40 protein-coding genes, 5 tRNA genes and 1 pseudogene (1 of these 46 only partly in view) are annotated in these 48,629 nt (G+C 71.9%); 17 read left to right on the top strand and 29 right to left on the bottom strand.

Features of this window, described 5'->3' with window-relative positions:
• Positions 1-1,107: the 5' portion of an EAL domain-containing protein gene (locus EIM47_RS10090; RefSeq protein ID WP_019399360.1), read on the bottom strand. It extends 960 nt beyond the left edge of the window; 1,107 of the gene's 2,067 nt are visible here — the first part of the coding sequence; it begins with the start codon at positions 1,105-1,107; the stop codon falls past the left edge of the window.
• Between the two features lie 150 nt (positions 1,108-1,257).
• Here EIM47_RS10090 and EIM47_RS10095 point away from each other — a divergent pair, with 150 nt between their 5' ends.
• From EIM47_RS10095 to EIM47_RS10115, 5 genes are all read left to right on the top strand, one after another.
• Positions 1,258-1,776: a CYTH domain-containing protein gene (locus EIM47_RS10095; RefSeq protein WP_019399361.1), complete on the top strand. Its 519-nt coding sequence runs from the start codon at positions 1,258-1,260 to the stop codon at positions 1,774-1,776.
• Positions 1,777-1,861: 85 nt separating this feature from the next.
• Positions 1,862-2,860: a beta-N-acetylhexosaminidase gene (gene nagZ / locus EIM47_RS10100; RefSeq protein ID WP_125076814.1), complete on the top strand. Its 999-nt coding sequence runs from the start codon at positions 1,862-1,864 to the stop codon at positions 2,858-2,860.
• Positions 2,861-2,898: 38 nt separating this feature from the next.
• Positions 2,899-3,486: a hypoxanthine-guanine phosphoribosyltransferase gene (locus tag EIM47_RS10105; protein ID WP_125076815.1), complete on the top strand. Its 588-nt coding sequence runs from the start codon at positions 2,899-2,901 to the stop codon at positions 3,484-3,486.
• A 15-nt stretch (positions 3,487-3,501) separates the two neighbouring features.
• Positions 3,502-4,233: an S-methyl-5'-thioinosine phosphorylase gene (locus EIM47_RS10110; protein ID WP_037034694.1), complete on the top strand. Its 732-nt coding sequence runs from the start codon at positions 3,502-3,504 to the stop codon at positions 4,231-4,233.
• A gap of 127 nt (positions 4,234-4,360) precedes the next feature.
• Positions 4,361-4,567: a cold-shock protein gene (locus EIM47_RS10115; protein ID WP_013535008.1), complete on the top strand. Its 207-nt coding sequence runs from the start codon at positions 4,361-4,363 to the stop codon at positions 4,565-4,567.
• A 64-nt stretch (positions 4,568-4,631) separates the two neighbouring features.
• Here the strand turns inward: EIM47_RS10115 and EIM47_RS10120 are convergent, their stop codons facing one another.
• The 7 genes from EIM47_RS10120 to EIM47_RS10150 form a co-directional block, all read right to left on the bottom strand.
• A complete protein-coding gene (locus EIM47_RS10120) occupies positions 4,632-9,575 on the bottom strand; it encodes an alpha-2-macroglobulin (protein ID WP_125076816.1) in 4,944 nt (1,647 codons plus the stop codon).
• A gap of 68 nt (positions 9,576-9,643) precedes the next feature.
• Entirely contained in the window at positions 9,644-11,155 is a 1,512-nt protein-coding gene (locus EIM47_RS10125) for an ATP-binding protein (RefSeq protein WP_019399366.1), read from the bottom strand.
• 4 nt (positions 11,156-11,159) lie between these two features.
• Positions 11,160-11,603: a response regulator gene (locus EIM47_RS10130; protein ID WP_125076817.1), complete on the bottom strand. Its 444-nt coding sequence runs from the start codon at positions 11,601-11,603 to the stop codon at positions 11,160-11,162.
• Positions 11,600-13,426, bottom strand: a complete 1,827-nt coding sequence (locus EIM47_RS10135) for an ATP-binding protein (RefSeq protein WP_164514584.1) — start codon at positions 13,424-13,426, stop codon at positions 11,600-11,602. Before EIM47_RS10135 ends, EIM47_RS10130 begins: the two co-directional genes overlap by 4 nt.
• Positions 13,427-13,557: 131 nt before the next feature.
• Positions 13,558-13,632 (bottom strand) — tRNA-Val (locus EIM47_RS10140).
• A gap of 304 nt (positions 13,633-13,936) precedes the next feature.
• Positions 13,937-14,857, bottom strand: a complete 921-nt coding sequence (locus tag EIM47_RS10145) for a LysR family transcriptional regulator (protein ID WP_028914916.1) — start codon at positions 14,855-14,857, stop codon at positions 13,937-13,939.
• Between the two features lie 52 nt (positions 14,858-14,909).
• Positions 14,910-15,719, bottom strand: coding sequence for an aldo/keto reductase (locus EIM47_RS10150; RefSeq protein ID WP_125076819.1), 810 nt, complete (start codon positions 15,717-15,719; stop codon positions 14,910-14,912).
• A gap of 268 nt (positions 15,720-15,987) precedes the next feature.
• Between EIM47_RS10150 and EIM47_RS10155 the strand changes: the two genes are divergently transcribed.
• Genes EIM47_RS10155 through EIM47_RS10160 form a run of 3 tightly spaced genes read left to right on the top strand, consistent with a single transcriptional unit; the run spans position 15,988 to position 20,342 of the window.
• Positions 15,988-16,857, top strand: coding sequence for an efflux RND transporter periplasmic adaptor subunit (locus tag EIM47_RS10155; RefSeq protein ID WP_205948711.1), 870 nt, complete (start codon positions 15,988-15,990; stop codon positions 16,855-16,857).
• A 39-nt stretch (positions 16,858-16,896) separates the two neighbouring features.
• Positions 16,897-17,142, top strand: coding sequence for a hypothetical protein (locus EIM47_RS15755; RefSeq protein WP_205948712.1), 246 nt, complete (start codon positions 16,897-16,899; stop codon positions 17,140-17,142).
• Positions 17,139-20,342, top strand: coding sequence for a multidrug efflux RND transporter permease subunit (locus EIM47_RS10160; RefSeq protein WP_125076820.1), 3,204 nt, complete (start codon positions 17,139-17,141; stop codon positions 20,340-20,342). Before EIM47_RS15755 ends, EIM47_RS10160 begins: the two co-directional genes overlap by 4 nt.
• Before the next feature lie 41 nt (positions 20,343-20,383).
• Here EIM47_RS10160 and EIM47_RS10165 read toward each other — a convergent pair whose 3' ends face one another.
• The 3 genes from EIM47_RS10165 to EIM47_RS10175 form a co-directional block, all read right to left on the bottom strand.
• Positions 20,384-22,006 carry an FMN-binding glutamate synthase family protein gene (locus tag EIM47_RS10165; protein ID WP_125076821.1) on the bottom strand — a complete coding sequence of 541 codons (1,623 nt, stop codon included), beginning with the start codon at positions 22,004-22,006 and terminating at the stop codon, positions 20,384-20,386.
• Positions 22,007-22,063: 57 nt separating this feature from the next.
• Positions 22,064-23,362: a nucleotide sugar dehydrogenase gene (locus EIM47_RS10170; RefSeq protein WP_019399374.1), complete on the bottom strand. Its 1,299-nt coding sequence runs from the start codon at positions 23,360-23,362 to the stop codon at positions 22,064-22,066.
• Positions 23,363-23,385: 23 nt separating this feature from the next.
• Positions 23,386-23,472: transfer RNA gene (locus EIM47_RS10175), tRNA-Leu, on the bottom strand.
• Between the two features lie 117 nt (positions 23,473-23,589).
• Here EIM47_RS10175 and EIM47_RS10180 point away from each other — a divergent pair.
• The gene (locus EIM47_RS10180; RefSeq protein WP_026010684.1) at positions 23,590-24,600 is read left to right on the top strand and encodes a LacI family DNA-binding transcriptional regulator; all 1,011 of its coding nucleotides are present in this window, start codon (positions 23,590-23,592) and stop codon (positions 24,598-24,600) included.
• Between the two features lie 81 nt (positions 24,601-24,681).
• Here the strand turns inward: EIM47_RS10180 and EIM47_RS10185 are convergent.
• The 13 genes and pseudogenes from EIM47_RS10185 to EIM47_RS10245 all read right to left on the bottom strand — a co-directional run.
• Positions 24,682-24,757 (bottom strand) — tRNA-Gly (locus tag EIM47_RS10185).
• Positions 24,758-24,779: 22 nt separating this feature from the next.
• Positions 24,780-24,853: transfer RNA gene (locus tag EIM47_RS10190), tRNA-Cys, on the bottom strand.
• A 116-nt stretch (positions 24,854-24,969) separates the two neighbouring features.
• Positions 24,970-25,045: transfer RNA gene (locus tag EIM47_RS10195), tRNA-Gly, on the bottom strand.
• 37 nt (positions 25,046-25,082) lie between these two features.
• Positions 25,083-25,715 carry a CDP-diacylglycerol--glycerol-3-phosphate 3-phosphatidyltransferase gene (gene pgsA, locus EIM47_RS10200; RefSeq protein WP_019399376.1) on the bottom strand — a complete coding sequence of 211 codons (633 nt, stop codon included), beginning with the start codon at positions 25,713-25,715 and terminating at the stop codon, positions 25,083-25,085.
• On the bottom strand, positions 25,712-27,595 hold the full coding sequence (gene uvrC / locus EIM47_RS10205) for an excinuclease ABC subunit UvrC (RefSeq protein WP_125076822.1): 1,884 nt from the start codon (positions 27,593-27,595) through the stop codon (positions 25,712-25,714). Before uvrC ends, pgsA begins: the two co-directional genes overlap by 4 nt.
• On the bottom strand, positions 27,592-29,004 hold the full coding sequence (locus tag EIM47_RS10210; protein WP_125076823.1) for a redoxin domain-containing protein: 1,413 nt from the start codon (positions 29,002-29,004) through the stop codon (positions 27,592-27,594). Before EIM47_RS10210 ends, uvrC begins: the two co-directional genes overlap by 4 nt.
• Positions 29,001-29,498, bottom strand: a complete 498-nt coding sequence (locus EIM47_RS10215) for a low molecular weight protein-tyrosine-phosphatase (RefSeq protein ID WP_125076824.1) — start codon at positions 29,496-29,498, stop codon at positions 29,001-29,003. The genes EIM47_RS10210 and EIM47_RS10215 overlap by 4 nt, the downstream gene beginning before the upstream one ends.
• The gene (kdsB, locus tag EIM47_RS10220; RefSeq protein ID WP_125076825.1) at positions 29,495-30,271 is read right to left on the bottom strand and encodes a 3-deoxy-manno-octulosonate cytidylyltransferase; all 777 of its coding nucleotides are present in this window, start codon (positions 30,269-30,271) and stop codon (positions 29,495-29,497) included. The genes EIM47_RS10215 and kdsB overlap by 4 nt, the downstream gene beginning before the upstream one ends.
• A 59-nt stretch (positions 30,272-30,330) precedes the next feature.
• The gene (gene lpxK, locus EIM47_RS10225; RefSeq protein WP_125076826.1) at positions 30,331-31,386 is read right to left on the bottom strand and encodes a tetraacyldisaccharide 4'-kinase; all 1,056 of its coding nucleotides are present in this window, start codon (positions 31,384-31,386) and stop codon (positions 30,331-30,333) included.
• Positions 31,387-31,456: 70 nt separating this feature from the next.
• Entirely contained in the window at positions 31,457-33,205 is a 1,749-nt protein-coding gene (gene msbA, locus EIM47_RS10230) for a lipid A export permease/ATP-binding protein MsbA (protein WP_125076827.1), read from the bottom strand.
• Positions 33,202-33,621, bottom strand: a complete 420-nt coding sequence (locus tag EIM47_RS10235) for a biopolymer transporter ExbD (RefSeq protein WP_028914906.1) — start codon at positions 33,619-33,621, stop codon at positions 33,202-33,204. Before EIM47_RS10235 ends, msbA begins: the two co-directional genes overlap by 4 nt.
• Before the next feature lie 9 nt (positions 33,622-33,630).
• Entirely contained in the window at positions 33,631-34,302 is a 672-nt protein-coding gene (locus EIM47_RS10240) for a MotA/TolQ/ExbB proton channel family protein (RefSeq protein ID WP_125076850.1), read from the bottom strand.
• Positions 34,303-34,510: 208 nt separating this feature from the next.
• Positions 34,511-36,842, bottom strand: a pseudogene (locus EIM47_RS10245) (DNA internalization-related competence protein ComEC/Rec2); the annotation flags it as partial.
• Positions 36,843-37,063: 221 nt separating this feature from the next.
• On the opposite strand from EIM47_RS10245, the gene EIM47_RS10250 reads away from it, so the two are divergent.
• Positions 37,064-37,369 (top strand): SelT/SelW/SelH family protein, encoded by a 306-nt coding sequence (locus EIM47_RS10250; protein ID WP_125076829.1) that lies wholly within the window; start codon positions 37,064-37,066, stop codon positions 37,367-37,369.
• Positions 37,370-37,377: 8 nt separating this feature from the next.
• Here the strand turns inward: EIM47_RS10250 and lolD are convergent, their stop codons facing one another.
• The 5 genes from lolD to EIM47_RS10275 all read right to left on the bottom strand — a co-directional run bounded on the left by lolD (position 37,378) and on the right by EIM47_RS10275 (position 41,417).
• A complete protein-coding gene (gene lolD, locus EIM47_RS10255; protein WP_125076830.1) occupies positions 37,378-38,088 on the bottom strand; it encodes a lipoprotein-releasing ABC transporter ATP-binding protein LolD in 711 nt (236 codons plus the stop codon).
• Positions 38,081-39,322, bottom strand: coding sequence for a lipoprotein-releasing ABC transporter permease subunit (locus EIM47_RS10260; RefSeq protein ID WP_026010346.1), 1,242 nt, complete (start codon positions 39,320-39,322; stop codon positions 38,081-38,083). The genes lolD and EIM47_RS10260 overlap by 8 nt, the downstream gene beginning before the upstream one ends.
• Positions 39,323-39,365: 43 nt before the next feature.
• A complete protein-coding gene (locus EIM47_RS10265) occupies positions 39,366-39,815 on the bottom strand; it encodes a protein YgfX (RefSeq protein WP_037034634.1) in 450 nt (149 codons plus the stop codon).
• Positions 39,766-39,963: a succinate dehydrogenase assembly factor 2 gene (locus tag EIM47_RS10270; protein ID WP_050992246.1), complete on the bottom strand. Its 198-nt coding sequence runs from the start codon at positions 39,961-39,963 to the stop codon at positions 39,766-39,768. The genes EIM47_RS10265 and EIM47_RS10270 overlap by 50 nt, the downstream gene beginning before the upstream one ends.
• Positions 39,964-40,088: 125 nt before the next feature.
• Positions 40,089-41,417: an MFS transporter gene (locus tag EIM47_RS10275; RefSeq protein WP_019399772.1), complete on the bottom strand. Its 1,329-nt coding sequence runs from the start codon at positions 41,415-41,417 to the stop codon at positions 40,089-40,091.
• 198 nt (positions 41,418-41,615) lie between these two features.
• Here EIM47_RS10275 and cyoA point away from each other — a divergent pair, with 198 nt between their 5' ends.
• The 7 genes from cyoA (at position 41,616) to EIM47_RS10310 (ending at position 48,540) form a co-directional block, all read left to right on the top strand.
• Positions 41,616-42,668, top strand: a complete 1,053-nt coding sequence (cyoA, locus tag EIM47_RS10280) for a ubiquinol oxidase subunit II (RefSeq protein WP_019399773.1) — start codon at positions 41,616-41,618, stop codon at positions 42,666-42,668.
• A gap of 59 nt (positions 42,669-42,727) precedes the next feature.
• Positions 42,728-44,743, top strand: coding sequence for a cytochrome o ubiquinol oxidase subunit I (cyoB, locus tag EIM47_RS10285; protein ID WP_050992244.1), 2,016 nt, complete (start codon positions 42,728-42,730; stop codon positions 44,741-44,743).
• On the top strand, positions 44,736-45,371 hold the full coding sequence (gene cyoC, locus EIM47_RS10290; RefSeq protein WP_019399775.1) for a cytochrome o ubiquinol oxidase subunit III: 636 nt from the start codon (positions 44,736-44,738) through the stop codon (positions 45,369-45,371). The genes cyoB and cyoC overlap by 8 nt, the downstream gene beginning before the upstream one ends.
• Positions 45,368-45,781: a cytochrome o ubiquinol oxidase subunit IV gene (cyoD, locus tag EIM47_RS10295; RefSeq protein ID WP_028914903.1), complete on the top strand. Its 414-nt coding sequence runs from the start codon at positions 45,368-45,370 to the stop codon at positions 45,779-45,781. Before cyoC ends, cyoD begins: the two co-directional genes overlap by 4 nt.
• Positions 45,782-45,844: 63 nt before the next feature.
• Positions 45,845-46,660, top strand: a complete 816-nt coding sequence (locus EIM47_RS10300) for an SURF1 family cytochrome oxidase biogenesis protein (protein ID WP_125076832.1) — start codon at positions 45,845-45,847, stop codon at positions 46,658-46,660.
• Entirely contained in the window at positions 46,623-47,999 is a 1,377-nt protein-coding gene (locus EIM47_RS10305; RefSeq protein ID WP_125076833.1) for an ATP-binding protein, read from the top strand. Before EIM47_RS10300 ends, EIM47_RS10305 begins: the two co-directional genes overlap by 38 nt.
• The gene (locus tag EIM47_RS10310) at positions 47,992-48,540 is read left to right on the top strand and encodes a response regulator transcription factor (RefSeq protein ID WP_028914900.1); all 549 of its coding nucleotides are present in this window, start codon (positions 47,992-47,994) and stop codon (positions 48,538-48,540) included. Before EIM47_RS10305 ends, EIM47_RS10310 begins: the two co-directional genes overlap by 8 nt.
• The last annotated feature ends 89 nt before the right edge of the window (positions 48,541-48,629 follow it).

Here is a 48,629-nt window from a genome sequence, read left to right on the forward strand (position 1 = left end):
CAGCGCCTCGGCCACGTTGCGGGTGCTGGCGTGGTTGCCCTCCACCAGCACGGCGAAGCTGTCCTCGCCGAAGCGCGCCACCGGCACCTCCGGTGGCAGCGCGCTGCGCACGCGCTCGGCCAGGGCGGCGATGAAGGCGTCGGCGGCGTCCAGGCCGATGTCCGGCAGCAGCCGCGCGTAATGGTCCGGCTCCAGCAGCAGGAAGCCGTACTGGCCGCCGTCGCGGCCCACCCGCGCCACCGCATCCTCCAGCATGCGCATGAAGGTGGGGCGGTTGAGCAGGCCGGTGACCTGGTCGCGCTGGCGCAGTTCCTCGACCTCGCGCGCCAGCTCCGGGTCCAGCTCCTCGCGGCGGCGGAACACCACCTGGATGCAGGGCTCGCCCTCGTAGGTGGCGGTGGCGAACTCCATCTTCGCCGGGAAGGTGCTGCCGTCGAGGTGGCGCGCCTCCATCAGGTATTCGGCCGGCGGCGGCTCGCCGCGCGACAGCGCCTTGAGCAGCTGCTTGAAGGCATCGATGTGCTGCGCCGCGACCAGGTCCAGCAGCGACATGCCTTCCACCTCCTCGAACGACTCGAACCCGAACATCTCCAGGTAGGCGTCGTTGGCGCGGATGTGCATGCCCTCGTGGATGTAGGCCACCGGGTCGCGCGAGGAGGCGATCAGCGCGTCGCAGCGGCGCTCGGTCTCGCGCAGCTGCGCCTCCAGCCGGCGCAGGCCGCGGCGCGCCTCCAGGTCGGACCATTCGCGGCGCACCGTGGCCAGCAGGTGCTCGGGGCGGTGGCGCAGCACCAGGGCGCGCACGCCGTTGCCGAGGCAGGCCAGCACCGCGGCGTCGTCGATCCGGTCGACCAGGGCCAGCAGCGGCAGGTCCTTGCCACTGGCGCCCACCTGCGCGCAGACCTGCTCCAGCGGCATGGCCGTGGAATTGCTGGCCAGCACCAGGTCCACCGGCTGCCCGGCGACCATCTGCGCCAGCTCGGCCGGGTCCTGGGGCCGCAGCGGCCGCACCGCGATGCCGCCGTTGCGCAGGGCGGTCACGACCGCCTCCGCATCCTCCACGCGATCGTCGACGATGAGCAGGCGGATCGTGCTGTCTTTCTGCATGCGGCGGTCCCGGGTCCAGGAGGAAGGGCAGCCGGTTTAATACACGAACCAGGCACGGAGCGTCCATGAACCGCGACAATGCCGCCGCCGCGGACAGCGGCCGGGCGCCGCTGGCATCATGTCGCCCCCTCAGCAAGGAGTCCGGCCGCCATGGGCGTGGAGATCGAGCGCAAGTTCCTGCTGGCCGGCGACGGCTGGCGCCGGTCGGTGGAACGCACCCAGGCCATGGCCCAGGGCTACCTCAACGACCTGGACGTGCTGTCCGGCGGCATCCAGAAGGCCTCGATCCGGGTCCGGATCGAGGGCGAGGCGGCCTTCCTCAACATCAAGTCGGCCCAGTCCGGGCCGAGCCGGCTGGAGTTCGACTACCCGGTCCCGGTGGAGGACGCGCGCCAGCTGCTGGAGCTGTGCGTCGGCGGCCTGGTGCGCAAGCAGCGGCACTACGTGCGCCACGGCGGCCACCTGTGGGAGATCGACGAGTTCGAGGGCGAGAACGCCGGCCTGGTGGTGGCCGAGATCGAACTGGACGCGGTGGACGAGGCGTTCCAGCGCCCGGACTGGCTGGGCGCCGAGGTCACCGAGCTGCAGCGCTACTACAACCTGGCCCTGGCCGACCGCCCCTACAGCCAATGGAGCGAGGCCGAGCGCGCCGGCCCGGCCGCCGGCTGAGCCCTGCCGCGCCGCGATCGCGGCCTCCGCCCCGCATCTGCGACAATGCGCACCACGCGCATCCGCGCGTCCTGGAGTCCCCCGCATGCTGTTGATCGGCGTCGCCGGCACCGAACTGACCGCGCAGGAGCGCGACTGGCTGCAGCACGATGCGGTCGCCGGCGTGATCCTGTTCAAGCGCAACTTCGCCTCGCGCGCGCAGGTGGCCGAGCTGGCCGCCGCCATCCGCGAGGCGGCGCCGCGCCCGCAGCTGGTCTGCGTGGACCAGGAAGGCGGCCGCGTGCAGCGCTTCCGCGAGGGTTACAGCGACCTGCCGCCGCTGCAGCGGATCGGCGAGCTGTACGCGCGCGACCGCGAGGCCGCCCTGGCCCTGGCCGAGGAGCACGCCTGGCTGATGGCCAGCGAGATCCGCGCCAGCGGCGTGGACCTGAGCTTCGCCCCGGTGGCCGACCTGGGCCGCGGCAACCTCGCCATCGGCGACCGTGCCTTCGGCCCCGACCCGCAAGCGGTGGCCGAGCTGGTCCGCGCCTACGTGCGCGGCATGCACTCGGTGGGCATGGCCGCCACCCTCAAGCACTTCCCCGGGCACGGCACCGTGCTGGAGGACACCCACGTCGACCACGCGGTGGACCCGCGCCGGCTGCAGGCGCTGCGCGGCGAGGACCTGGTGCCGTTCGTCGCCGGGATCGAGGCCGGCGCCGACGCGGTGATGATGGCCCACGTGCAGTACCCGGCCATCGCCCCGGACCCGGCAGGCTATTCGCCGTTCTGGATCGGGCAGTTCCTGCGCGGCGAACTGGGCTTCCGCGGCGTGGTGTTCTCCGACGACATCGGCATGGCCGCCGCGCACGCCGCCGGCGGGGTGCGCGCCCGCGTGCTGGCGCACCTGGACGCCGGCTGCGACGTGGTCCTGGTCTGCCATCCCGAACTGGTCGCCGAATCGCTGCAGGCGGTGCGCGACCGCCCCCTCAACACCGCCGCGCTGCTGGGCCTGCTCGGCCGCGGCGCGCTGGGCTGGGACGGCCTGCTGGCCGACGCCCGCCATGCCGGCGCCCGCGCGCGCCTGCCCTCCTCCGCCGCCTGAGCGCCCACTTACCGCCCTCCTTCCTGTAGCCTGACCCGATGTCCACTCCGCTCATCATTTCCGAAGTCCTCGCCAAGTCCGACCTGCTGGTCGACCGGCCCACCATCGACGCGGCCATCGCCCGCATGGCCGACGAGATCGCCCGCGACTACATCGGCGACGTCCCGGCCGACCGCCTCGGCGACAGCTTCGTCCCGGTGTTCCTGACCGTGATGCACGGCGGCATGCTGTTCGCCGGCCAGCTCGCCCTGGAGCTGGGCAAGCGCGGCCTGGACCTGCAGTTCGATTACATGCATGCCACCCGCTACCGCGGCCAGAACCAGGGCGGCGAGCTGGTGTGGAAACACCGCCCGGCCACCTCGCTGTACGGCCGCCGGGTGCTGATCGCCGACGACATCCTCGACGAGGGCCAGACCCTGAAGGAAGTGCGCCGCTGGTGCATCGAGCAGGGCGCCACCGACGTGCGCATCGCCGCGCTGACGGTCAAGGACCACGACCGCTGCGTGGAGGGCGTGCGCGCCGACTACGCCGGCCTGCACCTGCCGGACCGCTACGTGTTCGGCTTCGGCATGGACTACTACGAGCAGGGCCGCAACCTGCCGGCCATCTACGCGCTGAAGGACTGAGCCGTGGCGCTGGACCTGGCCGTGATCGGCGGCACCGGCGTGTACCGCCTGGCCGCCCTGGAAGACGTCGAGTCGCGCAGCTTCCAAACCCCCTACGGCGCCCCGTCCGGGCCGGTCCGCATCGGCCGCCTGGGCGGTGCGCGGGTGGCCTTCCTCGCCCGCCACGGCGAAGGCCACGCGCTGCCGCCGCACCGGGTGAACTACCGCGCCAACCTGCATGCCCTGCACCAGGCCGGCGCGCGCCGGGTGCTGGCGCTGAACACCGTCGGCGGCATCACCGAGGCCTACGGGCCGCGCGTGCTGGCCTGCCCTGACCAGCTGATCGACTACACCTGGGGCCGCGCCTCCACCTTCTGGGACGGCGAAGGCGAGCCGCTGCACGTGGACTTCGGCCAGCCCTACAGCCCGCAACTGCGCGGCAAGGTGCTGGCGGCCGCGCGCGCGGCCGGGATCGAGGTCGTGGACGGCGGCTGCTACGGCGCCACCCAGGGGCCGCGCCTGGAGACCAATGCGGAAATCGCCCGCATGCGCCGCGACGGTTGCGACCTGGTCGGCATGACCGGGATGCCCGAGGCTGCGCTGGCCCGCGAGCTGGGCCTGGAGTACGCCTGCCTGGCGATCGTGGCCAACTGGGCGGCCGGCTGCGGCGACGCGGCGGAGATCACCCTGGAGGAAGTGCTGGAGAACGTGGCGGCCGCTTCGGCCGGGCTTCCGCAGCTGATCCAGGCGCTGTTGCAGGCCGGCTGATTCACGAAGTTACCGGTAACAAGCGAAACCTATTGATCAAACTGATTGTCAGTTGGCCCCGGTATTTGCATACTCGCGCTCGCGACGGCAGTCGCATCTCCATCAAACGCAAGGATTACGCAGCATCATGGCCAACGGCACCGTCAAGTGGTTCAACGACGCCAAGGGATTTGGCTTTATCTCGCCGGAAGACGGGAGCGCGGATGTCTTCGCGCACTTTTCCGCGATCAACGCCAAGGGCTTCCGCTCGCTGAGGGAAGGCCAGCGCGTGAGCTACGAGGTCACCCAGGGCCCCAAGGGCGCCCAGGCGTCCAACATCACTCCGCTGGACTGATCCACCCGGATCTCCAGGCAAAGGAAAAACCCCGCCTTCCGGCGGGGTTTTTTCATGCCCCGGGTCACGGCGGGGTCACCGTGACCTGGGCCGGGCGCGCCGCGCCGGTGCCGCGCAGCGCCGGCTGGTACATGTCCTCCACCTGCGGCGGCGGCACGGCATAGGTACCGGGGGTGACCGCGCGCACCAGGTAGTACAGCCGCGCGCGTCCGCCCTCGCCCAGCGAGATCGCCGCGACATAGCGGTCGTCGCGGTACTCCTCGTGGCGGATGTCGGCCTCGCCGGCGCGCCCGGACAGGGCGACGCCCTCGATGCTGATGCCTTCCCATTGCGCGGCGTCGCCAAGGTTGAGGTTCTCCGCCTCCAGCCCGGCCGGCAGCAGGTCGGTGACCAGCGCATCGGGCATGGGCTGCCCGGCTTCCACCGTCAGCCGCGCCACCAGCACCTGGCCCTCCTTCAGCGTGCCGCCGCTCCAGCGGCGGCCATCGGGCCAGAACCAGTCGCGGCTGATGCCAGCCACGCTGCGCTCCTCCACCGGTGCCTGGCGCGGCACGCCGGCCACCTCGATGCTGGCGTAGTACGGGCCACCCTCGGCCTGGAAGCGGGCGCCGGCAGCCAGTGCCACCGCGTCCAGGCTGCGCGCGAACACCGCCGCCGGTTCCACGGCCTGCACCTGGCCGCCAGCACGCCACTGCCCGGCGACCTTGCGCCCGTCGCCGGCCTGCAGGGCGCGGCCCAGGCGCGCGATCGCCATCTGCTCCTGGGTGCTCAGCCACAGGCGGCCGCTGCCGTCGGCCGCGCGCCTGGCCTGCAGCGCGCGCGCCACCTCCATCGCCCGCGCGTCGAACTTCGCGTCGGCGCGGTCGCGCTCGTGCAGCAGCGCGACCATCAGGGCGTCGTCGCGGATCGCGCTGCTGTAGTCGCCGGTCCAGCGCGGACGCTTGCGCGGATCCAGGGCGAAGCCGTCGGCAATCGCGGCATCGCCGCGGCGGACGTCACCCTGCAGGGCCAGCGCCAGGCCCAGCTGGACCAGCGGCAGGCCGGTGAGGCTGCGTCCCTTCTCCTGGTCGTACAGCGCGCGCAGCGTGCCCAGCGGCGCGCGGTTGACCCGCGCCAGCACGTAGCCGGCATGGGCCCGGTAAGCGAAGCGCAGGTGCTCGCGGTGCTCGCGCCCGTAGAACTGCGGGTCGCCGGACAGCAGGTCCTCGGACAGGCGGTCCAGCGCCTTCTGCAAGGCGCCAGCCGGAACCACGAAGCCGGCCTCCCGCGCGTCGAGCAGGAACTCGGCGATGTACGGGGTCAGCGCCGGCTCGGCGCCGCCCTCCCCGCCCCACATCGAGAAGTGGCCACCGGCGGTCTGCATCGCCACCAGGCGCCCGATCGCGCCCTCCACCCGCGCGCGTCGCTGCTCGGCCGGCAGCGACGGCCCGCCCAGGCGGTCGGCGGTGCGCGGATCCATCAGCAGCGCGGCGTACCCCTTGCTGGTGGTTTGTTCTGCGCAGCCGTAGGGGTAGTCGAGCAGGCCCTGCAGGGCGCTGGCGTAGGGGATCGGCGGGCCCGCGCTGATGCGCAGGCGCAAGTCCACGGTATCCGGCAGCAGGCCTTCGGCCAGGGCCGGGTCCAGCACCAGCGTGGCGCCGTCCTCCAGCACCCGGGTCTGCGCGCGCAGCACCGCCGACCAAGCCGGGCGCACCGGCAGCTCGTGGCGGCGGTCGACGCTGTAGCCGCCGCCGTCCACGCGCACGCGCACCCTGGCCACGGCGCTGCCCGGGCGCGCGTCGAGCGGGAATTCCAGGGTCGCCTTGGCGCCGTCCTCCAGGCGGATGCGGCGCTCGCCGTTGCCGACCTGCAGCGGGCCCTCGCCGTCCACCCGCACCCGGAACTCGCCGGCACTGCCGCTGAAGTTCTGCACGTCCAGGCTCAAGGTGCCGCGGTCACCCGGGGCCAGCACCCGCGGCATGCCGGCCTCGGCCACCACCGGCGCGCGCACCAGCACCTCGGCATCGCGCTTGCCGTAGTGGGCGTCGGCGTAGACCAGGGCCGAGACCCGCAGGGTGCCGTTGAAGTCCGGCAACGGCAGCGCGATCCGCGCGTTGCCGTTGGCGTCCAGCCGCACCGGGCCTGAGAACAGGTCCACGGTCTGCACCCGCGCCGTCGGCCGGCGCGCCTGCGGCAGCGCCGCCAGGGCCATGTCGCCGCCGAAGCGCAGGCGTGCGGTGCCGCCCTCGTAGCTGCCGATCACCCGGCCGTAAACGTCGTAGGCGTCGGTGCCCAGGCGGCGCTGGCCGAAGAAGTGCGCGGCGGCGTCCGGCACCGGGAAGCGGGTGATGTTGATGATGCCGGCGTCCACCGCCGACACGGTCACGTGGGCCAGCTTGCCGGCCAGTTGCGGCACGCTGACCGTCACCGGCAGGTCCTGCTGCGGGCGGACCTGCTCCGGCACCCTCAGGCCGACGGCGACGCGCCGCTCGTCGCGGCGCATCGGCACGTGGACCACGCCCACCGCGCGCGCCGGGGCGACCAGCGCATCGGCCGCGGACGGGCGGAACACCAGCGCGGTGATGTAGACGTCGTGCCGCTCCCAGTCCTCCGTCACCGGGATCTCGAACGTCGCCGCGGCCTTGCCGGGCTGGCCACGCACCTCGATGTCGTGCACGTACAGCAGGCGGTCGCTCTCCACCAGCAGCACGCCGCGGCCGGCATGCGGCGGGGTGACGGTGACCTTGAGTGTGTCACCGGCACGGTAGGCAGTGCGGTCCAGGGCCAGCTTGACCTTGTCCGGGCGCGCGTCCGGGCCGCGGTTGTCGTCGCCCCAGCTCCAGCCGGCGTGGAATGGATAGCGCATGGTCAGGCCGGTGGCCGGGTCGAACACGTCGATCCGGTACTCGCCCCAGGCCACCGGCACCTCGAAGCGCACCGGGCCGGCGCCGGCGTCGAGGGTTCGGGTTTCCACGTTCTCGAAGCGGCGGGTGAAGTCGTAGTTCCAGCCACCCTCGTCGTCGTGGCGCCAGTGGTAGTCGCGCAGCTCGCGCACCAGGGTCAGCTGCAACCCTTTGCCCGGCTGCGGCCTGCCCTGCGCATCCACCCGCACCAGTTCGAAGCCGGCGTTGGCCTCGGCCGGGGCGCCCTCCTCCGGCTCGAACAGCGGGCGCACGCCGACCAGCGCCGGCGCCGGCCACAGCACGCGCTGCAGGCTGCGCGCGACCGGGCGCCCGCCGCTTTCGTGTACCTCGCCGAGCACGGTCACCTTCACCGGGGTCTTCGCGCGCGCCGCCTCCTCCGGCAACGCGAGCTCGGCCTCGAGGCGGCCCTGGGGATCGAACTGGGTGTCCAGCACCTCGCGCGGCCCGCCCGGCAGCTCGGCGGTGGCGTCGCCGAAGGCGTAGCCCGGCCAGCCGGCCACCGGCTCGCGCGCCACCGCCAGCGCCATGCGCGCGGTGAAGCGGTTGCCCGCCGCCGGCGCGCCGTACAGGTAGGCGGCCTCGGCACGCAGCCGCAGCGGCGCGCCCGGGGCCAGTGTGTCGCCGGCGCTGGCCGTGGCCAGGTCCAGCTTCAGGCGTTCGGGCAGGAATTCCTCGATGCGCAGGCTCATGCCCTGCACCGCCGGGCCCTCGGCCGGGTCGGTGCGGAACTCCACCTGCCAGCGCCCGGTCGGCGCGTCCTCCGGGATCGCCAGCTCGAAGGCGTAGTAGCCCTGCGCGCCGGGCTCCAGCCGGGTCTCGCGGAACACGCGCCCGTCCGGCTGCTTCAGGCGCAGGAACAGCGGCTGGCCACCATCCTTCGGCGCCGGCATGGCGCGGCCGTCGAAATCGCGCAGCAGCGCGGAGATGCGCAGGGTCTCGCCCGGCCGGTACAGGTCGCGGCCGGACCAGGCGAACACGTCGAACGGCGCCTGCGCGCGGCCGGCCACGGCGAACTCGGAAAGGTCCAGCGCCGGCTGGTTGAACGGCAGCAGCGACACGTCCTTGCCGCGCCGGGCCACCAGCACGTGGCCGGCGTCCAGGCGGTAGTCCAGCAGCGCGTTGCCGTTGCCATCGGTGGCCGACTTCAGCAGTGGCTGGCCCCTGGCGTCGAGCACGCGCAGTTCCACGCCCTTCAGCGGTGCGCCGTCGCGCAGCGAGGCGGTATGCACGTAGAGCCGGTCGCGGTAGGCACGCGCATGCAGGCCGATGTCGCTGACGGTGAAGAACGCGGTGTCGTAGGAATCCGAATAGCGGCCGACGCGGCGCATGACCGCGAAGTACAGGCCCGGCTGCTGCAGCTCGGCGATGTCCTGCACCGGCAGGTGGCTCACCACCCGCTCGTTGCGTCCGCCGCCGAGCACGAAGCGGTTGAGGTAGGCCGGCTCGGCCAGCTCGCGCAGCGGGGTGCCGTCACCGTAGTCGCGGTCCAGCTCCCAGCCGCCGCGGCGGCCGCCGCGCTGGAACTGGGCGAAGAAGCGCGGCAGCGCGTCCTCGCGCACGCGCAGGAATTCCACGTCGACCTCGTCCACGTTGACCGACACCACCGGCAGGCCGCGGCTTTCGCGCGCCGGCAGCACGCTGCCCTGCGAGGCGAAGCCGGCCACCGGCTCCAGTTCGCCGGTGTGGATGGCCTGCTCCAGCGGCGGCTCCAGGCGGCTGCCGTCGGCGGCCAGCAGCGCGCCGGCGAGGGTCACGGTGTAGTCGCGCGCCGCCTCGACGAAGGGATAGCGCAGCACCTTGCCGTCGTCGGACAGGGTCCAGCCGCTGCCGTCGCGGCCATTGCCGGCCGGCTCCACCTTCAGCAGGGCGTCGAAGTCCTGGGTGCCGACCAACGGCCGGGAGAACTCCAGGGCCAGGGCCAGGCGGCCCTCGTGCTGGTCGGCCCAGGCGCGGACCAGGGCGAAACCGGCCGGCGCCTCGCGCTCGGCCTGCAGCTTCTCGCCGCTGGCCCGGGGCAGCTGGCCACCGGGATCACGCCCGCATCCGGAAGCCAGCAGCGCCGCCAGCACGACCACCATCGCCGCGAACGCGCCGCAGCGGCGCATGCCCCTGTTCCCCATACATCCTCCCGTGGCAGATGCCCCGGAGTATAGGCGGGCGCCGGGGCCGTGGCTCAGCGCGGCTGGCGCCGCGCCAGCACTCCGGCAACCGCTGCAAACAGGCGGTGCATGTCCAGCGGCTGCGGCAGGACCTCGAGCACCGCACCCTCCGGCACCACCGAACGGTCGAACTTCTCGTCCTCGCCGACCAGGATCGCCGGGCCGCGGTAGCCGGACTCGTACATGGTCGACAGCAGGGCGGTGGCCGGGAACAGCGCGATGCTGTTGTCCACCACCACCACGTCCGGCTCGCCGGATTCGGCGAACGAACGCAGGGCCGCGGCGCCGTCGCTGGCCAGCTGCGGGGCGTAGCCCTGGCTGGCCAGGGCGTTGCCCAGCAGCGACAGGCGGGTACCGTCGCGGAACACGATCAGGATGCGCTCGCCCTGCCCCGGCACCACCGGTGCCATGCGGGTCTCCTCCTCCGCGGCCTCCGAAGGCAGCGGCAGCCGCACCTCGAAGCGCGTGCCCACGCCCGGGGTGCTGCTCACCCCGATGCTGCCGCCCATGCCCTCGACGATGCGCCGGCACGAGACCAGGCCCAGGCCAGTGCCGTCGCTCTTGGTGGTGAAGAACGGGGTGAACAGCTGCTCCAGGGTGCGCTGGTCCATGCCCACGCCGGTGTCGCTGACGCTCAGCACCACCTGCTCGCCGTCCACCGCCGCCGCCAATTCCAGCCGTCCGCCATTGGGCATGGCCTGCACCGCGTTGAGGCACAGGTTGAGCAGGCACTGCTGCAGCTCGGTGTAGTTGCCGTGCAGTTCCACCGCGGGGTCCTCGAGCTCCTGCTCGAACTGCACGGTGCGCGGCAGGCTGCCCTTGAGCAGCAGCGCCACGGCGTGGAACAGGTCGGCCACGCGGAAGCGCTCGCTGGCCCGGCGCGAGCCGCGCACGAAGGACAGCATGGACTCGGCCATCTCGTGGCCACGGCGGCCGCACTCGGCCACCACCGCGGCCAGCTGCTTCAGGCGCGGGTCGTCGCTGCGCTGGGCGATCAGGTCCGGGACGATCAGCAACGGCTGCAGGATGTTGCGCAGGTCGTGGCTGAGGCCGGCGGCCAGCAGCGACAGGCTCTCCAGGCGCTGGGTGCGCATCAGTTCGCGCTCGGCGCGCTGGCGCTCGGCCTCGGTGCGCGCCTCGCGCAGGGCGCGCTCCACCGCCGCCGGCAGGCGCGCGCTGCTGTGCTTGAGGATGTAGTCGCTGGCGCCCTCGCGCAGGGCGGCCACGGCCACGTCCTCGCCGATGGTGCCGGAGACGAAGATGAAGGGCACCTGCGGCGAGTGCTCGCGCACGATCTGCAGGGCGTCGTGCCCGGAGAAGCCGGGCATGCTCAGGTCCGACAGCACGATGTCCGGCTTGAACCCGGCCAGCGCCTCGCGCAGGCCCTCCTCGTCCTCGACCCGCAGGTACTCGGCGTTGAGGTGCGCGTCCTCCAGCTGGAAGCGGATCAGCTCCGCGTCCTCGGGAGAGTCCTCGATGAACAGGACCCTGACCTTGGCGTCGCGGCTTATGGCACGCAGCGGCATCGGCTCAACCTTCGATATCCGGCGTGGCGTTGATGACCGCCCAGAACTGGCCCAGGGTCTTGACCGCGCCGAAGAACTGGTCGATGTCCACCGGCTTGACCACGTAGGCGTTCACGCCCAGGTCCCAGCTCCTGGCCAGGTCGCTCTCCTCGCGCGAGGACGACAGGATCACCACCGGAAGGCGGCGCAGCTTGTCGTTGGCGCGGATACGCTGCAGCACCTCCAGCCCGTCCATGCGCGGCATCTTGATGTCCAGCAGCAGCACCGCCGGGTTCTCGTCGGGGCGGTCGGCGAACCTGCCGGTGCGCTCCAGGTACTCCATCGCCTCGACCCCGTCCTCCACGTGGACGATCGGATTGGCGAGGTTGGCTTCGCGCAGGGCGTCGATCGCCATTTCGGCGTCGGCTGCGCTGTCTTCGGCCAGCAGGATGGTGCGGATGGCGCTCATGCGTTGAAGCTCCCGGACGTCGTGGAATCCTGCGCGGGCAGGATGAAGTGGAAGGTAGCACCCTTGCCGGGCTCGGATTCGGCCCAGATGCGGCCGCCATGGCGGCCCAGCACGCGGCGCACGCTGGCCAGGCCGATGCCCGTTCCGGGGTATTCGCTGGCCTTGTGCAGGCGCTGGAACACGCCGAACAGCTTGGCGGCGTAGGCCATGTCGAAGCCCACGCCATTGTCGCGCACGGTGAAGTGGTGGCCGCCCTCGGGGGTGGGTTCGCAACCGACCTCGATCACCGCCGGCTCGCTGTGGGCCGAGTACTTGACCGCATTGCCCAGCAGGTTGAGCCACAGCTGCCGCATCATGTTCTCGTCGGCCACCACGATCGGCAACGGCGCGATCCGCCATTCGATCCGGTGCAGCGGACGAACGCTCTCCTCGGCGTCGACCGCGCTGCCGGTGTCCAGCACCGCCCGGGTCTCCTCCACCAGCGACTGCATGTCCACCGCCTGCAGCTTCAGCGCGCTGCGGCCCAGGCGCGAGTACACCAGCAGGTCGTCGATCAGCGAGGACATGCGCCGCGCCGAGCTGCTGATCACGTCGAGGTAGTGGCGGCCGCGGTCGTCCAGCGAATCGCCCATGTGGCGGGCCAGCTTGTCGGCGAAGCCGGCCACGTGCCGCAGCGGCGCGCGCAGGTCGTGCGAGACCGAGTAGCTGAAGGCCTCCAGCTCGCGGTTGACCTCCGAGACCTGCTCGACCTTGCCTTCCAGCTGGCGGTTGAGGTCGGCGATGCGCTGCTGCGCCGCCTTCTGCGCGGTGATGTCGCTGACGGTCATCAGCACCACGTCGTCGGCGCGGTCCGGCAGATGCATGCGGCGCGCGTTGATCAGCATGGTGCGGGTCTGGCCGTCGGCGGTGCGCTGCACGTGTTCGTAGTCCCACAGCTCGCGGTCGCGGCTGAGCACGTCGGCCAGGCGTTGCAGCACCACCGGGTCGTCCCAGGAGCCGCTGCCCACCTCCTGCAGGCGCACGTGCGCGGCGTCCGTGCCGGCGGGCTGGCCGTACAGCTCGGAAAACGCGGCGTTGTGCATCAGCACCCGCTGCTGGCCGTCCAGCAGCACGATCGGCTCGCGCACGGTCTGCAGCACCGCCAGCGCGCGGGCGCTGGCGCGCGCCAGGGCCTCCTCCGAGGCCGTGCGCCGCGCCTCCTGGCGGTACAGCATCCAGAACACGCCACCGGTCAGCAGGACCTGCACCAGCAGGGCCACGAACGCCAGCCAGCGCGCGCGGTCGCGCTGGGAGTCGGCGTACGCCGAGCGCTCCGACAGCAGGGTGTACTCGTTCTGGATGAATTCCGCGAACAGGTCGCGGATCTGGTAGCGGCCGTACATCTCGTCGATCGCGCCGAGCCGCTGCGCCTCCTCGGCCGGCGCGTCGACCAGGCCGCGCACCAGCTCCAGGCGCTGCCGGATAAGGGTGCGCAGGCGCCCGATCAGCTGCTGCTGGTCGGGGTTGTCGCGGGTCAGCTCGGCCAGGCGCTCCAGCGCCGGATCCAGTTCGGCCAGGTCCAGCGCCAGGCGCCGCCGCAGCTGCGGGCTGTCGGCGCCGCTGCTGATGGCGAAGGCCAGGGAATCGATCTCGCGGACCAGGGCGTGCAGGCGCTGGCTGCTGGCCTCCACCTGCAGGCTGTGCTGCACGTGGCGGTCGGCGTCATCGCTGTAGTTGGTCCACTCCCGGACCAGCAGGAACGGCACCAGCAGGATCAGCAAGGCCGCAGAAACCAGCAGCGGCAGGCGCCAGCGGATGTACCTGGGTGGGATGGCTCCCGGCAAGTTCCAACTCCCTGTTCGCGGCCAACACCGTGAGACGCTCCCGATGATGCGGCCAAATCGGGGCATTGTTAAGGCCCGCGTGAACGCGGCATGCAAAAAGGCCGGCTTGGCAGCCGGCCTTTCCTGGAAGCTGGTGGGCGGTGCAGGGATCGAACCTGCGACCCTTGCCGTGTGAAGGCAATGCTCTACCGCTGAGCTAACCGCCCGGGTTTTCCTCCGCACCAGTCGGTGCGGGCTGCGCATGTTAAAGGGGCGTCGCGGAAAGGTCAACGGTTTTCGCGCCGGCTTCGTCCCGCGGCATCTGCCGGTCGATCCGCGCGCGGTGGCTCGTGCGCGTTGGCCATCCGGCCGGGGCATCCATCCATCGCCCTGCCCCGGAGCCGGACAGCCACCACGGCGCCGTCGCACGGAGCCGGGCGCGGCCGGGACACACCGTGCCTGGTTGCGGTCGCACGCTGGCCTGCCCGATGGCGGCACGGCCCGCGCGACGGTCCGGGGCCGTGGCCGCGCCTAGCCGGGCAACTTCCACTGTGGTTCCACCGCGCGCATCAGCCCGCCGATCCAGTCGGCGAAGGCGCGCACCGTCGGCGACAGGTGGCGGTTCTGCGGATACATCAGCGACAAGGGCACGGTCGGCGCCTTCAGTTCCGGCAACACCCGCCGCAGGCGCCCGCTGCGCAGGTGCGGGACCACCATGTAGCTGGCCGCCCGGACCAGTCCCAGGCCTTCCAGCCCGCAGGCGACGTAGGCATCGGTGTCGTCGACGGTGATGTCCTCGCGCAGCTGCGCCGCGTACTCCTCGCCGTCGACCACCAGGCTCCAGTGCGTGCGGCGGCCGCTGCGGCCGGACAGAAAGCCGACCGCCCGGTGCTGGCGCAGGTCTTCCAGCGAGCGCGGTTCGCCGTACCGCTCCAGGTAGGCCGGCGCGGCGCAGATGACCCACTCGAACCCGGCGATCCGGCGCGCCACGAGCGTGGCCGAATCCCGGGGCACGCCGGCGCGGACCACGCAGTCCACGCCCTCCTGGACGAGGTCGACGGTGCGGTCGCCGAGGGTCAGGGTCAGCTCGACCTCCGGATAGGCGTCCTGGAAGGTCCGGATCGCAGGCAGCACGAACAGCCGGGCGAACGACGGGGTCATGTCCACCCGCAGCCGACCCCGCGGCCGCCCGGCGCTGCCCGGGAACGAGGCTTCCACCGCCTCGATCTCGGCCAGCAGGCGCCGGCAATGGTCGTAGTAGAGGCTGCCGTCGGGGGTCAGGCTGAGGTGCCGGGTGGTGCGCTGGAGCAGGCGCACGCCGAGGTAGTTCTCCAGCTCCTTGACCGCGCGCGTGACCGAGGAAGGCGGAAGCGCCAGGCTGTCGGCCGCCTTGCTGAAGCTGTTGGCCTCGACCACCCGGGCGAACACCTGCATGGCCTGAAGTCGATCCATTCCTCTCCCTCCTCTGCCTGCCGTGCGCCGCGCCGGACGCGCCGGTGGAATGCTAGAACTCCGCCGTTTCCGGGTCGGGCCCCAGGCGTCCGTCGGCGCGGTCCAGCGCCGCCATGCGCGCCAGGTCCTCCCCGTCGAGCGCGAAGTCCCCGATCCGGAAGTTCTCCTCGATGCGCGCCGGACGCGCCGATTTGGAGACCACCAGCAGGCCGTTGTCCAGGTGCCAGCGCAGGACCACCTGGGCCGGGGTCCTGCCGTGCTTGGCCGCCAGTGCCCGGACCACCTGATCGTCGAGCGGCGAGGCCGGGCCGTCCTTCCACACGCCCAGCGGGCTCCAGGACTGGGTGGCGATCCCGGCTTCCCGGTGGAACCGCCGCAGCGCCCGCTGCTGGAAGTACGGATGCAGCTCGACCTGGTTCAACACCGGTACCACCCCGGTCTCGCCGATCAGGCGCTGCAGCTGCGGGATGGCGAAATTGCACACGCCGATGGCGCGCACGCGCCCCTCCTCGCGCAGCCGGACCATCGCCCGCCAGGTATCGACGTAGGCATTGCGGATCCGCGAGGGCCAGTGCATCAGGTACAGGTCGACGTAGTCCAGGCCGAGCCGGTGCAGGCTGGCGTCGAACGCGCGCAGGGTCTGGTCGTAGCCGTGGTGCGTGTTCCAGACCTTGGTCGCCACCATGAGCTGGTCCCGCGCCACGCCCGAAGCGCGGATGCCTTCGCCCACCCCTTCCTCGTTGTAGTAGGCCTCGGCGGTGTCGATCAGGCGGTAGCCGGTGCGCAGGGCGTGGGCGACCAGGGCGGCGCTGGCATCCGGCTCGACCTGCCATACCCCGTAGCCCAGTTGCGGGATGGGCATGCCGGCGCCCGTCGATGGATCGGGAAAGCTCATGTCCGCGGAACCATGTTCGGAAAGTGGGGACCGAGCATAGCCGGCGCCTGCGCAACGATTATTGCCGTGCGTGGAACCCGGTATTCGCGCGCGCGGCGCTGCGCGGCAAATGCCGCTGCGCGCGCGCCTGCGCCGATAATTCCACGCAAGGCAACACAGAAAGCCCGGCCGGCGCCTGTATCGGCGCGTCCCGCGCCCGGAGACTTTGCGCCCCTCTCCCGCGCAGAGCCATGCCATGTCCACCATCCCCCAACGCCGGACGGTCCTGTGGGCCGCAGCCTCCGTACTGGTCGCCGGTGGCGCGGCCGCGGCCCTGCTGGGCAGCCGCGCGCAGCCCGGCCCGGCCCCTGCCCCGCCGATTGTGCAGGTGCAGACCGTCGCCACCCGGCGCGTCACCGACTGGGCGGAATATTCGGGCCGCCTGGAGGCAGTCGGGCAGGTGGAAATCCGCCCGCGGGTCGCAGGCACCCTGCTGGGCGTGCATTTCCACGACGGCCAGCAGGTCCGCGAGGGCGACCTGCTGTACACGATCGACCCGGAGCCGTTCGAGGTCGAGGCCAGGCGGGCGGCGGCGGCGCTGGCCCAGGCCCGGGACCGCCAGCGCTTCACCGCCCTGGAACTGGAACGCGGGCGGCGCCTGCTGGAGGCCAACACCATTTCCCGGCGCGAGTTCGACGCGCTGGAGAACGCGGCGCGCGAGGCCGCCTCGGCGGCGCAGGCGGCACGGGCCAGCGCCGACCGCGCCCGCCTGGACGTGGACTACACCCTCATCCGCGCGCCCATCAGCGGCGGCATCTCGCGCTCGGAGGTGACCGCCGGCAACGTGGTCAAGGCCGGCGGCGATGCCGCCCCGCTGACCTCCATCGTCACCCTCGATCCGATCTACGCCTCGTTCAACGTCGACGAGCAGACCCTGCTGCGCTACCTGGACGCGCGCAAGGGCACCCGGCCGCTGCGGGTGCAGGTCGGCCTGGCCGGCGAGGAAGGCCATCCGCACGCCGGCAGGCTGCATTCGCTGGACAACCAGCTGGACACGCGCTCGGGCACGATCCGCGTGCGCGCGGTGCTGGACAACCCCGACGGGCGCATGATTCCCGGCCTGTAGGCCCGGGTCCGACTGCAGGCCAGCGAGCCCTACCTGGCGGTGCTGGTCGACGAGGCCGCGATCGGGACCGACCAGGACCGCCGTTTCGTGCTGGTGGTCGGCCGGGACGGCCGGGTCGAGTACCGCCAGATCGAACTGGGCAGCCGCCAGGGCGGCCTCCGCGTGGTGCGCAGCGGCCTGGCGCCGGGCGACCAGGTGATCGTCGAGGGCGCGCAGCGGGTGCGCCCGGGTGATGCCGTCGCCGCCGTGCCGGCTTCGCCGCGCGAGGGAGGGCCGCGGCGATGAACCTGTCGCGCTTCTTCATCGACCGGCCGATCTTCGCCGGCGTGGTCTCGGCGCTGATCTTCATCGCCGGCGCCATCGCGATGTTCCGGCTGCCGGTCTCCGAGTACCCGCAGGTGGTCCCGCCCTCGGTCATGGTGCAGGCGCAGTATCCAGGCGCCAACGCCACCACCCTCGCCGAGACCGTCGCCGCGCCGATCGAGGAATCCGTCAACGGCGTGGAGAACATGCTGTACATGCAGTCCCTGGCCAACGCCGACGGCAACCTGTTCCTCACCGTCACCTTCAGGCGGGGCACCGATCCGGACCAGGCCCTGCAATGGGTGCGCAACCGGGTCGAGCAGGCGGTGCCGCGCTTGCCGGAGGAGGTGCAGCGGCTGGGCGTCACCACGACCAAGAGCTCGCCCAACATCACCCTGGCGGTGCACCTGCTGTCCCCGGACGGGCGCTACGACGCCAATTACCTGAGCAACTATGCGATCCGGAACGTGCGCGACCGGCTGGCGCGGATCGACGGCGTGGGCCAGGTCAACCTGTGGGGCCCGGGCGCCTACGCGATGCGCGTGTGGCTGGATCCGGACGCGGTCGCCGCGCGCGGGCTGACCGCGGCCGAGGTGGTGGCCGCGATCCGCGAGCAGAACACCCAGGCGGCGGTGGGCAGCATCGGCGCGGCGCCGGTGCCCGAGGGCACGCCGTTCCAGATGTCGGTCAGCACCGAGGGCCGGCTGCGCACGCCGGAAGAGTTCGGCAACATCGTGTTGCGCGCCGCGCACGACGGCCGCACCACCTTGCTGCGCGATGTCGCCCGGATCGAGATGGCGGCGCAGGAGTACGGCGTGCGCGCCTACCTGGGCAAGGAACCGGCGGTGCCGCTGGCGATCATGGAGGCCCCCGGCGCCAACGCGCTGGACATCGCCGCCAACGTCAGGACGACGATGGAGGAGCTCAAGCGCCAGTTCCCCGAGGGCCTGGACTACGTGATCGTCTACAACCCCACCCGCTCGGTGCAGGCCAGCATCGACGCCGTGGTGCGGACGCTGTTCGAGGCCATCGTCCTGGTGGTGGTCGTGGTGCTCCTGTTCCTGCAGACCTGGCGCGCCTCGATCATCCCGCTGCTCGCGGTGCCGGTGTCGATCGTGGGCACGATGGCCTGCCTGTACCTGTTCGGCTTCTCGATCAACGCGCTGAGCCTGTTCGGCCTGGTGCTGGCGATCGGCATCGTGGTCGACGACGCGATCGTCGTGGTGGAGAACGTCGAGCGCAACATCGCCACCGGACTGGACCCGCGCGAGGCCACCTACCGCGCCATGCGCGAGGTCAGCGGCCCGATCGTCGCCATCGCCCTGACCCTGGTGGCGGTGTTCGTCCCGCTGGCCTTCCTGTCGGGGCTGACCGGCCGCTTCTACCAGCAGTTCGCGGTGACCATCGCCGTGTCCACGGTGCTGTCGGCGATCAACTCGCTGACCCTGTCGCCGGCGCTGTCGGCGCTGCTGCTGAGGCCGCACGGCGCGCGGGCGGACTGGCTGACGCGGGCCATGCACCGGGTCTTCGGCGGCTTCTTCGCCCGCTTCAACCGCGTCTTCAACCGCGGTGCGGAGCGCTACGGCCACGGCGTGGCGCGCCTGGCCGGGCGCAAGACCCTGGTGATGGCGGTGTACGGTCTGCTGCTGCTGGCGACCGCCGCGCTGGGCAAGGTGGTCCCGGGCGGCTTCGTCCCGGCGCAGGACAAGGAGTACCTGATCAGCTTCGTGCAGCTTCCGGCCGGCTCCACCCTGGACCGCACTGATGAGGTGCTGGCGCGGATGACCGACATCGCCCTGGCCGAACCGGGCGTGGCGTCGACCTCGTCCTATGCCGGACTTTCGATCAACGGCACCACCACCAGCTCCAGTTCCGGCCTGGGCTTCATCCTGCTGGAGCCGTTCGCGCAGCGCAAAGGACTCAGCGCCGACGCGATCGCCGCCTCGCTCAACGCCAAGTACGCTGGCCTGGAGAAATCCACCTTCGCCGGGGTGTTCCCGGCCCCGCCGGTGATGGGCATCGGCTCGATGGGCGGGTTCAAGCTGCAGCTGGAGGACCGCGGCAACCTGGGCTACGACGCCCTGCACGCGGCGACCCGCGAGTTCATCGCCGAGGCGGCGAAGGAGCCGGAGCTGACGCCACTGTTCTCCACCTACCAGATCAACGTGCCGCAGCTGCGCGTGGACGTGGACCGGATCAAGGCCAAGCAGCTGGGCATCGCGGTCACGGAGGTGTTCCAGACCCTGCAGGTGTACCTGGGCTCGTTCTACGTCAACGACTTCAACCTGTTCGGGCGCGTCTACCAGGTGCGCGCCCAGGCCGACGCGCCGCACCGCGCGCACCCGGAGGACGTGCTGCAGCTGAAGACGCGCGCGGCCGACGGCCAGATGGTGCCGCTGGCGGCCTTCGCCCGGGTCGGGCAGGCCTACGGCCCGGAGCTGGTCACGCGCTACAACGGCTACACCGCGGCGGACCTCAGCGGAGCCCCGGCCGCGGGCTACTCCTCGTCGCAGGCGATGGCCGCGATCGAGCGCGTGGCCGCGCGCACCCTGCCGCCGGGCATCGGCTTCGAGTGGACCGACCTGACCTACCAGCAGATCATCGCCGGCAACAGCGCGCTGTGGATCTTCCCGCTGTGCGTGCTGCTGGTGCTGCTGGTGCTTGCGGCCCAGTACGAAAGCCTGACCCTGCCGCTGGCGGTGGTGCTGATCGTTCCGATGAGCGTGCTGTCGGCGCTGGCCGGCGTGTGGCTGACCGGCGGCGACAACAACATCTTCACCCAGATCGGCCTGATTGTGCTGGTCGGCCTGGCGTCGAAGAACGCGATCCTGATCGTGGAATTCGCGCGCGAGCTGGAGATGGCCGGGCACGGCACGCTCGACGCCGTGCTCGAGGCCTGCCGGCTGCGCCTGCGCCCGATCCTGATGACCTCGCTGGCCTTCATCATGGGCGTGGTGCCGCTGGTGTTCGCGCACGGCGCGGGCGCGGAGATGCGCCAGGCCATGGGCATCTCCGTGTTCTTCGGGATGCTGGGCGTGACCCTGTTCGGGCTGTTCCTGACCCCGGTGTTCTACCTGGCCATGCGCCGGCTCTCCGGGCGCCCGCTGCATTCGGCGGCCCGCCACGACGCGCCGCGGCTGCCCGTGCATGGCCACCCCACCGACGCCGGCGGCGGGCGGTGAGGCATGGCCCGCCGCGCGCAGGCCGGATCGGCGGCGCCTGCTCAGCGGCTCTTGCTGGAGCGCAGCGCGGCCAGCCGCGGCGGCGGGCCGAAGCTGCGCGGGTCGGCATCGGCCCAGAATGCGCGGAACACCGCATGCGACGGGGTGCCGTGCAGCAGCTCGCCCGGTTCCAGGAAGTGGTACAGCGCGGCCAGCGAGCGGATCTCGGTCGGCGACACCCGGCGCAGGATGTGCTCCGGGCCCAGCTCGGATGGATGGGTGAGCCCGGCCGCGCACAACAGGTCGCGCAGCGCGCGCACGGTGTTGAGGTGGAACTGGTAGACCCGGGTGGCCTTGTCCTGCGGGTCCAGGTTGCGCCAGCGGCGCGGGTCCTGGGTGGCGATGCCGGTCGGGCAGCGGTCGGTGTGGCAGCTCAGCGACTGGATGCAGCCCAGGGCGAACATGAAGGCGCGGCCGGCGTTGCACCAGTCCGCGCCCATGGCCAGGGTGCGGGCGATGTCGAACGCGCTGGTGATCCGCCCTGCCCCGGCCAGGCGGATGCGCTGGCGCAGGCCCAGCCCGACCAGGGTGTTGTGCACCAGCATCAGGCCCTCGTGCATGGGCACGCCGATGTGGTCCATGAACTCCACCGGCGCCGCGCCGGTGCCGCCCTCGGCGCCGTCGACCACGATGAAGTCCGGCAGCAGGCCGCTTTCGTGCATCGCCTTGGCGACGGCGAACCATTCCCAGGGATGGCCGATGGCCAGCTTGAAGCCCACCGGCTTGCCGCCTGAAAGTTCGCGCAGCCTGGCCACGAACTGCAACAGGCCCAGCGGGGTGTCGAACTCCGGATGGCTGGAAGGCGAGACGCAGTCGGCGCCCATCGGCACGCCGCGGGTGGCGGCGATCTCGGCGCTGACCTTGGCCGCCGGCAGCACCCCGCCGTGGCCGGGCTTGGCGCCCTGCGACAGCTTGACCTCGATCATCCTCACCTGCGGCCGCGCCGCCTGCTCGGCGAAGCGCTCCGGGTCGAAGCGGCCGTTGCCATCACGGCAGCCGAAATAGCCCGAGCCCAGCTCCCAGACCAGGTCGCCGCCCGGCTCCAGGTGGTAGGGGGAGATCGAGCCCTCGCCGGTGTCGTGGTAGAAGCCGCCGCGGCGGGCGCCCTCGTTGAGCGCGCGGATCGCGTTGGCCGACAGCGAGCCGAAGCTCATCGCCGAGATGTTGAACACGCTGGCCCGGTACGGCTGGGCCGCGTCCGGGCCGACGGTGATGCGGAAGTCGTGGTCGGCGATCCTGGTCGGCGCCAGCGAGTGGTTGATCCACTCGTAGTCGGTGGCGTAGGCGTCCTGCAGGGTGCCGAACGGCACCACGTCCATCACGTTCTTGGCGCGCCGGTACACCAGCGCCCGCTGCTGGCGCGAGAACGGCACCTCGTCGGTATCGGCCTCGACGAAGTACTGGCGGATCTCCGGCCCGACCGATTCCAGCCCGTAGCGGAACCAGGCCAGCAGCGGATAGTTGCGGCGCAGGGTGCTGCGCTTCTGCAGCAGGTCGAGGGTGCCGAGCGCGACCAGAACCAGGCCGATGGCCGCGCCCCAGCCCCAGGAGGGCCAGCGCAGGGCCAGCGGGATCGAAACCAGCAGCAGGACCCAGGCGCCGGCGTAGCCGAGATAGCGGTGCATCGTGCCTCCTCGCGGGACGGAGCCCCGAGTCTAGCCAGACGCGCGCCGTGGCGTGGGCTACAGGCGCGCGTCCACCGCCTCGCGCGGCCACACCGACTTGACGTCGTACACCACCGCGCCGGGCCGTCCCAGCGCACGCACGCGCGCCGCGTCCCAGTCGCGGAACTGGGCATGGGCTACCGCCAGCACGATGGCGTCGTAGGCGCCCTGCTCCGGTGCCTCGCGCAGCGGCGCGCCCAGTGCGGCGGATTCGCCCGGGTCGGCCCAGGGATCGACCGCATCGACCCGGGCCCCGGCCGCACCAAGCTCCCGCACCAGGTCCAGCGCGCGGCTGTTGCGCAGGTCCGGGCAGTTCTCCTTGAAGGTCACGCCCAACACCAGCACGCGCGAACCGGCCGGCTCGCGCCCGCGCCCGCGCAGCAGCCCCAGCACCCTGGATACCACGTGCCCGACCACGCGCTCGTTGACCTCGCGCGCGGTGTGGATCAGCTCCGGATGGAAGCCGGCGCTGCGCGACTTGTGCAGCAGGTAGTACGGATCCACGCCGATGCAGTGGCCACCGACCAGGCCCGGCCGGAACGGCAGGAAGTTCCACTTGGTGCCGGCCGCCTCCAGCACGTCGCCGGTATCGATGCCCAGGCGGTCGAACACCAAGGCCAGTTCGTTGACCAGGGCGATGTTGACGTCGCGCTGGATGTTCTCCACCACCTTGGCGGCCTCGGCCACCCGGATCGACGGCGCCGGCCAGGTGCCGGCGGTGATGATCGAGCGGTACAACTCGTCCACCGCGCGCGCGGCGGCCGGGTGCGAGCCGGAAGTGATCTTGCGGATGTCGGCAAGGCGCCGGTGGTGGTCGCCGGGGCTCACCCGCTCGGGGCTGTAGCCGCAGCTGAAGTCCACGTTGAAGCGCAGCCCGGAGCCGGCCTCCAGGATCGGCACGCAGATCTCCTCGGTGGTGCCCGGATACACCGTGGATTCGTAGATCACCAGGTCGCCCGGCTTCAGCGCCGCGGCCACCAGCGCGGTGGCCTGGCGCAGCGGCTCCAGGTCCGGCTCGTGGAAGGCGTCGATCGGGGTGGGCACGGCGACGATGTGGATCGCGCATTCGCGCAGCGCGGCCGGGTCGGAGGCCAGCTCCAGGCCGGTGGCGGCGGCCAGCGCCTGCGGATCCATCTCGCGCGTGCGGTCGTGCCCGGCGCGCAGCTCGGCCACGCGGGTGGCGTCGACGTCGAAGCCGGTCACCTGCCGCCGCGAGGCGAACGCCACCGCCAGGGGAAGGCCCACGTAGCCCAGTCCAATGACCGCGATCCTGGCATCCCGGGCGGGGAGCGGTACCTCGATGTCGGTGGCCTGCATGTGCCTCCAGCAGCAATGTGGTGTGGTGCCCGGGGCGGGACTCGAACCCGCAAGGCCTCGCGGCCGGAAGATTTTAAGTCTCCTGTGTCTACCTGTTTCACCACCCGGGCGGGCAGTCCGCGGCGCGCGCCGCCGGCGCATTGTGCCATTGGCGGAGGGTCCGCCGCGGCGGGCTCCGCTAGAATGGCCCACCACCCGCGGCACGACGCGGGTCACGGGGAGGAGCAGTGCGCGCCAGGATCGAGGATGTCGCCGCCGCCGCGGGCGTTTCCATGAAGACGGTCTCGCGGGTGTTCAACCGCGAGCCCAACGTCCGCGAGGAAACCCGGTTGCGGGTCGAGGAAGCCGCGCGGCAGCTGAACTACCGCCCCAACACCTCCGCCCGCAGCCTCGCCGGCCGGCGCTCGTACCTGGTCTCGCTGCTGTACGACAACCCCTCGCCCAGCTACATCATGGAAGTGATCGAGGGCGTGCTGGCGGCCTGCGAGCAGTCGCACTACGGGCTGACCCTGCGCCCGGTCGACTTCGGCCAGCGCGGCCACGTCGAGTCGGTGGAAACGCTGATCAGCCAGTACCGTCCCGACGGCCTGATCCTCACCCCGCCGCTGACCGACGATGCCGCCCTGGTCAGGCGCCTGCGCGAGCTCAACGTGCGCTACGCCACGATCTCGGCCAAGCGCGACGGCGGCGGCATCGGCGCCACCCTGGACGAACGCGCGGCGGCGGCGGACATGATGGCCCACGTCGTCGCCCTCGGGCACCGCCGCATCGGCCACATCGCCGGCCACCGCAGCCATGGCGGCCGCGCCTGGCGCCTGGCCGGCTACCTCGACGGCCTGCGCCAGGCCGGGATCGAACCGGACCCGGACCTGGTGGTGGAAGGCGAGTTCTCGTTCGAGTCCGGCATCGCCGGCGCGCGCCAGCTGCTGGACATGGCCGACCCGCCCACCGCGATCTTCGCCGCCAACGACGACACCGCCTGCGGCGTGCTGTACGAGGCGGCCGCGCGCGGCCTGCGGGTGCCGGAGCAGCTGTCGGTATTCGGCTTCGACGACACCCCGATCTCGCGCCAGGTCTGGCCCAGCCTCACCACGGTGCGCCAGCCCAGCCGGGAAATGGGCCGGATCGCCGCCCAGCAGCTGATCGCGGCGATCGACGGCCACGGCCCGGCGCACATGGTGCGGGTGCCGTACCAGCTGCAGATCCGCCACTCCACCGGCCCCGCCCCGCGCCGCTGAGCGCCGGCGGAAGCCGGAAACGACAAGGCCCCGCTCTGGCGGGGCCTTTGTCTTGCCGGCCGCTCGGGGCGGCTGGCGGATTGGAGCGGGAAACGGGACTCGAACCCGCGACCTCAACCTTGGCAAGGTTGCGCTCTACCAACTGAGCTATTCCCGCATGAGTTTTTCGCCGGTACCGATGGAGGCCTGGGTCGGAATTGAACCGGCGTACGCGGATTTGCAGTCCGCTGCATAACCACTCTGCCACCAGGCCGGTGACCGGTACCGCCGGCAGCCGGGCCGCCGGAACCCCTCAAAACAAAACCCCGTCTCCGGGGCTTGTCGAGCCGCCGCTCGCCCTCGATGGAGGGCTTGCCACGACCATCGAACTGGAGCGGGAAACGGGACTCGAACCCGCGACCTCAACCTTGGCAAGGTTGCGCTCTACCAACTGAGCTATTCCCGCTTGGGAGACGCGCATTTTAGGGTTTTCACGAAACCTGTCAACTGGTCCCGTGCATTTTCCTGGCCTTCGAACGCGCGGCCGAGGCCTCCTCGTCCGCGCGCAGCGCCGGCCAGGCCGCGTGCAGGTACTGGAAGCCCGACCACAGCGTCAGCAGCGCGGCGATCGCCAGCAGCCAGTCGCCGACGTGGAACACCGGCTCGCCCATCCAGATGCCCGCGGTCGAGCGGTTCGGGCTGACCGAGTACAGCAGGCAGGACAGCGCGATCATCTGCGCGGTGGTCTTGATCTTGCCGATCATCGCCACCTTCACCATCGCCCGCTGGCCCAGCTCGGCCATCCACTCGCGCAGCGCCGACACCGCGATCTCGCGGCCGACGATCACCGCCGCCCAGAACGCCATCCACGGGGTCGGATGGCCCTGCACGATCAGGAACAGGGCCACCGCCACCATCAGCTTGTCGGCCACCGGGTCGAGGAAGGCGCCGAAGGCCGAGTGCATGCCGTAGCGGCGCGCGACCCAGCCATCCAGCCAGTCGGTGACGGCGGCGAGGATGAACACGCCGGCGGCGGCGAAGTTGGTCCATCTGTAAGGCAGGTAGAACACCAGGACCAGCACCGGGATCATCATGATCCGCAGCAGGGTCAGCCAGGTGGGTACGGTCAGGGTCATCGGTCTTGCGCGGATTCGGAGCCAGGCACGGGCAGCCCGTGCAGGGTAGCGTAGATGCGGGCGGCCAGGGCCGCGTTGATGCCTTCGACCCGGGCGATCTCCTCCTCGCCGGCGGCCTTGAGCCCGCCCAGGCCGCCGAAATGCTTCAGCAGCGCGGCGCGGCGGCGCGGGCCGATGCCGGGGATGTCCTCCAGGCGGCTGGTGGTGCGCGCCTTCTGGCGCTTGCCGCGGTGGCCGGTGATGGCAAAGCGGTGCGCCTCGTCGCGCACCTGCTGGATGAACTGCAGCGCCGGCGAGGCCGCGCCGGGGCGCACCTCGCGGCCGTCGGGGAACACCAGGGTCTCGTCGCCGGCACGCCGCTGCTCGCCCTTGGACACGCCCACCAGCAGCACGTTCTCCACGCCCAGGTCGGCCAGTGCCGCGCGCGCCTGCGCCAGCTGCCCGGCGCCGCCGTCGATCAGCAGCACGTCGGGCAGGACCGCGTTGGAACCCGGCGGCGCCACGCCGGCCTCGGCCTCCATCGCACGGCGGAAGCGCCGCTCGATCGCCTGGCGCATCGCGGCGTAGTCGTCGCCCGGCTCGATCCCGGTGATGTTGTAGCGGCGGTATTGGTTGCGCACCGGCCCGGCCGGGTCGAACACCACGCACGAGGCCACGGTGGCCTCGCCCAGGGTGTGGCTGATGTCGAAGCACTCCACGCGCGAGGGCACTTCCTCCAGGCCCAGCAGCTCGCGCAGGGCCTCGCTGCGCACCTGTTGCGCGTTGCGGCTGGCCAGTTCGCTGGCCAGGGCCACCTTGGCGTTGCGCCTGGCCAGTTCCAGGTAGCCGGCGCGCTCGCCGCGCACGCTGGACTTCAGCGCCACCCTGCGCCCCGCCCCCTCGGCCAGCGCCGCCTCGATCACCTCGGCGTCGGGGATCGCGCGGTCCAGCACGATCTCCGGCGGCGCCGGCTGCTCGGCGTAGTACTGCGACACGAAGGCTGCCAGCACCTCCTCGGCGCTGTCCTCGCCGTTGGTGCGCGGGAAGAACGCGCGGGTGCCGAGGTTGCGGCCGTCGCGGAACGCCAGCAGCAGCACGCAGGCGTGGCTGCCCTGCATCTCGCAGGCGATCACGTCCAGGTTGGCGGCATGGCCGTCCACGTACTGCCGCGCCTGCATGCCGCGCAGCTGCGCCAGCAGGTCGCGCAGGCGCGCGGCCTCCTCGAACTCCAGCGCCTGGCTGGCCTTCTCCATCGCCGCCGACAGTTCCTTGCCCAGCTCGTCGCTGCGGCCTTCCAGGAACAGCGAGGCGCGGCGCACCGATTCGGCGTAGTCCTCCTCCGCCACCAGGCCCACGCACGGCGCGCTGCAGCGGCCGATCTGGTACTGCAGGCAGGGCCGGCTGCGGTTGCGGAACACGCTGTCCTCGCAGCTGCGCAGGCGGAACAGCTTGTGCATCAGGTTCATGGTCTCGCGCACCGCGCCGGCGCTGGCGTACGGGCCGAAGTAGCGCCCCGGCACCGCGCGCGGGCCGCGGTGGAAGGCCAGCCGCGGCCACTGTTCGCGGGTCAGCAGCACGTACGGGTAGCTCTTGTCGTCGCGCAGGGAGACGTTGTAGCGCGGCGACAGCGACTTGATCAGCTGGTTCTCCAGCAGCAGCGCCTCGGCCTCGGTGCGGGTGACCGTGACCTCCATGCGCGCGATCTGGGCGACCATCGCCTGGATCCGCGGGGTCTTGGGCGTGTTGCTGAAATAGCTGGCCACGCGCCGCTTGAGCGCGCCGGCCTTGCCGACGTACAGCAGGCTGCCGTCGGCCGCGTACATGCGGTACACGCCCGGGGCCAGGCTCAGGCCGGAAACGAAGGCCTTGCCGTCGAACTCCGGTACCGCGGGGCTGCTCATTCGCTGATGGTCACGTCGCCCAGTTCGCCGGTGACGATGTCGTAGCGCAGCACGGCGTGGGCGTCGGTCTCGGCGATCCAGACCGCGCCGCCGCCGATCGCCAGGCCGGTCGGGCCGTGCAGGCGCCGCGGCAGGCTCACCGTGGTCAGTTCGCCGCCGCCCAGGCGCAAGGTGCGCAGGCTGCCGTTGCCGCTGTCGGCGATCCACAGCAGCGGCGCGTCCGCGCTCAGGGCGATGCCCTGCGGATGCTGCAGGCGGGCGCTGGCGCGCGGGCCGTCGGCGTCGCCGAAATCCCACATGCCCTGCCCCACCAGGGTCTGGACCAGGTCGCTGCGCAGCTGCAGCGAGCGGATCGCCGAGCCCAGCGCGTCGCACACGTACAGCACCTGCTGCACCGCGGCCAGCCCGGCGGGCTGGGCGAACGCGGCGATGGTGCGGGCGTTGCCGTCGCGCATCTCCAGGCGCCCGGTGCCAGCGCGCAGCGACAGCTCGCTGCGGCCCAGGTCGTAGCTCCACAGGCGGTTGTCGCCGGCGCAGGCGATGTGCACCTGGTTGGCGGCCACGGCCAGCGCCACCGGGTGGTCGAGCGAGGTGCCGGTGCTGGCCACCGGCCCTTCCACCGGCTCGCCGGGGCGACCGGTGCCGCACAGCGTGTCCACCGTGCCCTTGAGCAGGTTGATCCGGCGCAGGGCATGGTTGCCGGTGTCGGCCACGTACAGGAACTCGCGCTCCAGGGCCAGGCCCTGCGGGCGGTTGAACGCGGCCTGGTCGTGCGGGCCGTCCATCGCGTCGGCGGTGCCCAGGCCGAACTGGCGCAGGATGCGCCCGGCGTGGTTGCACTCCAGGATGCGGTGGTGCCCGGTGTCGGCGATGAACAGGCGCTCGGCGCTGACCGCCACCGCGGTGGGGAAGCGCAGCGCCAGGCGCGGCTCGGGCACGGTTTCCACCAGCCGCACCTCCTCCGGGTGCGGGGGCGGCGCGTCCGCGGCCAGGGCCGACAGCGCGCGGTCCAGGTCGCCGCCCAGGCCGACGATGCGCTCGCGCTCGCGGCCCTGCGCGTCGACCAGCAGCAGGGTCGGCCAGGATTCGATGCCGTAGCGCTGCCAGGCCGCCCAGTCGGCGTCCAGCAGCGCGGGGAAGCTGCTGCCATGGCGGCGCAGCAGCTTCAGCGAGCGCTGCGGCTGGCGCTCGCAATCGAAGCGCGGCACCTGCAGCACCAGCACGTGCAGCTTGCCCGGGTTGCGCGCCTGCCAGTTCGCCAGCTCCTGCAGGCGCTGGGTGCACCAGGCCGAGGCGGCGTTGACGAAGGCCAGCACGACCGGGCGGCCGCGCAGGTCGTGGAGGGAGGCCGGGTTGGCGTTGAGCCAGTCGAGGCCGGCGGGCAGTTCCTGGAGGGTCGCCGCGTTCATGGGGCGATTATGCCGGAGCCGGCGCGGCTGGAAAGCCGTTCGACCGCGGCCCGGGCCGCGGCGTCGACCAGGCTCCAGACTTCCTCGAAGTGTTCCTCCCCGCCGTAGTACGGATCGGGCACCTCGCCGCCGGGCACGGTCCCGGCCCAGTCCAGCAGCAGCGCGACCTTGCCGCGTGCCTGCGCCGGGGCCAGCCGGCGCACGTCGCGCAGGTTGTCGGCGTCGGCGCAGAGCAGCCAGTCGAAGTCCTCGAAGTCGCGGCTGCGGACCTGGCGTGCACGCAGGCCGCCGATGTCCACGCCGTGGCGGCGGGCGCAGGTGATGGCGCGGCGGTCCGGCGGCTCGCCGGCGTGCCAGCCGCCGGTGCCGGCCGAGTCCACCTCCACCCGCCCGGCCAGGTGCGAGGCGGCGATCCGGGCGCGCAGCGCGCCCTCGGCCATCGGCGAGCGGCAGATGTTGCCCAGGCACACGACCAGGATCCGGGTGGTGCTCATGCGCCCAGCTCCCGCAGGCGGGCCTCGGCGCGCTCCAGGTCCTCCTGGGTGTCCACGCCCGGAGGGAACGGCTCCGGGGTCAGGGCCACGGCGATGCGGTGGCCGGCTTCCAGCACCCGCAGCTGCTCCAGCGATTCGACCCGCTCCAGCACGCCCGGCGGCATCGCCGCGAAGGTGCGCAGGAAGCCGGCGTGGTAGGCGTAGATGCCGATGTGGCGCAGCCAGTGTCCGCCTTCCGGCAGCACGCTGCGGTCACGGGCGAAGGCGTCGCGCGGCCACGGCAGCGGCGCGCGGCTGAAGTACAGGGCGTCGCCGTTGGCGGCGCGCACCAGCTTGACCGTGTTGGGATCGAACAGGACTTCGGCCTCGGTCACCGGCGCGGCCAGGGTCGCCATCGCCGCCCCGCTGGCGGCCAGCAGCCGCGCGACTTCGCGGATGCCGCTGGCCGGGGCGAAGGGCTCGTCGCCCTGCAGGTTGACCACCAGGGTGTCGTCGCTCCAGCCGGCGATCGCGGCGCATTCGGCCAGGCGGTCGGTGCCGGAAGCGTGGTCGGGCGAGGTCATGGCCACGCGCACGCCGGGCTGGCCGGCCACGGCCTCGGCCACGCGCGCGTCGTCGGTGGCCAGCCAGACCTCGCGTGCGCCGGCGGCCAGCGCGCGCCGCGCCACGTGCAGCACCAGCGGTTCCCCGCCGAGCGGGCGCAGCGGCTTGCCCGGCAGGCGGCTGGCGGCGTAGCGGGCCGGCACGGCGACCACGAAATCCAGTTGCGACATGACGTTCTCCGGTCGTGCGATCTGTCCAGGACGGCCGCCGCGGCGGCCGGATGCGGCCTTCAGCCTTCGCGCGGCGGCGGGCCCAGGCGGTCCAGCAGCGCCACCCAGAACGCGGCCGGCAGTTCGGCGTCCACCGGCACCGCGTGGCAGCGCTCGTCGGCGAAGGCGGCGCACTTCACCGCGTCCTTCTCGGTCATCAGCACCGGCAGGTCGTTGCCGAACTCCAGGTCCGCCGGCTGGTAGGCGTGGTGGTCGGCGAAGGCATGCGGGACCACGCCGATCCCGGCCGCGCGCAGGGTATCGAAGAAGCGTTCGGGGTTGCCGATCCCGGCGACCGCGTGCACGCGCAACCCGGCGAACGCCGCCAGCGGCCGCGGCCGGCCGCCGGCCAGCGGCAGCACGCTGCGGGTGCGCAGGTACATCGGCCATTCGCCGAAGCCGGTGGCGCAGGCGGCGGGCCGCTCCGCGGCGCGACCGGTCCCCGGCGCGCTGGCCGCGGCGCCGCCGTGGCCCAGGTTGACCACGCGGAAGTCGCAGCGGCGGCCGCGCTCGGCCGGTTCGCGCAACGGTCCCGCCGGGAGCATGCGGCCGTTGCCGTAGCGGCGCGCGCCGTCGATCACCTCGATCTCGACGTCGCGCTCCAGGCGGTAGTGCTGCAGGCCGTCGTCGCACACCACCACGTCGCAGCCGGCCTCGACCAGGGCGCGCGCGGCGGCGGCGCGGTCGCGGTCGACCCGCACCGGCACCGCGGCGCGGCGCGCGATCAGCACCGGCTCGTCGCCGCCCTGCTCCACCGGGGTCTCCGGCAGCACCCAGCGCGGCGCGGTGTCGGCGCGGCCGTAGCCGCGACTGGCCACGCCCGGGCGCCAGCCTTCGCGGCGCAGGCGCTCGACCAGGGCCAGGGTCAGCGGGGTCTTGCCGGCGCCGCCGGCGGCCAGGTTGCCGACCACCACCACCGGCACCGGCACGCTGTGCCGGCGCAGCAGGCCGATCCGGTAGAGCCGGCCACGCAGGGCGATGGCCGCGGCGTAGACCGTGGCCAGCAGCCGTGCCGGCAGCGGCACCGGGCCGTCGTTGAACCACCAGGAAGGGGTCTTCGGGGCGCCGCGGCTCATGCCCGGACCTCCCCGGGCGCCGCGCCGGCGTTCGCCGCTGCCACCCAACCGCTGTGCAGGATCCCGCGCATCACGCCTGGCGCTCGCGGAACTGGGCGCTGTGCAGGTGGGCGTAGAGGCCGCCGGCGGCGACCAGCTCGGCGTGGGTGCCGCGCTCCACGATCCGGCCCTGGTCCAGCACCAGCACCTGGTCGGCGTGCTCGATGGTCGACAGGCGGTGGGCGATCACCAGGGTGGTGCGCTCGGGCATCAGCCGCTGCAGTGCGTCCTGCACCAGGCGCTCGGATTCGTTGTCCAGGGCCGCGGTGGCCTCGTCCAGGATCAGGATCGGCGCGTCGCGCAGGATCGCGCGGGCGATCGCCAGGCGCTGGCGCTGCCCCCCGGACAGCAGCGCGCCGTTCTCGCCGATCGGGGTATCCAGGCCCTGCGGCAGGCGCTCGATGAACTCCCAGGCGTTGGCCGCCTCGGCCGCGGCGCGGATCGCCTCGTGGCTGGCGTCGGAGCCGTAGGCGATGTTGGCGGCGACGGTGTCGTCGAACAGCATCACCTTCTGCCCGACCAGGGCGATCTGCCGGCGCAGGTCGCTCATGCGGTACTCACTGAGCGGCACCCCGTCCAGGGTGATGCGCCCGGCGCTGGGCTCGTAGAAGCGCGGCACCAGCCGCACCAGGCTGGTCTTGCCCGAGCCGGAGCGGCCGACGATCGCGGTCACCGTGCCCGGGCGGGCGACGAAGCTGACATCGTCCAGGGCGAAGCCGGGCTGGCCGCGGTAGCGCAGGCTGACGTGCTCGAACGCCAGCTCGCCGCGGGCGCGGTCGATGCGGCGGGTGCCGGTGTCGGTCTCTTCCTCGCTGTCGATGATCTGGAACAGCCGCTCGGCCGCGGACACACCGCGCGCGACCGCGGTCTGCACGCTGGTCACCCGGCGCAGCGAGGGGATGATGGCCATCATCGCGGTCATCAGCATGACGAAGTCGCCGGCATCGAGGCGGCCCTGCAGCGCCTCGCGCGCGGCCACCCAGACGATCGCCGCCAGCGCCAGCGCCGCCAGCAGCTGGACCATGGCCGAGGCGCCGGCGCGGGTGCTCTCGACCTTCATGTTCAGGCCCAGGATGCGGTTGGCGAGGCTGGCGTAGCGCCCGGTCTCCAGCGACTGCGCGCCGTGGATCTTGACGTCCTGCTGCGCCGCCAGCGACTGCTCGGCACTGGCGGCCATGCGCCCCATGCCGTCCTGGATGCCGCCGCTGATGCGGCGGTAGCGCTTGCCCACGTACCACACGATCACGCCGATCAGAGGGGTGATCAGCAGCATGGCGAAGGTCACCTTGATGCTGGCCCACAGCATGATCCCGAGCAGGCCGGCGATGGTCAGGCTGTCGGTGACCAGGGTCTTCAGCGCCTCGGAGCTGGCCTGGGTGACCTGTTCGGTGTCGAAGTTCAGGCGGCTGACCATCACCGGGGTGGATTCGGCGTCGAAGTGCGCCGACGGCAGCCGCAGGTACTTGGCCAGCACCTGCTCGCGCAGGTCGCGGACCACGCTGCGGCCGGTGCGGGCCATGCCATAGTCGGTGACGAAGGTGGCCAGGCTGCGCAGCACGAACAGGCCGACGATGGCCAGCGGCAGGAACACCGCGTCCTCGGCCGTGGGCTGCACGAAGTTGTTGGTCAGCGGCTTCATCAGCCGCACGAAGCTGGCGCCGGCCACGGCTTCCACCGCCATGCCGACCAGGGCGGCGGCCAGGAACATCCAGTACCTGCGGGTGTAGCCGAGCAGGCGCCGATAGATCGGCCAGACCGGTTGCCGGGGGGTACGACTCAAGACTGCGGCTCCGGTGCGGTGGCGATGGCGATGCGGCGGAAGCCCAGCTGGGCCAGGGCGTCCTGGGCGGTGACCACCGCCTGGTACGGGGTGCGGGCGTCGGCGCGCAGCATCACCGGCAGCTCGCGGTCGTCGCCGGCGGCCGCGGCGATGGCCTGCTTGACCGCCTCCACGTCGGTGCGCAGCACCTCCTGCTCGCCGACGAAGTAGCGGCCGTCGGCGTTGACCAGGATGTTGAGGGTCTTCGGCGGCGCCGGCTGCTGCGCGCTGGCCACCGGCAGCTGCAGCTGCAGGGTCGAGCGGACGTCGAAGGTGGTGGTGATCACGAAGAAGATGATCAGCACCAGGATGACGTCGATCAGCGGCACCAGGTCGATGCCCGGCTCGTCGTAGGCGCGCTGGTCGCGGATACGCATGGCCGTCCCTCAGCCGCGCACCGGGGCCGCCGGCGCCGGGCGCTGCACCGGGCGCGCCGCGGCCGGGCGGGCGGCGCCGGGCGCGCGCTCCAGGGCGTCGAGCAGCGCGGTGGCCTGTTCCTCCATCTCGATCACGTAGCCGGCGATGCGGCTGCGGAAATAACGGTGGAACACCAGCGAGGGCACCGCCACGATCATGCCGGTGGCGGTGCACACCAGCGCCTTGCCGATGCCGCCGGCCAGCTGGTTCACGTCGCCCAGGCCATGGTCGAGGATCCCCAGGAACATCTGGATCATGCCGATCACCGTGCCCAGCAGGCCCAGCAGCGGGCCGGCCGAGGCGATCGTGCCCAAGGCGCTGAGGAAGCGCTCCATGCGGTGCACCAGGTGGCGGCCGGTGTCCTCCAGGCGCTCGCGGATCAGCTCGCGCGGGCGGTGGCGCACGTCCAGCGCCGCCGCCAGCAGCGCACCCAGCGGCGAGTTGCGCCGCAGCGATTCGATGTGGGCCGGTTCCAGCTCGCCGCGGGCCGCCCAGTTACGGACTTCCTCGCCCAGGCGCGGGGGCATGACCTCCACCCGGCGCAGGCTCCACAGCCGCTCGATGATGATCGCCAGGGCGACGAGACCCAAGAGGATCAGCGGCAGCATCGGCCAGCCACCGGCCTTGACCAGTTCCCACACCTGAACCACCTCCGGCACGCAGCCATCTTGCACAGGAACGTAAGGATGACGGCAAACGCCTGCGCGGCGCCAGCCCACCAGACGCCGGCGCACGTAACCGGCCGGGAAACGCCGGCGCCGGCCGGCCGCCGCCCCCGCCCGGTCGGCCGTCGCACCCTGCTCCGGCGCACGGCCGGCGGCGTTGGCCGGCCGCCGCCCTACTCCTCCTGCTCCCCCGGCGGCGGCAGCGGGCGATCCCACAACCGCCTGCGCCATGGGCGGCGCTCGCGCACCGCCAGGCCGTCGCCGTCCAGCCAGACCCGGATTGCGCCGGAGGCCGGCGTGGCCAGCACTTCGGCCCCGTGGTAGCGCCAGCGCCGCACCACCGGCTCGTGCGGGTGGCCGAAGCGGTTGCGGTAGCCGGCCGCCACGAGTGCCAGCCGCGCCCCGGTGGCGGCCACGAAGCCCGGCGAGGAACTGCCGCTGCTGCCATGGTGCGGCACCACCACCACCTCGGCGCGCAGGTCCTGCGGCTGCCGCAGCAGGCGCTGCTCGACCACCTCGCCGATGTCGCCCGGCAGCAGGACCGCGCCATGCGCCGTCTCCACCCGCAGCACGCAGCTGGCCTCGTTGCGCAGGTATGGGAAGTGCTCGGTCGGGTGCAGGAAGCGGAACCGCACCCCGTCCCATTCCCAGTCCACGCCACGCTGGCAGGGGCCGTCCATCTCCAGGGGCGCCCCCTCCGGGGCCAAGGCCAGGTCCACCGCCAGCGCTTCGCGCACCGCCGGCCAGCCACCGGCGTGGTCGAGGTCGGCATGGCTCACCACCACCCGGTCCAGGCGGGCCACGCCCAGCGCGCGCAAGGCCGGCAGCACCGCGCGTTCACCGGCGTCGTAGCCGTCGCGGACCGCCGGTCCGGCGTCGTACAGCAGGGCGCGGCCGGAGGTGCGCACCAGCACCGACAGTCCCTGGCCGACGTCGAACACGTGCAGCTCCACCCCGCCGGGCGGCGGCAGCTCGCGGTCAGGCCACAGCAGCGGCAACCACAGCAGCAGCGCCAGCGGCTTGCCCGGAACGCCGCGCGGCAGCATCAGCCAGAACGCCCCGGCCAGCGCCGGCAGCACCGCCCAGGAGCGCGCCTCCGGCAGCCACCACAGGGCGAAGCGGCCGGCGGCCATGGCCTCGAACAGGCGCCAGCTGGGATCGAAGCAGGCCGCGGCCAGGCGCCAGGCCCAGGTCCCCGCCCCGGCATGGAGCGCCTCCAGCAGCGTGCCCAGCAGGCTCAACGGCACCACCACCAGGCTCCACCACGGGATCGCCACCAGGTTGGCCAGCGGCCCGGCCAGCGAGGCCTGCTGGAACAGCACCGCGCCCAGCGGCAACAGGCCCAGGGTGGCCACGCCCTGGGCCAGCAGGAAGTCGCGCAGCCAGTGGCGCCGGCCGTCGCCCGGCAGGCACCACACCAGCCAGGCCACGCCGGCGAAGCTGAGCCAGAACCCGGCCTGCAGCACCGCCAGCGGATCGGCCAGGAGGATCGCCAGCAGGGCCAGCGCCAGCCCTTCCCAGGGGCCCAGCGCGCGCCGCGCCACCCGCGCCAGCGCCACCACCGCGATCATCAGCGTGGTACGCACGGTCGGCAGGGCGAAGCCGGCCACCGCGGTATAGCCGGCCGCCGCGGCCACCGCTGCCAGCGCCGCGGCCTGCAGCCTGGGCAGGTGGCGGCCCAGCCGCGGCAGCAGCCACCAGGCGGCGGCCACCACCCAGGCGCCGAAGCCGGCCACCAGGCCGACATGGAAACCGGAGATCGCGATCAGGTGGGTCAGTCCCACCCCGCGCAGCACCGCCCAGTCTGGATCCTGCAGCCCGCGGGTATCGCCCAGCGCCAGCGCGCGCACGAACCGCGCCGCCGGTCCGCCCACGCCGGCGTCGATCCGCGCCGCCATGCGCCCGCGCCAGGCGTCGATCCCGGCCGCCGGCGCCAGTTCGCGGGCCAGCTGCGGCGCGCGCAGGTAGCCGGTGGCGGCGATGCGCTGGGCCAAGGCATGGCGCCCGGCGTCGAAACCGCCCGGGTTGGCCAGTCCGCGCGGCGCGCGCAGGCGGGCATACAGGCTCCAGCGCGATCCTGGCTGCAGCTGCAGGCGCGGCCCGGGCTCCAGCGCACCGAAGTCGTCGTACCAGGACAGTTGCAGCAGGCGGCCACGCAGCTCCGGCGGTGCGTCCTCGCCCACCCGCAACAGGAAGCGCGTGCGCCGTGCCTCGTGCTCGGGCAGGCCCACCACCTTCCCGGAGAGGTGCACGTCGTGTCCCTCCAGCGCCGGCGGCAGCTGTGCCGCCAACCCCCAGCCTGCGTGCAGGCCGGCCCATCCCACTCCCAGAAACAGCGCCCCGGCCGCGCGTGCGCGCCAGGGCCAGGCCCAGGCCGCCGCGCCGGCCAGGGCCGCCAGCCAGCACAGCGGCGCCGGTGGCAAGGCCGGCAGGAACAGGCAGGCAGTGACCCCACCCAGCAACGCCGCCGCGCAGGCCAGCCCGGCCGGGGGCGGCACGCGCGGGCATGCTGGCACGGCGCCGGGGCCTGCCTCCGCCGTCGCCCCGCTCCATCGGGATTCGTCCGCCGCTGCATCCATGCCCGTTCCCGCACCACGGCCACCCGGCCAGCCTAGCTGGCCGGCGGCACGCGTCCATCAGCCGACGCGCGATTGCGCTGTAGGAATTACCCGGCGCCGGGGCGGTTGGGTCGCGCACCCGGCCGCGCGATACTGCCGGACCCGGCCGGAGCACCGCCTTGGACCACCACGTCGAGATCCACTACTGCACCCGCTGCCGCTGGCTGCTGCGCTCGGCCTGGATGGCGCAGGAACTGCTGGGCACCTTCCAGAACGAGCTGGCACGGCTGTCGCTGGTGCCGGGCACCGGGGGCGTGTTCGAGGTCTACGCCGACGGTGAGCGCATCTGGTCGCGCGCCGAGGACGGCGGTTTCCCGGAGATCGCCGAGCTCAAGCAGCGGGTGCGCGACCGCATCGCCCCCGGCCGCGACCTGGGGCACGTGGACCGCCATGCCGGCGGCGACCGCGACCAGGCCTCCCGCTGAGCGCGGCCTCAGGCCGCCGGCGGCAACTCGCGCAGGCGGCCTTCGTGCAGTTCCAGCACCCGGTCCAGGCGCGCGGCCAGGCGCCGGTCGTGGGTGACCAGGACCAGGCTGGTGCGCTGGGCACGGTTGAGGTCGAGCATCAGGTCGAACACCGTGGCCGCGGTCTTCTCGTCGAGGTTGCCGGTGGGCTCGTCGCCGAGCACGCAGGCCGGGCGGTTGACCAGGGCCCGCGCCACCGCGGCGCGCTGGCGCTCGCCGCCGGACAGCTCGCCGGGCTTGTGTCCCAGGCGCTTGCCAAGTCCCACCGCCTGCAGCAGCTCGGCGGCGCGGCGGCTGGCCTCGGCCGGATCGCCGCCGGACAGCAGCACCGGCATCATCACGTTCTCCAGCGCGGTGAACTCCGGCAGCAGGTGGTGGAACTGGTAGACGAAGCCCAGGGCGCGGTTGCGCAGGCGGCCGCGGGCGGCATCCGACAGCGCCGACATCTTCTGCCCGGCCACGTAGACCTCGCCGGCGGTGGGCGTGTCCAGCCCACCCAGCAGGTGCAGCAGGGTGCTCTTGCCGGCACCGGAGGCGCCGACGATGGCCACCGTCTCGCCCGCGGCCACGCGCAGGTCCAGGCCGTCGAACACGTGGGTGCGCAGCTTGCCTTCGGCGTAGGTCTTGCCCAGGCCCTCGGCGCGCAGCGCCTCGCCGGCATGCAGGATCGGGTCATTCATAGCGCAGCGCCTCCGCCGGCTGGGTCCGGGCCGCGCGCCAGGCCGGGTAAAGCGTGGCCAGGAAGCTCATCAGCAACGCCACCACCACGGTCGCGGCCACGTCGCCGGTCTGCATGTCGGTGGGCAGGCCGGTGATGTAGTAGACGTCTTCGGGCAGCAGGGTGATGTCGAACAGCGCCTCGATCGCGTCGAGGATGCGCTCCAGGTTCCAGGTCAGGGCCACGCCGCCGACGAAGCCCAGCACGGTGCCGACGATGCCGATCAGCGTGCCCTGCACCATGAACACCTGCATCACCCCGCCCGGGGTCAGGCCCAGGGTGCGCAGGATGGCGATGTCGGCCTGCTTGTCGGTGACCAACATCACCTGCGAGTTCACCAGGGTGAAGGCGCCCATCAGGATGATCAGCGACAACAGGATGCCCATCACCGTCTTTTCCATCTTCAGCGACTGGTACAGGTTGGCGTTCTCCTGGGTCCAGTCGCTGACCCGGTAGAAGCCCGGCAGCTGCAGCGCCAGGTCGCGCGCCACCTCGTAGGAGCGGTTGAGGTCGTGCAGCTTCAGGCGCACGCCGGTAACCCCCTCCACCCGCAGCACACGCTGCAGGTCGTCCATGTGCACCATGGCCAGGCCGCGGTCGATGTCGTTGTAGCCGGCCTCGAACACGCCGCTGACGGTGAAGCGCTTGTAGCGCGGCATCGCGCCCATCGGCGAGCCCTGGAACTCCGGCAGCATCACCAGCACGGTGTCGCCCACGTCCACGCCCAGCCACAGCGCCAGCTCCTGGCCCAGCAGGATGTTGAACGAGCCCGGCTGCAGCGAGGCGGCGTCGCCGCGCTTGATCTTGCGCGCGACCTCCGACACCTGCTCCTCCAGCGCCGGCTCCACCCCGCGCACCATCGCCGGCTGCCGGCGCGGCCCGGACAGCAGGGCCTCGGTCTCCACGTACGGCGCGGCGCCGGCCACGCGCGGGTCGCGCCCGGCCACCTCCAGCGCCTCCCGCCACTCCAGCATCGGCTCGCCGCTGGCCGACACGGTGGCATGGGCGGCGAACTGCAGCAGGCGGTCGCGGATCTCCTTCTGGAAGCCGCTCATCACCGCCATGGTGGTGATCAGCACCATGACGCCCAGGGCGATGCCGATGATCGAGGCCAGCGAGATGAAGGAAATGAAGGCGTTGCGGCGTTTGGCGCGCAGGTAGCGCAACCCGATGGCGACGGGGACCGGTCTGAACATGGATCAGGGATGTCCGCTGCCGGGAACCCGGCGCTTGGGGCGGTTATGGTGCCACCGGCGAGGTGTACAGCGAAGCGCGGCCGCGCCGCGTGGCCAGTCGCAGTTCACGCCGCGCCACCGGAGGCAGGGTGTCCGGCCACCACGCCAGGCGCCAGCGGCGGCCATCGTCGTCGACCAGCTCCACCACCGCCAGCGGTCCGCGCCAGCGGACCTGCCAGGCCTGCACGCGCACGCCGTCGAACAGCGCGCCGCCGTCGGCGTCCAGCACCAGCAGGTGGCGGGACTGCCGGCGCTGCGCCCACGCCTGCCACAGGCCCCAGGCCAGGGCGATGCCGGCCAGCGCCGCGCCGGCCCGCGGCGGGACGCCGGAAGCCAGCACGCAGGCCGCGGCCAGCGGCGCGAGCGCCAGCAGCGCCAGCGACGGCCAGCGCGAGGGGCGCCACTCAAGACGGAAGGGCGCGGATGCCGGCGATGAGCCCGGCGAGTTCGGCATCCGGACAGTCCTCGTATCCCATGAACCAGCGCCAGAGCTTATCGTCCTCGCAATCGAGCATCCGTAGGAATACCCCTCGCTCGGCGTCGGAAGCTTGCTCCCAGCGGTGTTTCAGGAAGCGTTCGAACAGCTGGTCCAGCTCGCGCATGCCACGGCGGCAGCGCCAGCGGATCCGGCGGAGCTGGATATCGGAATCGGTCTCGGGAACGCTCACGGCATCGGTCACGGCAATGGAACCGCCATTTTACCGGGCACGGCGCGCGGCGGCCGGCCTCAGCCGGCCGCGGCCTCGCGCTGCTTGAGCCAGCGGTGCACCAGCAGCGCCAGCAGCGTGGACAGCGCGCCGGACAGCAGGTAGGCGCCCATGTAGGCCAGGCCGAAGTTGGCGCACAGGCCCAGGGCCACCAGCGGGGCGAAGGCCGCGCCGATCAGCCAGGCGAAGTCCGAGGTCAGCGCCGCGCCGGTGTAGCGGTAGCGGGAGCCGAAGTTGCGGGTCACCGCGCCGGAGGACTGGCCGTAGGACAGCCCCAGCAGGACGAAGCCCAGCAGCAGGAACACGTCCCGCGCCAGCTCGCCGCCGCCCAGCAGCGTCGGGGCGAAGCCGCTGAACATGGCGATCGCCAGCGCCAGCGCGCCCAGGGTCGGGACCCGGCCGAAGCGGTCGGCGATCACGCCGGAGGCCAGCACGCCGCCGATGGCGAGGAAGCCGCCGACCACCTGCACCAGCAGCACCTCGGTGATCGGCTGCTCGGAGAACAGCAGGATCCACGAGACCGGGAAGATGGTGACGATGTGGAACAGGGCGTAGCTTGCCAGCGGCGCGAAGGCGCCGATCACCACGTGCCTGCCCTTCTCCCGGAACAGCTCGCGCAGCGGCACCGGCTCCAGCTCGCGCTGGCCCATCTGCCGCTCGTACTCGTGGGTGACGACCAGGCGCAGGCGCGCGAACAGCGCCACCACGTTGATGGCGAAGGCCGCGAAGAACGGGTAGCGCCAGCCCCAGGCGTAGAAGTCCTCGGCCGGGAGGTTGCCGAGCAGGAAGGCGAACAGCGCCGCGGCGACGATGAAGCCCACCGGCGCGCCCAGCTGGCCGAGCATGGCGTACCAGCCGCGGCGGTGCTTGGGGGCGTTGAGCGCCAGTAGCGACGGCAGGCCGTCCCAGGACCCGCCCAGCGCCACGCCCTGGGCCAGGCGGAACAGCGCCAGCAGCACGATCGCGGTCGCCCCCAGGCGCGCGTACCCGGGCAGGAAGGCGATGCCGGCGGTGGCCGTGCCCAGCAGGAACAGGGCCGCGGTCATCTTGGTGCCGCGGCTCCAGCGCGCCTGGATGCGCAGGAACAGCGCCGTGCCCAGCGGGCGGGAGATGAATGCCAGGGCAAAGATCGCGAACGAGTACAGGGTCGCCTGCAGGGGTTCGGCGAAGGGGAAGAACACCTTCGGGAACACCAGGGCCGAGGCGATGCCGTAGACGAAGAAGTCGAAGTACTCCGAGGCCCGGCCGATCACGACGCCAACGGCGATCTCGCCGGGGGCGACCTCGTGCTGGGAGGCATCCTGGCCGTGGATGGAGACGGTATGGCTGGACACTGGGATCGAGGTCATGGCAACGGTTGCAGGCGGCGGGAAGGTGTCGCTGCGGCCAAGGTTGCACGGCCACGGCCGGGTACACAACCCGGCCCGGACAGGGTGACACCAAAACCCGCGCCGGGCGATAGGACAAAACGTCCAATCGCCCCCCCCTGCCCCCGGCGGTACAGTGTGCGGTGCAGCGCACCCCCGCCAAGCGCGAATCGAAGCACGATGTCCCTTCCCAAGACCCTGTGCCGCCTCCTGGCGGCTGCCAGCCTGGCCGTGTTGCTGGGCGGTTGCAACACCATCCTGCTGAACGCCCCGGGCGACGTCGCCCGCCAGCAGGGCAACCTGATCATCATCGCCACGGTGCTGATGCTGATCATCATCGTCCCGGTGATCTGCCTCACCCTGTTCTTCGCCTGGCGCTACCGGGCCTCGAACAGGAAGGCGACCTACAAGCCCGACTGGGACCACTCCCTGCAGCTGGAGCTGGTGGTGTGGTCGGCCCCGCTGCTGATCATCATCGCCCTGGGTTCGATCACCTGGATCACCACCCACACCCTGGACCCGTACCGCCCCCTCGAGCGCATCGCCGAGGGCAAGCCGGTGCCGGAGGGCGTGGAGCCGCTGGAGGTCGAGGTGGTCTCGCTCGACTGGAAGTGGCTGTTCATCTACCCCGAACAGGGCATCGCCACCGTGAACGAGCTGGCGGCCCCGGTCGACCGCCCGATCCGCTTCAAGCTCACCTCCTCCACGGTGATGAACGCGTTCTACGTCCCGGCGCTGGCCGGCATGATCTACACCATGCCGGGCATGCAGACCGAGCTGAACGCGGTGATCAGCACCGAGGGCGAGTACGAAGGCTTCTCGTCCAACTACAGCGGCGCCGGCTTCTCCGGCATGCGCTTCCGCTTCCATGCGCTCAGCCAGGAAGGCTTCGACGCCTGGGTGGGCAAGGTCCGCGAAAGCGGCAGGGAGCTGGGCCGCGAGGGCTACCTGGAGCTGGAAAAGCCCAGCGTGCGCGAGCCGGTGCACCACTTCGCCGCGGTCGACCCGGCCCTGTACGAGGCCGTCCTCAACCGCTGCGTCGACCCGCGCCGGATGTGCCTGCACGAGATGATGGCCATCGACGCCGGCAACGGCTCCGGCCGCACCCGCATGGAGGGCCTGGAGGCCCGCAGCCGCGGCGACCTGCGTGGCGGCCGCTACGTGCAGTCGGCCATGTGCGCCGCCGGCGACGCCCCGGCCCCCGGCCTGGCCACCACCCTCTCCCGCTCCTGATGCGGTCCGTCGCCGCGCCCGCACCCGGCGCGGCGGCCTGACGACGGAAGTCCCGAATCATGTCCTCCCCTCATTCCACTTCGGCACCCTATAACCCGTTGACCGGCTACCTGGGCTGGGAATCGTTCCCGCTGCACGACCCGGTCATCCTCTCGGCGTTCATCGGCACCTGCGTGGCCGGCCTGGCCGTGCTGGCGCTGATCACCAAGTACAAGCTGTGGGGCACCCTGTGGCGCGACTGGTTCACCAGCATCGACCACAAGAAGATCGGCATCATGTACATGGTGCTGGGCCTGGTGATGCTGCTGCGCGGCTTCGCCGACGCGCTGATGATGCGCCTGCAGCAGGCCATCGCCTTCGGTGACAACCTGGGCTACCTGCCGCCGCACCACTACGACCAGGTGTTCACCGCCCACGGCGTGATCATGATCTTCTTCGTGGCCATGCCGCTGGTGACGGGCCTGATGAACTACCTGGTGCCGCTGCAGATCGGCACCCGCGACGTCGCCTTCCCGTTCCTCAACAACTTCAGCTTCTGGATGACCACCGCCGGCGCGGTGCTGGTCATGCTGTCGCTGTTCGTGGGCGAGTTCGCCAAGACCGGCTGGCTGGCCTACCCGCCGCTGTCGGGCATCGAGTACAGCCCCGACGTGGGCATGGACTACTACATCTGGGCGCTGCAGATAGCAGGCGTCGGCACCTTGTTGTCGGGCGTCAACCTGATCGTGACCATCGTCAAGATGCGCGCGCCGGGCATGACCCTGATGAAGATGCCGGTGTTCACCTGGACCGCGCTGTGCACCAACGTGCTGATCGTGGTCAGCTTCCCGGTGCTGACCGCCGTCCTGGCGCTGCTGTCGCTGGACCGTTACGTGGGGACCAACTTCTTCACGAACGACCTCGGCGGCAACCCGATGATGTACGTGAACCTGATCTGGATCTGGGGCCACCCGGAGGTCTACATCCTGATCCTGCCGATCTTCGGCGTGTTCTCGGAAATCGTCTCGGCCTACTCGGGCAAGCGCCTGTTCGGCTACAGCTCGATGGTCTACGCGACCGTCTGCATCACCATCCTGTCGTACCTGGTGTGGCTGCACCACTTCTTCACCATGGGATCGGGGGCGAGCGTCAACTCGTTCTTCGGCATCACCACGATGATCATCTCCATCCCCACGGGCGCGAAGATCTTCAACTGGCTGTTCACCATGTACCGCGGCCGCATCCGCTTCGAGGTGCCGATGCTGTGGACGGTGGGCTTCATGGTCACCTTCGTGGTGGGCGGCATGACCGGCGTGCTGCTGGCCGTCCCGCCGGCCGACTTCGTGCTGCACAACAGCCTGTTCCTGATCGCGCACTTCCATAACGTGATCATCGGCGGCGTGGTGTTCGGCCTGTTCGCCGGCATGACCTTCTGGTTCCCGAAGGCCTTCGGCTTCAAGCTCGACCCGTTCTGGGGCAAGGTCTCGTTCTGGTTCTGGCTGGCCGGCTACTGGTTCGCCTTCACCCCGCTGTACGTGCTGGGCCTGATGGGCGTGACCCGCCGCATGAGCCACTTCACCGACCCGTCGCTGCAGATCTGGTTCCAGGTCGCCGCCTTCGGCGCGGTGCTGGTCGCCATCGGCATCGCCGCCTTCCTGGTCTGCATCTTCGTCAGCTTCCGCAACCGCGAGAAGCTGCGCGACGTGACCGGCGACCCCTGGGACGCCCGCAGCCTGGAATGGTCCACCTCCTCGCCGCCCCCGGTGTACAACTTCGCCTTCACCCCGGTGGTGCACGACAACGACGCGTGGTGGGACATGAAGCAGCGCGGCGCCCAGCGCCCGACCTCCGGCTTCCTGCCGATCCACATGCCGAAGAACACCGCCGCCGGCGTGGTCATCGCCGGGCTGTCCACCGTGTGCGCCTTCGCCCTGGTCTGGCACATCTGGTGGCTGGCCATCGGCGCCTTCGCCGCGACCGTGATCGCCTCGATCGTGCATACCTTCAACTACAAGCGGGACTACTACATCCCGGCCGAGTACGTGGCCGAGACCGAAGCCGCCCGCACCGAACTGCTGAAGAACGCCAATGTCTGACGCCGCCATTGCATCCTCGCCGCTCGCCGGCGACCCGACCCGGTTCTACGACACCGGCGGCCACCACCACCCGCAGAACGGCACCCTGCTCGGGTTCTGGATCTACCTGATGAGCGACCTGCTCATCTTCGCCTGCCTGTTCGCGGTGTACGGCGTGCTGGGCCGCAGCTACGCCGCCGGCCCCACCGGCGCCGACCTGTTCGACCTGCCGCTGGTGGCCCTCAACACGGCCATGCTGCTGCTGTCCTCGATCACCTACGGCTTCGCGATGCTGTCCATGCAGCGCCGCAGCACCGCCGGGGTGCTCGGCTGGCTGGCGGTGACCGGCCTGTTCGGCGCCGCGTTCCTGGGGCTGGAGCTGTACGAGTTCTCGCACCTGGTCCACGAGGGCGCCGGCCCGCAGCGCAGCGCGTTCCTGTCCTCGTTCTTCGCCCTGGTCGGCACCCACGGCCTGCACGTGGCCTTCGGCATCGTGTGGCTGGTGGTGCTGATGGTGCAGGTGCGCATGCACGGGCTGCACGAGGCCAACCGCCGCCGCCTGATGTGCCTGTCCCTGTTCTGGCATTTCCTCGACGTCGTCTGGATCGGCGTCTTCACCTTCGTCTACCTGATGGGAGTGCTGCCATGAGCCAGCCCCACGACATCCACGCCCACGCCGCCAGCCACGACGAGCACGGTGGCGAGCACCACGCCCACGAGGAGGGCGCGCACGGCAGCCTGCGCGACTACGTCATCGGCTTCGTCCTGTCGGTGGTCCTCACCGCCATCCCGTTCTGGCTGGTGATGGGCAACGTGATCCAGGACTCCGGCACCACGGCCCTGGTGATCCTCGGCCTGGCCGTGGTCCAGATCGTGGTGCAGATGGTCTACTTCCTGCACATGAACGCGCGCTCGGAAGGCGGCTGGAACATGCTTGCGCTGATGTTCACCGTGGTCCTGGTGGTGATCGTGCTGGCCGGTTCGCTGTGGGTCATGCACCACATGAACGCCAACATGATGCCGCACATGTCGACCCACGACGCGCGGGTCATGCCCTGACGCCGGCCATGCGCCGCGGCTGTTACGCTGGCCACATGGACAACGGTTCCAGGGTCCACCGCCATGAACAGCCTGCCTGAGGCCGCCCCGCGGCGGCCGCACGGCCCGATCGCCACCGCCGTCCTGGCGGTGGCGTTCGCGTTTGGGTTCCTGCTGTTCCTCTCGCTGGGCCTGTGGCAGGTCCAGCGCCTGCACTGGAAGCACGACCTCATCGCCCGCGTCGACGCGCGGGTGCACGCCGCCCCGGTGCCTGCGCCCGACGCAGCCGCGTGGGCGGCCTCTTCCCCCGTCGACCACGAATACCGCCGGGTCCGCGTCAGCGGCCACTGGCTGCCGGGCCTGGATACCCGCACCCAGGCGCTGACCGAGGCCGGTTCCGGCCACTGGCTGCTGCGGCCGCTGCGCCGCGACGACGGCAGCGTGGTCCTGGTCAACCTGGGCTTCGTGCCCGAGCACTGGCAACCCGTCCCGCCCGATGCGGACGCCCCGGCGGAAGTCACGGGGCTGCTGCGCCTGGGCGAGCCCGGCGGCGGCTTCCTGCGCCGCAACCAGCCGGAGCAGGAGCGTTGGTACTCGCGCGACGTGGAGGCCATCGCCGCCCACCGCGGCCTGGCCGGCGCCCTGCCCTACTTCATCGACGCCGACGCCGCCTCGGCGGTCCAGGCCGGCAGCCCCTGGCCCCGCGGCGGGCTGACGGTGGTACGGTTCCGCGACAACCATCTGGGCTACGCGCTGACCTGGTTCGCGCTGGCCCTGCTGGTGGCCTTCGGCGCCTGGCGCTTCGCGCTGGAGGAACGGCGCATCCGCCGCCACTGGCGCCAGCGCAGCACGGAGCAACCGGATGGATCCACGCACCCTGGGCGCGGGCGCGCCCGCTAGCCCAGCCCTGTTCGAACTGGCCCCGGCCGACGAGGCGCACGGCGCCGGCCTTCGCAACATGCAGCAGCTGATCGAGCTGCGCTGGTACGCCATCGTCGGCCAGGTCGCGACCATCGGCTTCGTCCACTTCGCGCTGGACATCGAGCTGCCGCTGGTCACCATGCTGGGCATCGCCGGCTGCCTGGCCGCGTTCAACCTGGCTTGCCTGGTGTTCTGGCGGCCGCGGCAGGAAGTCGGCGACCTGGCGCTGCTGGCGGCCCTGCTGGTGGACGTGGCCGCGCTGACCGCGCAGCTCTACCTCAGCGGCGGCATCACCAACCCCTTCCTGTTCCTGTACCTCCTGCAGGTGGCGCTCGGCGCCCTGCTGCTGCCCGGCTGGGCCGCGTGGGTGGTGGTGGCCGCGGCCTGCGCCGGCGTGCTGGGCATGGTGGTCTCGCCCGGGCCGGTCACCATCCACGCCAATCCGGCGCGCGGCGTGGCCGATCCCTACGTGCAGGGCCTGCTGGCCTGCTTCCTGCTGACGGCGGCCCTGGCCGCCCTGTTCATCGGCCGCATCGCCCGCATCCTGCGTGACCGCGACGCACGCCTGGCGGCGCTGCGCCAGCAGGCGGTGGAGGAGGAGCACATCGTGCGCATGGGCCTGCTGGCCTCCGGCGCCGCGCACGAACTGGGCACGCCGCTGGCCACGCTGTCGGTGCTGCTCGGCGACTGGCGGCGCATGGCGCCGTTCACCGAACACCCGGACCTGCAGCAGGACCTGGACGAAATGCAGGCCCAGCTCGAGCGCTGCAAGTCGATCGTCACCGGCATCCTGTTGTCGGCCGGCGACGCCCGCGGCGAAGCGCCGGCACAGACCACCCTGGCAACCTTCCTCGACGGCCTGGTCAGCGAATGGAGCGCCACCCGTCCGGTGCGCACGCTCGACTACCGCCGCCACCTGGAGGCGGACGTGCCGATCATCTCCGACTCCGGCCTCAAGCAGATGATCGGCAACATCCTGGATAACGCACTGGAGGCATCGCCGGATTGGGTTGGCATGGAAGTCCGCCTCGCCGGGGGCGACCGGCAGACCCTGGTCCTGGAGGTCAGCGACAACGGCCCCGGGTTCAGCGAGCAGACGCTGGCCAACTTCGGCAAGCCCTACAATTCGACCAAGGGCCGCCCGGGCGGCGGCCTGGGCCTGTTCCTCTCGCTGAACGTGGCCCGCAGCCTGGGCGGACGCCTCAACGCCTCCAACCGCTCCCCCGGCGGCGCCCGGGTGGTCCTGGAACTGCCACTGGCCGCCCTGCTACCGCCCCAGCCCGATCCCCCCGACCCGGATGCCGATGACGATGAATGAATCCATTGAGCAGCCGCGCAAGCTGCTGATCGTCGAAGACGACGCTGCCTTCGCCCGCACCCTGGTCCGCTCCTTCGAGCGCCGCGGCTACGAAGTCCGGCACGTGCCCGGCCAGGCCGAGCTGGACGCGGTGCTGCAGGAGTTCGAGCCCGGCTACGCGGTGGTCGACCTCAAGCTGGCCGGCGGCAGTTCCGGCCTGGCCTGCGTCCAGGCCCTGCATGCGCGCGATCCCGACATGCTGATCGTGGTGCTGACCGGCTATGCCAGCATCGCCACCGCGGTGGAAGCGATCAAGCTGGGCGCCTGCCACTACCTGGCCAAGCCCTCCAACACCGACGACATCGAAGCCGCCTTCGGCAAGGCCCAGGGCAACGCCGACGTCGGCCTGGGCGAGCGTCCCACCTCGATCAAGACCCTGGAATGGGAGCGGATCCACGAAGTCCTGGCCGAAACCGGCTTCAACGTCTCCGAAACCGCCCGCCGCCTCGGCATGCATCGCCGCACCCTGGCCCGCAAGCTGGGCAAGCAGCAGGTCAAGTAGCCTGCGGTGATTGGTGATTGGTGATTCGGGCCGGGGCGCATCACGAATCCCCAATCCCCCAACGCAAAACGGCGACCCAAGGGTCGCCG

It is taken from the genome of Pseudoxanthomonas sp. SGT-18 (assembly GCF_003931645.1).
Lineage (GTDB): Bacteria > Pseudomonadota > Gammaproteobacteria > Xanthomonadales > Xanthomonadaceae > Pseudoxanthomonas.

Coding starts and splice junctions, on each gene's coding strand:
- EIM47_RS10095 (WP_019399361.1), top strand. CDS start 1,258: ATGGGCGTGGAGATCGAGCGCAAGTTCCTGCTGGCCGGCGACGGCTGG.
- nagZ (WP_125076814.1), top strand. CDS start 1,862: ATGCTGTTGATCGGCGTCGCCGGCACCGAACTGACCGCGCAGGAGCGC.
- EIM47_RS10105 (WP_125076815.1), top strand. CDS start 2,899: ATGTCCACTCCGCTCATCATTTCCGAAGTCCTCGCCAAGTCCGACCTG.
- EIM47_RS10115 (WP_013535008.1), top strand. CDS start 4,361: ATGGCCAACGGCACCGTCAAGTGGTTCAACGACGCCAAGGGATTTGGC.
- EIM47_RS10120 (WP_125076816.1), bottom strand. CDS start 9,575: ATGCGCCGCTGCGGCGCGTTCGCGGCGATGGTGGTCGTGCTGGCGGCG.
- EIM47_RS10125 (WP_019399366.1), bottom strand. CDS start 11,155: ATGCCGCTGCGTGCCATAAGCCGCGACGCCAAGGTCAGGGTCCTGTTC.
- EIM47_RS10130 (WP_125076817.1), bottom strand. CDS start 11,603: ATGAGCGCCATCCGCACCATCCTGCTGGCCGAAGACAGCGCAGCCGAC.
- EIM47_RS10145 (WP_028914916.1), bottom strand. CDS start 14,857: ATGGATCGACTTCAGGCCATGCAGGTGTTCGCCCGGGTGGTCGAGGCC.
- EIM47_RS10150 (WP_125076819.1), bottom strand. CDS start 15,719: ATGCCCATCCCGCAACTGGGCTACGGGGTATGGCAGGTCGAGCCGGAT.
- EIM47_RS10155 (WP_205948711.1), top strand. CDS start 15,988: ATGTCCACCATCCCCCAACGCCGGACGGTCCTGTGGGCCGCAGCCTCC.
- EIM47_RS10160 (WP_125076820.1), top strand. CDS start 17,139: ATGAACCTGTCGCGCTTCTTCATCGACCGGCCGATCTTCGCCGGCGTG.
- EIM47_RS10165 (WP_125076821.1), bottom strand. CDS start 22,006: ATGCACCGCTATCTCGGCTACGCCGGCGCCTGGGTCCTGCTGCTGGTT.
- EIM47_RS10170 (WP_019399374.1), bottom strand. CDS start 23,362: ATGCAGGCCACCGACATCGAGGTACCGCTCCCCGCCCGGGATGCCAGG.
- pgsA (WP_019399376.1), bottom strand. CDS start 25,715: ATGACCCTGACCGTACCCACCTGGCTGACCCTGCTGCGGATCATGATG.
- uvrC (WP_125076822.1), bottom strand. CDS start 27,595: ATGAGCAGCCCCGCGGTACCGGAGTTCGACGGCAAGGCCTTCGTTTCC.
- EIM47_RS10210 (WP_125076823.1), bottom strand. CDS start 29,004: ATGAACGCGGCGACCCTCCAGGAACTGCCCGCCGGCCTCGACTGGCTC.
- EIM47_RS10215 (WP_125076824.1), bottom strand. CDS start 29,498: ATGAGCACCACCCGGATCCTGGTCGTGTGCCTGGGCAACATCTGCCGC.
- kdsB (WP_125076825.1), bottom strand. CDS start 30,271: ATGTCGCAACTGGATTTCGTGGTCGCCGTGCCGGCCCGCTACGCCGCC.
- lpxK (WP_125076826.1), bottom strand. CDS start 31,386: ATGAGCCGCGGCGCCCCGAAGACCCCTTCCTGGTGGTTCAACGACGGC.
- EIM47_RS10235 (WP_028914906.1), bottom strand. CDS start 33,621: ATGCGTATCCGCGACCAGCGCGCCTACGACGAGCCGGGCATCGACCTG.
- lolD (WP_125076830.1), bottom strand. CDS start 38,088: ATGAATGACCCGATCCTGCATGCCGGCGAGGCGCTGCGCGCCGAGGGC.
- EIM47_RS10260 (WP_026010346.1), bottom strand. CDS start 39,322: ATGTTCAGACCGGTCCCCGTCGCCATCGGGTTGCGCTACCTGCGCGCC.
- EIM47_RS10265 (WP_037034634.1), bottom strand. CDS start 39,815: ATGCCGAACTCGCCGGGCTCATCGCCGGCATCCGCGCCCTTCCGTCTT.
- EIM47_RS10270 (WP_050992246.1), bottom strand. CDS start 39,963: ATGCGCGAGCTGGACCAGCTGTTCGAACGCTTCCTGAAACACCGCTGG.
- EIM47_RS10275 (WP_019399772.1), bottom strand. CDS start 41,417: ATGACCTCGATCCCAGTGTCCAGCCATACCGTCTCCATCCACGGCCAG.
- cyoA (WP_019399773.1), top strand. CDS start 41,616: ATGTCCCTTCCCAAGACCCTGTGCCGCCTCCTGGCGGCTGCCAGCCTG.
- cyoB (WP_050992244.1), top strand. CDS start 42,728: ATGTCCTCCCCTCATTCCACTTCGGCACCCTATAACCCGTTGACCGGC.
- cyoC (WP_019399775.1), top strand. CDS start 44,736: ATGTCTGACGCCGCCATTGCATCCTCGCCGCTCGCCGGCGACCCGACC.
- cyoD (WP_028914903.1), top strand. CDS start 45,368: ATGAGCCAGCCCCACGACATCCACGCCCACGCCGCCAGCCACGACGAG.
- EIM47_RS10300 (WP_125076832.1), top strand. CDS start 45,845: ATGAACAGCCTGCCTGAGGCCGCCCCGCGGCGGCCGCACGGCCCGATC.
- EIM47_RS10305 (WP_125076833.1), top strand. CDS start 46,623: ATGGATCCACGCACCCTGGGCGCGGGCGCGCCCGCTAGCCCAGCCCTG.
- EIM47_RS10310 (WP_028914900.1), top strand. CDS start 47,992: ATGAATGAATCCATTGAGCAGCCGCGCAAGCTGCTGATCGTCGAAGAC.